General features: G+C 73.2%; 39 protein-coding genes, 1 tRNA gene and 3 pseudogenes. 28 read left to right on the top strand and 15 right to left on the bottom strand.

The window, feature by feature from the left end:
- The first annotated feature begins 50 nt into the window (after positions 1 to 50).
- The 3 genes from TR46_RS13300 to TR46_RS13290 all read left to right on the top strand — a co-directional run bounded on the left by TR46_RS13300 (position 51) and on the right by TR46_RS13290 (position 4,861).
- Positions 51 to 2,348 carry a bacterial transcriptional activator domain-containing protein gene (locus TR46_RS13300; RefSeq protein WP_042399164.1) on the top strand — a complete coding sequence of 766 codons (2,298 nt, stop codon included), beginning with the start codon at positions 51 to 53 and terminating at the stop codon, positions 2,346 to 2,348.
- A gap of 73 nt (positions 2,349 to 2,421) precedes the next feature.
- On the top strand, positions 2,422 to 3,675 hold the full coding sequence (locus TR46_RS13295) for a transglycosylase family protein (protein WP_052432760.1): 1,254 nt from the start codon (positions 2,422 to 2,424) through the stop codon (positions 3,673 to 3,675).
- A gap of 94 nt (positions 3,676 to 3,769) precedes the next feature.
- Positions 3,770 to 4,861, top strand: a complete 1,092-nt coding sequence (locus tag TR46_RS13290; RefSeq protein ID WP_042399162.1) for a hypothetical protein — start codon at positions 3,770 to 3,772, stop codon at positions 4,859 to 4,861.
- Positions 4,862 to 4,907: 46 nt separating this feature from the next.
- Here TR46_RS13290 and TR46_RS37855 read toward each other — a convergent pair whose 3' ends face one another.
- The gene (locus TR46_RS37855; RefSeq protein ID WP_084718419.1) at positions 4,908 to 5,753 is read right to left on the bottom strand and encodes an arginase family protein; all 846 of its coding nucleotides are present in this window, start codon (positions 5,751 to 5,753) and stop codon (positions 4,908 to 4,910) included.
- A 172-nt stretch (positions 5,754 to 5,925) separates the two neighbouring features.
- Positions 5,926 to 6,333 carry a YciI family protein gene (locus TR46_RS13280; protein WP_042399159.1) on the bottom strand — a complete coding sequence of 136 codons (408 nt, stop codon included), beginning with the start codon at positions 6,331 to 6,333 and terminating at the stop codon, positions 5,926 to 5,928.
- A 279-nt stretch (positions 6,334 to 6,612) separates the two neighbouring features.
- On the opposite strand from TR46_RS13280, the gene TR46_RS13275 reads away from it, so the two are divergent.
- Complete coding sequence (locus tag TR46_RS13275; protein ID WP_063770584.1) at positions 6,613 to 8,460, top strand: MFS transporter; 1,848 nt, start codon at positions 6,613 to 6,615, stop codon at positions 8,458 to 8,460.
- Between the two features lie 81 nt (positions 8,461 to 8,541).
- On the opposite strand, the gene TR46_RS13270 is transcribed toward TR46_RS13275, so the two are convergent.
- From TR46_RS13270 to TR46_RS13225, 10 genes and pseudogenes are all read right to left on the bottom strand, one after another.
- Positions 8,542 to 9,345: an alpha/beta fold hydrolase gene (locus tag TR46_RS13270; protein WP_042399155.1), complete on the bottom strand. Its 804-nt coding sequence runs from the start codon at positions 9,343 to 9,345 to the stop codon at positions 8,542 to 8,544.
- 160 nt (positions 9,346 to 9,505) lie between these two features.
- The gene (locus TR46_RS13265) at positions 9,506 to 10,045 is read right to left on the bottom strand and encodes an alpha/beta fold hydrolase (protein ID WP_052432758.1); all 540 of its coding nucleotides are present in this window, start codon (positions 10,043 to 10,045) and stop codon (positions 9,506 to 9,508) included.
- 72 nt (positions 10,046 to 10,117) lie between these two features.
- Positions 10,118 to 10,933 (bottom strand): annotated as a pseudogene (locus TR46_RS44200) (SAM-dependent methyltransferase).
- 291 nt (positions 10,934 to 11,224) lie between these two features.
- On the bottom strand, positions 11,225 to 12,262 hold the full coding sequence (locus TR46_RS13255; RefSeq protein ID WP_042399151.1) for a L,D-transpeptidase: 1,038 nt from the start codon (positions 12,260 to 12,262) through the stop codon (positions 11,225 to 11,227).
- Between the two features lie 185 nt (positions 12,263 to 12,447).
- Positions 12,448 to 14,211 (bottom strand): SpoIIE family protein phosphatase, encoded by a 1,764-nt coding sequence (locus TR46_RS13250; protein ID WP_052432757.1) that lies wholly within the window; start codon positions 14,209 to 14,211, stop codon positions 12,448 to 12,450.
- A 187-nt stretch (positions 14,212 to 14,398) separates the two neighbouring features.
- The gene (locus tag TR46_RS13245) at positions 14,399 to 15,991 is read right to left on the bottom strand and encodes an APC family permease (RefSeq protein ID WP_042399148.1); all 1,593 of its coding nucleotides are present in this window, start codon (positions 15,989 to 15,991) and stop codon (positions 14,399 to 14,401) included.
- Positions 15,992 to 16,174: 183 nt separating this feature from the next.
- Positions 16,175 to 16,762 (bottom strand): hydrolase, encoded by a 588-nt coding sequence (locus tag TR46_RS13240; RefSeq protein WP_042399144.1) that lies wholly within the window; start codon positions 16,760 to 16,762, stop codon positions 16,175 to 16,177.
- A 74-nt stretch (positions 16,763 to 16,836) separates the two neighbouring features.
- Positions 16,837 to 17,274, bottom strand: a complete 438-nt coding sequence (locus TR46_RS13235; RefSeq protein ID WP_042399142.1) for a MarR family winged helix-turn-helix transcriptional regulator — start codon at positions 17,272 to 17,274, stop codon at positions 16,837 to 16,839.
- Positions 17,275 to 17,416: 142 nt separating this feature from the next.
- Entirely contained in the window at positions 17,417 to 17,623 is a 207-nt protein-coding gene (locus TR46_RS13230) for a cold-shock protein (RefSeq protein ID WP_042399140.1), read from the bottom strand.
- Between the two features lie 324 nt (positions 17,624 to 17,947).
- The gene (locus TR46_RS13225; protein WP_042399136.1) at positions 17,948 to 18,136 is read right to left on the bottom strand and encodes a hypothetical protein; all 189 of its coding nucleotides are present in this window, start codon (positions 18,134 to 18,136) and stop codon (positions 17,948 to 17,950) included.
- An 86-nt stretch (positions 18,137 to 18,222) separates the two neighbouring features.
- Between TR46_RS13225 and TR46_RS13220 the strand changes: the two genes are divergently transcribed.
- The 5 genes from TR46_RS13220 (at position 18,223) to TR46_RS13200 (ending at position 23,911) form a co-directional block, all read left to right on the top strand.
- A complete protein-coding gene (locus TR46_RS13220) occupies positions 18,223 to 19,173 on the top strand; it encodes a helix-turn-helix domain-containing protein (protein WP_042399134.1) in 951 nt (316 codons plus the stop codon).
- 90 nt (positions 19,174 to 19,263) lie between these two features.
- Positions 19,264 to 19,905 (top strand): pentapeptide repeat-containing protein, encoded by a 642-nt coding sequence (locus tag TR46_RS13215; RefSeq protein WP_052432756.1) that lies wholly within the window; start codon positions 19,264 to 19,266, stop codon positions 19,903 to 19,905.
- Positions 19,906 to 19,959: 54 nt separating this feature from the next.
- Entirely contained in the window at positions 19,960 to 20,619 is a 660-nt protein-coding gene (locus TR46_RS13210; protein WP_042399131.1) for an NAD(P)H-binding protein, read from the top strand.
- Positions 20,620 to 20,752: 133 nt separating this feature from the next.
- Complete coding sequence (locus tag TR46_RS13205; protein WP_042399129.1) at positions 20,753 to 22,039, top strand: FAD-binding protein; 1,287 nt, start codon at positions 20,753 to 20,755, stop codon at positions 22,037 to 22,039.
- 330 nt (positions 22,040 to 22,369) lie between these two features.
- A complete protein-coding gene (locus tag TR46_RS13200) occupies positions 22,370 to 23,911 on the top strand; it encodes an amino acid permease (protein ID WP_084718417.1) in 1,542 nt (513 codons plus the stop codon).
- 115 nt (positions 23,912 to 24,026) lie between these two features.
- On the opposite strand, the gene TR46_RS13195 is transcribed toward TR46_RS13200, so the two are convergent.
- Complete coding sequence (locus TR46_RS13195; protein WP_042399127.1) at positions 24,027 to 24,737, bottom strand: TetR/AcrR family transcriptional regulator; 711 nt, start codon at positions 24,735 to 24,737, stop codon at positions 24,027 to 24,029.
- 136 nt (positions 24,738 to 24,873) lie between these two features.
- On the opposite strand from TR46_RS13195, the gene TR46_RS13190 reads away from it, so the two are divergent.
- The 4 genes from TR46_RS13190 to atzF are packed head-to-tail and all read left to right on the top strand — an operon-like array spanning position 24,874 to position 31,609.
- The gene (locus TR46_RS13190; protein ID WP_042399124.1) at positions 24,874 to 25,677 is read left to right on the top strand and encodes an urea amidolyase associated protein UAAP1; all 804 of its coding nucleotides are present in this window, start codon (positions 24,874 to 24,876) and stop codon (positions 25,675 to 25,677) included.
- Position 25,678: 1 nt separating this feature from the next.
- Entirely contained in the window at positions 25,679 to 26,308 is a 630-nt protein-coding gene (locus TR46_RS13185) for an urea amidolyase associated protein UAAP2 (RefSeq protein ID WP_042399121.1), read from the top strand.
- Between the two features lies 1 nt (position 26,309).
- The gene (gene uca / locus TR46_RS13180) at positions 26,310 to 29,915 is read left to right on the top strand and encodes an urea carboxylase (protein WP_042399118.1); all 3,606 of its coding nucleotides are present in this window, start codon (positions 26,310 to 26,312) and stop codon (positions 29,913 to 29,915) included.
- Positions 29,912 to 31,609, top strand: a complete 1,698-nt coding sequence (gene atzF / locus TR46_RS13175) for an allophanate hydrolase (protein ID WP_042399114.1) — start codon at positions 29,912 to 29,914, stop codon at positions 31,607 to 31,609. Before uca ends, atzF begins: the two co-directional genes overlap by 4 nt.
- Here atzF and TR46_RS13170 read toward each other — a convergent pair.
- Entirely contained in the window at positions 31,546 to 32,280 is a 735-nt protein-coding gene (locus TR46_RS13170; RefSeq protein WP_063770583.1) for a response regulator, read from the bottom strand. The two genes, atzF and TR46_RS13170, sit on opposite strands and share 64 nt — an antisense overlap.
- 33 nt (positions 32,281 to 32,313) lie before the next feature.
- Positions 32,314 to 33,576, bottom strand: coding sequence for a sensor histidine kinase (locus TR46_RS13165; RefSeq protein WP_042399112.1), 1,263 nt, complete (start codon positions 33,574 to 33,576; stop codon positions 32,314 to 32,316).
- Positions 33,577 to 33,949: 373 nt separating this feature from the next.
- Between TR46_RS13165 and TR46_RS13160 the strand changes: the two genes are divergently transcribed.
- The 15 genes and pseudogenes from TR46_RS13160 to TR46_RS13090 form a co-directional block, all read left to right on the top strand.
- Complete coding sequence (locus tag TR46_RS13160; protein ID WP_152626448.1) at positions 33,950 to 34,558, top strand: hypothetical protein; 609 nt, start codon at positions 33,950 to 33,952, stop codon at positions 34,556 to 34,558.
- A gap of 237 nt (positions 34,559 to 34,795) precedes the next feature.
- Positions 34,796 to 35,692 (top strand): alkaline phosphatase family protein, encoded by an 897-nt coding sequence (locus TR46_RS13155; RefSeq protein WP_084718415.1) that lies wholly within the window; start codon positions 34,796 to 34,798, stop codon positions 35,690 to 35,692.
- 17 nt (positions 35,693 to 35,709) lie between these two features.
- The gene (locus TR46_RS13150) at positions 35,710 to 36,900 is read left to right on the top strand and encodes an EfeM/EfeO family lipoprotein (protein WP_052432755.1); all 1,191 of its coding nucleotides are present in this window, start codon (positions 35,710 to 35,712) and stop codon (positions 36,898 to 36,900) included.
- The gene (locus tag TR46_RS13145; protein WP_042399105.1) at positions 36,897 to 38,141 is read left to right on the top strand and encodes a Dyp-type peroxidase; all 1,245 of its coding nucleotides are present in this window, start codon (positions 36,897 to 36,899) and stop codon (positions 38,139 to 38,141) included. Before TR46_RS13150 ends, TR46_RS13145 begins: the two co-directional genes overlap by 4 nt.
- Positions 38,142 to 38,241: 100 nt before the next feature.
- A complete protein-coding gene (locus TR46_RS44195) occupies positions 38,242 to 39,093 on the top strand; it encodes a MerR family transcriptional regulator (RefSeq protein WP_042399102.1) in 852 nt (283 codons plus the stop codon).
- 67 nt (positions 39,094 to 39,160) lie between these two features.
- Positions 39,161 to 39,234, top strand: a tRNA-Met gene (locus TR46_RS13135).
- A gap of 126 nt (positions 39,235 to 39,360) precedes the next feature.
- Positions 39,361 to 40,920: pseudogene (locus TR46_RS39380) on the top strand (DEAD/DEAH box helicase); the annotation flags it as partial.
- 544 nt (positions 40,921 to 41,464) lie between these two features.
- Positions 41,465 to 42,046, top strand: a complete 582-nt coding sequence (locus TR46_RS13125) for a response regulator (RefSeq protein ID WP_084718449.1) — start codon at positions 41,465 to 41,467, stop codon at positions 42,044 to 42,046.
- Positions 42,043 to 43,257 (top strand): sensor histidine kinase, encoded by a 1,215-nt coding sequence (locus TR46_RS43630; protein ID WP_052432752.1) that lies wholly within the window; start codon positions 42,043 to 42,045, stop codon positions 43,255 to 43,257. Before TR46_RS13125 ends, TR46_RS43630 begins: the two co-directional genes overlap by 4 nt.
- Positions 43,258 to 43,483: 226 nt before the next feature.
- A complete protein-coding gene (locus TR46_RS13115; RefSeq protein WP_042399096.1) occupies positions 43,484 to 44,893 on the top strand; it encodes a flavin monoamine oxidase family protein in 1,410 nt (469 codons plus the stop codon).
- On the top strand, positions 44,890 to 45,309 hold the full coding sequence (locus TR46_RS13110) for an SRPBCC family protein (RefSeq protein WP_052432751.1): 420 nt from the start codon (positions 44,890 to 44,892) through the stop codon (positions 45,307 to 45,309). The genes TR46_RS13115 and TR46_RS13110 overlap by 4 nt, the downstream gene beginning before the upstream one ends.
- Positions 45,310 to 45,352: 43 nt before the next feature.
- On the top strand, positions 45,353 to 45,976 hold the full coding sequence (locus TR46_RS13105) for a TetR/AcrR family transcriptional regulator (RefSeq protein WP_042399093.1): 624 nt from the start codon (positions 45,353 to 45,355) through the stop codon (positions 45,974 to 45,976).
- 155 nt (positions 45,977 to 46,131) lie between these two features.
- On the top strand, positions 46,132 to 47,067 hold the full coding sequence (locus TR46_RS13100; RefSeq protein ID WP_042399089.1) for a carbohydrate kinase family protein: 936 nt from the start codon (positions 46,132 to 46,134) through the stop codon (positions 47,065 to 47,067).
- A gap of 49 nt (positions 47,068 to 47,116) precedes the next feature.
- Positions 47,117 to 47,791, top strand: a complete 675-nt coding sequence (locus TR46_RS13095; protein ID WP_201776398.1) for a class II aldolase/adducin family protein — start codon at positions 47,117 to 47,119, stop codon at positions 47,789 to 47,791.
- A gap of 44 nt (positions 47,792 to 47,835) precedes the next feature.
- A pseudogene (locus TR46_RS13090) lies at positions 47,836 to 48,062 on the top strand (glucose-6-phosphate isomerase); the annotation flags it as partial.

Here is a 48,062-nt window from a genome sequence, read left to right as displayed (position 1 = left end):
CCCCGGGACTCCCCCCCCACTCCCCCCCCGCCGCGACACCTGCCCCGACAGTGGCCCCGCACCGCTCCCTGCCCGAGGAGAACGCAGCACCGCAGGCGTCCCCCGCCGCCCCGTCCGCCCCGGATCGCGCGGCGCCGCCGCCCCCGCACCCGGCAGCGGACCCGCTCCGGCTCCCGGCCCTCGGGGCCGCCGCGCTTCTCGCCGCCGCCCTCGTCGGGCTGCTGGTCCGCAACCGGGTCCGCCAGCAGCGCCGCAGGCCTCCGCGCCGGCGCATCCCCATGCCCGGCGTCGAGGAGCAGCAGTACGAGGCGTTCCTCCGGGCCATGGCCGACCCGACCGGCCTTGACCTGCTCGACCGCACCCTGCGCACCCTCGGTATGACCTGCCTGGAGACCGGCGCGGAACTGCCGCCGCTGACCGCCGTCGCCCTGCGTCCCGGCGGCACCGTCGACCTGCACCTGGCAGCCCCCGCCGCGCCCCTCACCCCCTTCGCGGCGGCCTCCCCGGACGGCAGCGTCTGGCGCTGCCACGCGGACGAGGCCGAGCTGATCGCCCCCGAGCAGGCCCGCGACGTCCCGGCCCCCTACCCGGCGCTGGTCACCCTCGGCCGCACCATCGACGGGGCGCACGTCCTGGTGGATCTGGAGCAGGTGCGGCAGCTGCACCTGGACGGCACCCGCGAGGAGGTCGCCGCGGTCTCCCGCGCCCTGGCGGCGGAGCTCGCGGCGAGCCCGCTCGCGGACCGGATGCGGCTGCTCGCCGTCGGCGGTCCGGGACCGGCCGGGGCCGACGAGGCCTTCGGCAACGACCGGATGTCCCGCTGCGACAGTACCGACCAGGCCGTCGCCGAGCTGATCGCACACCGAACCGCAATGGAAGGCTCGCTGACCGGGTGCCAGGTCCCGCATCCCCGCGCGGCCCGCTCCCAGGGCGTGGCGACGGACGTCTGGGCTCCCACTCTGCTCTGCACCGATCGTGAATTGACGGGCAGTCAATTCTCGCAGCTGACCTGGGCGCTGTCCGGAGCCGAGCACCGCTGCGTCGCCGCGGTCACCCCGGCGACGGCCGGTCCCGGCCTGCGTGTCGACGCACGTCCCGGCCACCACCAGTCGCCCGGCGGACTGCCCTTCGCCGTCGAGCTGCAACGGCTGACGGCGGACGAGTACACGGCGGCGCTGAGCCTGCTGGCCACCAGTCTGCTCCCGGCCGACGAACCGCCGCCGGACTGGACCGGCCACGACCCGGAGGCCGCACCCGACCCGGACGACCCGTTCGTCATCCCGGTGCTGGCCACCCGCTCCCGGGCCACCGGCGGCGGCGCTCCCGCCTCGGCCACCTCCGTGCCGCTGCTCGACCCGGACCTGCCCGGCGGTGCCCGCCCCCGAAGCGGGCTGGTCCCGGCGCTGAGCACCGGTCTGAGGGCGCACCGGGCGGCGGACGCGGAGATCCGGCGGCAACGGCAGCACCCCGGCGAACCGCCGCCGCACGCCGAACCGCCGCTCACGGGTCCGCCGCCGCTCGGCGAGGACGGCTGGCCGCTGGCGCCGGCCCCGCGCGTGCTGCTGCTGGGGCCGGTGCGGCTGATCGGCGCCACCGGCTTCGCCGAACCGGCGCTCACCAGTCAACTCACGGCTCTCGCCGCCCTGTTGGCGGCCCATCCGGACCCCGACCCGAGACTGGTGGACGCGGTGATCCACCCGGTCCCGTATGCCGCCCAGCGCCCGGCCGCGGTCGGCCGCAGGGCCCAGCAGGTCCGTACCGCCGCGCTGTCGCGGCTGCGCGACTGGATGGGGGCCGCTCCCGGTGGCGCCCCCTACCTCGACCCGGCCGCCAGGCGGCTGCACCCCGCCGTGACCTGCGACTGGACCGACTTCCAGGACCTCTACCGGCATGGCATGAACGCCCGCGGTCCGGCCGAGGACGCTGCCCTGCGGCGCGCGCTGGACCTGGTGCGCGGCGGCCCCTTCGACGGCTCGCACCAGCTCTACCCCTGGGCCGAGCCCTACCGCCAGGACATGGTCTCGGCGATCATCGACACCTCCCACGAACTGGCCAAACGCCGCCTCGCTGTCGGCGATCTCACCGGCTGCGAGACAGCCCTGCACAGCGGCCTGGCGGCGGTTCCCGAGGCCGAGATCCTGCACCGCGGCCTCATCCGCCTCTACGCCACCTCCGGGCTGCGCGACCATGTCGCGGCCACCATCACCCGGCTCGCCCAGGTCAACGACGCGTTGGGCTGCCTCGGCTACGAACCCGAGACCCTCGAACTGTTCAGCTCGATCTCCGGCCAGGGGCCGGGGCGGACCGCGCACCAGCGCAGACACAGATACCGCCACAGACGCGGCTGACGCTCTCCCCACCGCGACCCACTGACCTGCCGTCCTGACCTGTCGTCACTCTGCGAACTTGAGGAGCCAAGGGATGATCCCCTCGAACGGACGCCACCGCCGGCCGCAACCGCCCACCGCGGCGGGCGCCACCCTGGCGAAGGCCGCCGGCGCGACCGCCGTCGGCGCCGCGCTCCCGGTGCTGGTGGCCGCACCCGGCCACGCCGCCACGTCCTCGGTCTGGGACAAGGTGGCCGCCTGCGAGTCGGGTGGCGACTGGCAGATCAACACCGGCAACGGCTACTACGGCGGACTCCAGTTCACCGCCTCCACCTGGGCCGCCTACGGGGGCGAGCACTATGCGAGCCGCGCCGACCGGGCCAGCGAGGCCGAGCAGATCAGCGTGGCGCAGCGGGTGCTGCAGGGCCAGGGCCCCGGAGCGTGGCCGGTCTGCTCGGTCCGGGCAGGACTCACCCGCAGCGACGGCGCCGCGGCTCCAGCGGCAGCGGCGAAGACGGCGAAGCCAGCGGTGAAACAGGCCGCGGCCAAAAAGCCCGCCGCTGCCGAGCCCGCCGCAAAGCCCGCCTCCGCGAAGCCTGCGGCCAAGAAGCCGACCGCCGGCAAGAAGCCCGCCCGGTCCGCCCAGGCCGTCGAGCACACGGTCCGCGGCGGCGAGACCCTCTCCGGCATCGCCGAGAGCCTGCATGCGACCGGCGGCTGGCCGGCCCTCTACGCCGAGAACCGCTCGGTCGTCGGCGGCAACCCCGACCTCATCCTCCCGGGCGAACACCTCACCTGGACGGCGCCGACCACCGCCGCGAAGGCCGCCACCACCGCGAGGCCCGCCACCACGGCGAAGCCGGCCACCGCCGCGAAGCCGGCTGCCAAGGAGAACACCTTCGCGACCAGCGTCGTCCACCACACCGCCTCGACCGCCGCCGCCTTCGTCGCCCCGATCAGCGCCCGCTACTGGATCTCCGAGGGCTACGGCGTCCCGGGGCCCTGGCAGGCCGGGCACCACACCGGCGTCGACCTCGCCGTCCCGGTCGGCACCACCGTCCACGCCGTCGGCGCGGGCACCGTGGTGAAGGCGCAGTGGGGCGGCGACTACGGGAAGATGGTCATGGTCAGGCACGCGGACGGCCGCTACAGCCTCTACGCCCATCTGTCCCGGATCGACGTCCACACCGGTGAAGCCGTGTCGGCCGGTACCCGACTGGGCCTGTCCGGCGCCACCGGCAATGTGACGGGGCCGCACCTGCACTTCGAGGTGGACACCACCGAGCAGTACGGCTCCGACACCAACCCGCTCAGCTGGCTCGCCTCGCACGGCGTCCAACTGTCCTGACCCGGGTCCGAGCCATCGGAGCGCGGCGGCCGCAGGGGCCGCGTAGGGTGACCTTCGGTGCCGACAGGTGCGGCGCGGAGGGAGGGAAATCCAGGTGCGGCCCCTGCTCGGAGTGCTAGGCGTCCTCGTCGTCCTCGGTGTGTTCTCGTCGGTGGTACGGACCCTGGTGATGCCGCGCCCCTCCAGTTCCGGCTTCACCCGGCTGGTGCTGGCGGCGCTGTTCGTCCCGTTCCAGCTGGTGGCCGACCGCTGCCCCAGCGTGGAGCGCAAGGACCGGGTGCTGGCGCCGGTCGCACCGCTGTCGCTGCTGGTCACGCTGATGCTGTGGCTGTGCTCGTTCCTGGTCGGCTACGCCCTGCTCGAAGCCGCCGTCAGCGACCTCGGTGCCAAGGCCGCGCTGGACGAGGCCGGGTCGTCGCTGTTCACGTTGGGCTTCTTCAGCAGCCACAGCAGTGCGCTCACCGCCGTCGACTTCTGCGCCGCGGCCACCGGGCCCATCGCCATCGCCCTGCAGATCGGCTACCTCCCCGCGCTCTACAGCGCCTACGCGGCCCGGGAGGCGGAGGTGACGCTGCTCCAGTCGCGCTCCGGCAGCCCGCCCTGGGGCCCGGAGATCCTGGCCCGCTACGCCCAGGCCGGGCTGCTGGACTCGCTCGACGAGCTGTTCAGCAACTGGGAGCGCTGGGCCGCACAGGTCAACGAGAGCCACACCACCTATCCGGTGCTGATCCAGTTCCGCTCGGCCCGGGCCACCCGCAACTGGATGGTCTCGCTGCTCTCCGTCCTCGACGCGGCCGCCCTCAACCTGGCCTTCAACCCCTCCCGGCAGCCGCAGACCCCGGCCCGGATGGCGCTGCGGGCCGGCTACGTCTGCATGCGCGACCTCGCCGACGTCCGGGGCATCCCCTACAGTTCGGATCCGATGCCCGACGACCCGATCGACCTGGACTACGGATCCTTCCTCGACGGTGTGGACCGGATGCGCCGTCTGGGCTTCCCGATGGAGCGCACCCCGGAGGAGGCCTGGCCGCACTTCAAGGGCTGGCGGGTCAACTACGAGAACCTCGCCTACCGCCTCGCCTACGACATCGACGCCGTCCCCGCGGCCTGGTCCGGCTCCCGCCGAACCCCCTCGGTCATCCTCACGCCGACCACCCCGAAGGACCGCCAACCGGCGACGAGCTGAGGTCGAGCCGGACGTCGGACGTCGGCGCGGCGGACCCCGGCGCGGACTACGCCGTTCCGCCGTCCCCCAGCGCCGGTCCCAGCGCCGGTCCGAGCACCCGTCCGAGCATGCGGACCAGTGCCTCCATCAGTCCCCCCTCCGGGTCGTGGTCCGGGTTGGCCTCCGTCACCACCAGGCCCGCGAATGCCGGGCTGGCGCAGAGGCGGGCCAGTACGGCCTCGGCCTGATCGACCGTCAGGCCGTTGAAGTGGGGGAAGTTCGCGAGCGGGAAGGCGCCGGTGTCCAGGACGTCCACGTCGAAGTGGACCAGGACGGAGTCCGTGCGGGCCCCGAGGTGGGCGAGCGCAGCCGCTGCCGCGGCTTCGGGGTCGCTGCGGACGGCGGCCACCGGTGTGGCGTGGAGGCGGTGGGAGGCCAGGCGGCCCCAGTGCTCCGTGCTGGGCTCGGCGGGGTCGAAGCCGAGTAGCGCGATGTGGTCGGCCGGGAGCAGCGGGTGCCGGGGGCCGAGGCGGGCGAGGGCGGGGACGCCGTCGCCGAGCAGATGGGTCATGCCCATGGTGTCCAGCACACCGGAGTCGGTGGTGTCCGGGGTGCCCAGGTCCGCGTCGCCGTCGACGTACACGAGGCCGGGGGTGCTCCCCTGTGCCGCCAGCCCGGCGACCACGCCCAGGGTGACGGTGCAGTCGCCGCCGAGGACCAGGGGCAGCCGTCCGGCCCGTACGATCGCCGTGACCTCCGTGGCCGTGCGGCGGCGGTCCGGGCCACCCGTTCCAGGTCGCGGACGCCGCCGACCGGGGGGCTCGGGCGGTGCCGTTGTACCGGCAGGTCGCCGTAGTCCTCCACGGTGACGCCGTGGGCGGCCAGTTCCTTGGACAGGCCTGCCCGGCGCCAGGCCGCCGGCGCCTTCTCCTGGCCCGGGTTGTGCGAGCCCGCGCTGGTCGGGACGCCCAGCAGACCCAAGCCGATGTCCTTGTACTCAGCCAGTCCAGCCATGTCAGGGCCCCTGCCCGCCCCCGCGGCATCCATGCCGTCCCGGGGGCGGGTGCAGGGTGCCTCGGCTGCGCTCAGCCCTCGTTGATCGGGGGCGCGTCCATCACCGGCTGGACGTGGATGGGCATGTTCAGCGGGCGGCCGCCCGGGCCCGGGGCGGTGGAGAGGTAGGCGGCGAGGTCGTAGGCGGCCTCGGGGGTGGGGCAGTCGACGATCCAGTAGCCGGCCAGGAACTCCTTGGTCTCCGGGTAGGGACCGTCGGTGATGACCGCCGGGCCCCCGTCCGCACCGGCCCGGACGATCCGGGCCTGGTCCGGGGAGGCGAGGCCCTGTGCGTCGATCAGCTTGCCGCGGGCGGCGATCTCCGTGTCGGCGTCCCGCATGAACGTGATGTGGGCGGCGACCTCGTCCTGGGACCACGTGTTCAGCGGCGGGAAATCGGCGGAGACCTGGCTGAACTGCATCAGCAGCATGTACTTCATGGCGTTCTCCCTGATGGATCGGGCGGTTCGGGCGGTTCGGGTGGATCGGGCGTCGTTCGGGCGGTGCGCCCTCTCGACGCTTTCATCCATGGGTCGGAGCCGGGGTGCGGTTCTCTACATCCCCGGGGAGGGAATCCGAGAAAACTTCCGGCGTGCGCCGGAGCGGCTGCCGTCCCCGCTCACTACGACTCCGGGGGGGTGCGCTGATCCGATCAGGTGACAATCGATACCCTGCCTGGGAAGGTTGTAGGTAGCAACCACTGAAATGGAGTTCCCCACATGGTCGGCGATTCATCGCCCTCCCGGTCCGCCGCCTCCCCGGCAGCGGACGGACCGCAGGGCCACTCAAGTCCGCACGGCCCGCACTACAAGTGGATCGCACTGTCCAACACCACCCTCGGCATGCTGATGGTGATGATCAACCAGTCGATCGTGCTGATCGCCCTGCCCAATATCTTCGACGGCATCAGGCTGAACCCCCTGGACCCCCACAACACCAGTTACCTGCTCTGGATGATGATGGGCTTCATGGTGGTCACCGCGGTGCTGGTGGTCTCCTTCGGGCGCCTGGGCGACATGTTCGGCCGGGTCCGCATGTACAACGCGGGCTTCCTGCTGTTCACCGTCTGCTCCATCCTGCTCTCCCTCACCTGGGGCAGTGGCAGCCAGGCGGCGCTGTGGCTGATCGGCTGGCGCATCGTCCAGGGCATCGGCGGCGCGCTGATCTTCGCCAACTCCACCGCGATCATCACCGACGCGTTCCCGGTCAACCAGCGCGGCACCGCGCTGGGAATCAACGTCATCGCCGGTATCGCCGGCGGCTTCATCGGCCTGATCCTCGGCGGTGTGCTCGGCCCGGTCGGCTGGCGCTGGATCTTCCTGGTGTCGGTCCCGGTCGGGGTCTTCGGCACCGTCTGGGCCTATCTCAAGCTCAAGGACACCGGCACCCGCCAACCCGCCACCATCGACTGGTGGGGCAACCTCACCTTCGCCGTCGGGCTGATCTCGATCCTGGTCGGCATCACCTACGGGATCCAGCCCTACGGCGGCAGCACCACCGGCTGGGGCAACCCCTGGGTGATCAGCGCGCTGGTCGGCGGCCTGATCGTGATGCTGTTCTTCGTCTGGATCGAGACCCGGGTCGAGGACCCGCTGTTCCGGTTGTCGCTGTTCAAGATCCGGGCCTTCACCGCAGGCAACCTGGCCAGCCTGCTGACCGCGCTGGGACGGGGCGGCCTGCAGTTCATCCTGATCATCTGGCTCCAGGGCATCTGGCTCCCGCTGCACGGCTACAGCTTCCAGGACACCCCGCTCTGGGCCGGCATCTACATGATCCCCATGACGGTGGGTCTGCTGGTCGCCGCGCCGATCTCCGGCATCCTCTCCGACCGCTTCGGCTCGCGGATGTTCACCGTCGCCGGGGCGCTGCTCAACGCGCTGAGCTTCGGGCTGCTGATGGTGCTCCCGGTGAACTTCCCGTACTGGGCCTTCGCCGCGATCCTGGTGCTCAACGGTCTCGGGGCCGGGCTTTTCGCCTCTCCCAACCGGGCGCAGATCATGAACGCGATCCCGGGGCGCCAGCGCGGCGTGGGCGCGGGGATGACGGCGACCTTCCAGAACGCCGCGATGGTGCTGTCGATCGGCATCTTCTTCAGCCTGATCGTGATCGGCCTGTCGCAGAACCTGCCGTCCGCGATGTACAGCGGACTGACCGCGCAGGGCGTTCCCGCCTCGTCCGCCCAGTCGATCTCGCAACTGCCGCCGCTGGCCGTGCTGTTCGCCGCCTTCCTGGGCTACAACCCGATGCAGCAGCTGCTGGGTCCGGTGCTGAACCAGATCCCCGCGGACAAGGCGGGCTACCTCACCGGCCGCAGCTTCTTCCCGCACCTGGTCACCGGCCCGTTCCAGGACGGCCTGAGCGTGGCGTTCTGGTTCGCCCTGGCGGCCTGCCTGGTCGCGGCGGCGGCTTCGGCGATCACCGGCGGCGTCAAGCCCGTCAAGGCCGTCAAGCCCGGAGCCACGGTGGAGCACGAACGGCCCTCGCCGGTGGGCGACGAGCCGGTCTCCGCGGACGACGTGGAGGACGTGGTCGACCCGGTGCGCACCAGCGCCGCCGGCGACAGCTGACGGACCATCAAGAAGCAACCGCAGGGGTCCACCGGCCGATCCGCGGCCGGCCGGTGGGCCCCTTCACATCGTCCTTGCCGGTCAGCGCTGGTGCGACTGGAAGAACTCGGTCAGCACCGGTGCGACCGCGCCCGGCTTGAGCATGTGCGTCTGTCCCGGCAGGGTCCGGTAGTCGGTGTCCGGCAGCACGTCGGCGAGTTGGTGCATGCCGTCCCGCATCGACTGCGGACTCTTGCCGCCGTCCATGACCAGTGTCGGCAGCGTCGCCGAAGTCCAGCGGTCCTTCGACAGCGGACGGCCGGAGCCGGTGTCGCCGAGCACCCGCATGTCGTACGGGAGGGTGTGCGCCACCGCCTTCAACTTCGACCACACCGGCAGCAGTTGCATCACCATCAGGACGGGTGACGGCACGCCGACGGTACGCATGAACATCTTCAGCACCTTGCCCCGCCGGCCCGTCGCGACCAGGGCGTCCATGGTCCGGATGTAGTCGTCCGGACGCACCGGGCCGTTGCTGTCCACGGCCAGCGGGAACTCGTAGAGGGCGAGCGTGACGAAGCCGGGCAGGACCTGCGCGGCCTCCAGCGCCAGCGCTGCTCCCGAGGAGATCCCGTACACGTGGGCGGTGCCGCCGGCCGCCTCCAGCACGGCGGCCAGGTCCTCGACCTCCCGCTCGACGGCGTAGGGGAGGGTGTTGCCGCTCTCGCCCCGGCCGCGCCGGTCGTAGGTGTAGACGGTGAAGTGGCCGGCCAACGCGTCGGCGAGCGGACGGGCGGGCCCGGACCCGCGGTAGCAGAGGGCGCCGTCGACCAGGATCACGGCCGGCCCGCTGCCGGTCCGCTCGTAGCCGATGACGGTGCCGTCCTTGGAGATGGTGGAGGCCATGGTGACTCCCTGAAGACGATGCGATCGTTGACGGTGCCGAGCCAGGAGCTCGCCGGCTCGACCTGTGATCGAGTACGGACTCATCGTGAGGCAGCGGACACGACCTGTCAGCTCGTCAGCGACCGTGTCGCCGGACCCGGCTGAAGCCGCGGCGGACTGATCAGCCCGGAGCGGCAGCGGGACGAAGCCCGTCCAGGAACTCGGTCTGCCAGAACTCCTCCGCGTCGGCCGCCAGCTGCACCTCGAAGGCGCGCTGCTGCATCCGGCGCAGCTGCTCCCGGGCCGGCTCGTCGGCCTCGGGGCCGAGCCAGGTCCGGACCATCAGCTCGACGGCGCCGGCCACGTCCCCGGCCGCGAGCAGTGCGTCCTCCTGCTCGCCGAGCGACCGCAGGGCGGCGCCGGGGGTGTGCCCGGGGCTGCCTGAGCACAGCAGGGCCAGGGCGCCGACCAGCTCCGGCCATCGCGCGGCCGTCTCCAGCGCGACGCCCCCGCCGTACGAGGAGCCGATCAGCACCGCCGGACCGGCGCCGAGGGCGCCCAGCAGTTCGGCGACGTCCTCGGCGTCGCTGTAGCGGCGGTCTGGCGCCGGCGTGTCGCCGAAGCCCCGGAAGTCGCAGCGGACCACCCGGTAGCCGGCCTCGGCCAGGGGCCGCCACTGCGGCTCCCACATCCGCCGGTCGCCCACGGCGGAGTGTCGCACACGGCGGAGTGCAGCAGCAGTACGGTCGGTCCGGCCCCGGCGACGTCATGAGAAAGGATCATCCGCCGAACGCTAGTCGAGACCCCCGCGTTCGGCGACCAGGAATCCCTGGGCGCCGATGTCCAGTCCGGGGCGGCCGTACGCCTGCTCCAGTTCGTCCTTGCCGTGGACGGTGACCTGCCAGCCGTGGCGGGTCAGCCAGTCGGTCGCGGGCTCGCCGAGGCCGCCCCTCCAGAGCTCGGTCAGGGCCTGGAAGCGCTGGTCCGCACCGTTCTCCGCGATCATCCGTCCCGGTGCGTGGCCCTCGGACAGCGAGAGCCGGCTGCCGGGCGCGGAAAGCCCGGTCAGGGCCGACAGCAGGGTGTCGGCCTGCTCGGTCTCCAGGTAGATCAGCAGTCCCTCGACCAGCCAGGCGGTCCGGGCCGCCGGGTCGAAGCCGGCTTCGCGGAGCGCCGCGCCCCAGTCCTCGCGCAGGTCGGCGGCCAGCACGGCGCGCTCGCAGGAGGGCACGGCGCCCTCCTCGTTCAGCACCCGCTCCTTGAAGGCCACCACCGGCGCCAGGTCCAGCTCGAACACCCGGGTGCCCTCGGGTCAGGCCAGCCGGAACGCCCGGGTGTCCAACCCGGCGGCCAGCAGCACCACCTGGCGGCAGCCGGCCTCGGCCGCCCGCAGCAGGTAGTCGTCGAAGAACCGGGTCCGCAGCACGATCCGCGCGGCCAGCGCGGCCCCGCCCGCGCTGCGCTCCCGCGGCGCGGCGTACTCGGCCTGCGACCGCGACCCGGTCGCGGCCCGCACGAACGCCTTGGCGTACGGATCCGCGAACAGCCGGTCCTCCCGCCTGCTCTCCGCAGCCCGCACCCGGGCCACTCCGACCGCGGTCCGCTGCACCCCGGTGGGCAGCAGCACCCCTTGTTCTCCCACGACGACACCCCTCTCCTCGACGGACCCGAGCGCCCCCGCACCGGCCCGCGCGCGAGGCTACACCGCATCCATTCGGGGCGCAGGGGCGGATACGGGAACCGGGAGGGCGAACTGCGTACGCGCCGCGTCCTGGTGCGGAGTCCGGACGGGTGTGAACGCCTCGGCGGGGCGTTACGGCTCTGTCGAGCGGGACTCGTCAGCGATGCCGATGATCCAACCAGCGGCGGGGGCCCGGGCGCCAGGGCCCGCCGGGCCGGGTCAGGCCGGCTTGGTGGTCTGGGCGCCGGTGGCGCTGATGGCGAGCCACTGGAGCCAGGTGAGGTTGTAGGCGGCGTAGCCGTTGTCGGCGTCGGCCTTGCCCCGGGGGGAGCCGGTTATGGTGACCGGGTCGCCCTGCTTGGAGTAGGTGTAGAACCAGGTGGCGTCCGCGAGGGAGAGGTGGACGCAGCCGTGGGAGCCGAAGCCGTGGCCGGGGTTGGGGTCGGCCCCGGAGAAGTGGACGTAGGTGCCGGAGAAGGTCAGGTGGACGTCCCAGGGCAGGCTCTCGTCGTAGAAGTCCGGGCTGCTCTTGTCGCAGGTGATGCCGGCGCTGCACGAGGTCATGTGGACGGTCCTGGACTTGTCGATCACGGCCATGGTGCCGTCCCAGGTCGGGAACTTGGGGTTGCCGGCGTCGATGGAAAGGTTGCGGACCACCTTGCCGCCGTTCTTGACCTGCATCGAGTGGCCGGTCACCGAGATGGTGGTCTCGACGTCGGCGCCGATGGCGAAGCTGTGCGAGTAGGCGTGGGTGCCGACGTCGCCGTTGCCGTCCTGGACGCCGGCGAAGTCGGCCTTCACGGTGACCTGGGTGCCGGACTTCCAGAAGCCCTGCGGCCGCCAGTCGACCCGCTGGCCGCCGAACCAGTGCCAGGCGCCGGTGACCGGCGTGGACGTGGTGACGCTCAGGTGCTGCTCGATCGCTTTGCGGGCGGACGCCGCCACCGGCTTGGTGAAGACGATCGAGATCGGCATGGCCACCCCGACGGAGGCGCCGGGGGCCGGGGTGATCGAGTCCAGCAGCATGGGCGGCCCGGAGGGCGACGGGCCGGCGCTCGGGCTCGCACTCGCGGACGAACTGCCGCTCGCGGCCCCGCTCCTGCCGGTGCCCGCCGGGCCCGGGGAGTTCGCCTGCGGCGACTTGCTGGTGCAGGCCGCCGCGCCGACCAGCACCACCCCGGCCAGGAGGGAGACACCGATGCCGCTCCTGGTGCCTTTCCCGGTTCGACCCGGCCCGCTCCGCTCACGCGTCGTCATGTCGTCCTTGCCCCGGCATGGTTGGCCACGCCGGTCCGGGTTCGGGTGGTTGCGCGGTGCGTCGGGACGCATGGGTGCTCTCACTCCCTCGGGGCCGGGGCCGGGCGGCTGTCTCCTTCAGGTGCTGCCCCGACTGTCTTCCCGGATCTCGCCCTTATGAACGTCCGGTCCCGATGAAGGTGAGGTCACCACCCCTGGGAACGTCGCTGCAGCAGGAAGACGGCGACATCGTCCGCCCGCGGGCTCTGTGCCTGGCAGGGGCGGACCAGGTGGTCGGCGAGGAGTTCCAGCCGGTCGGGGCCGGAAGGCCCGTCGGCTGGGCCCGTGCCGTCGCGAGCCGAGTCGCGGGCCGCGTCGCGGGTCCAGTCGGTGACGGTGGCGAGCAGCCGCTCCAGCGAGGTGTCGATGGACTCGCCGCGGCATTCGATCAGGCCGTCGGTGTAGAGCAGCAGGGTCTCGGCCTGCGCCAGCACGGTGGCCGTCTCCGGGTAGTGCGCCTGCGGGTCGACGCCGAGCGGGGGGCCGCCGGGCAGGTCCAGCTCGACGGCGGTGGCGGGGCCGCCGTCCGGGCCGGGTCCGTCCTGGATCCGGACCGGGAGCGGGTGGCCGGCCCTGGCGGCCTCGACCTCGCCGGTGGCCGGGTCGAGGGAGAGGTAGCAGCAGGTGGCGAAGAGGTCGGTGTCCAGGTCGGCCAGCAGCCGGCCGGTGCGGGCCAGCACGGTGCCGGGGGAGTGGCCCTCGGCGGCGTAGGCGCGCAGCGCGATCCGCAGCTGGCCCATCACCGCGGAGGCCTCGACGCTGTGGCCCTGGACGTCGCCGACCACCAGGCCGACCCGGCCGTCCGGGAGGTCCAGCACGTCGTACCAGTCGCCGCCGACCGCCATCCCGGTGGTGCCGGGGAGGTAGCGCACGGCGGTGCCGTGGCCCGGGACGGCCGGGACCCGGCGGGGCAGCATGGCGCGCTGGAGCTCGGCCGCCCACTGGTGCTCGCGGTCGTAGAGCCGGGCCCGGGCCAGCGCGTGGGCGAGGATGCCGGCGACGGCGGTGAACAGGGTGCGCTGCCCGTCGTCGAAGTGCCTGGTCCCGGCGAAGTCGAAGAGGCAGGCGCCGCGGCCGTCGTCGGCGCCGGTCAGCGGGAGCACGGCCCAGGAGCGGACCACGGCGGGGCCGCCGTCGTCGACGGGGACGGCCGCGCCCTCCAGGAAGATCGGGTGGTCGTCCCGGACCGCGCGCCGCATCGCCTCGGTCGCCGCGCCGCCGACGACGGAGCAGGGGTGCTGCGGGTCCTGCGCGTCCGCCTCGATCAGCAGGTGCTCGGCGTTCAGCGCGGGACGGGCGATGTCGGTCATCACCCGGGTCACCTCGGCGACGCTGGCCGCCTTGGACAGGGCGCGGGTGAGGGTGAGCATGAAGGAGTCGGCGGGACCGGCGGCGTCGGGACCGCCGCGCCAGGGCAGGGCGCTGCGGAACCAGGGGGCGCGCGGCCGGACCACCGGGGTGGGAGCGAGCGGCCGGCCCGGGTCCGCGCTCTCGTCGGTGCGGTCCAGCAGCAGCCCGGTGACCCGGTCGGGACGCCCGTCCGCGCCGAGCAGCACCTCCCCGCGCTCCTCCAACTGCCGGACGCTGCCGTCGGCGTGCACCACCTCGTAGCGGTTGCGGTAGGTGCCGCCGCGTTCGATCACCTCGGCGGTGGCGGCGGCCAGCCGGGTGGCGTCGTCTGGGTGCAGCGCGCCGAAGAGCGCCTCGGCTCGGCCGTCGAACGCCTCGGGGGCGGTGCCGACCATCCGGCAGACCGCGTCGTCCCAGAGGATGTCGCCGGTGGCCAGGTCCCACTCGTAGGCGCCCGCGCGGGCGGCGCGGGCGGCCACGGCGAGCCTCGGCTGTTCGATGGTCGGGTCGGGTTCGACGGTTGCCCGCTGCTGGGGCGCCTGCTGGGGCTGGGACTCCATGCCGGGGTGACTCTCCGCTGGGGTCGGGGCTCGATCAGGGGCAGACTCGATCACGGGCAAAGGTGTGACGGGCTATGGCGGTATGCACCAATTTATGTGCTTCCTGTGAAGCATACGTAGGATGTTGGGACGGCAGGGCCCGTTGTGGCGCTCCTCACGTAGTTCTCAGTCGGTGCACACCTCGCCCTCACTTGTCCAGAGCCACCGCGTTCGGCGGCGTCTCGTCCCGTGAGGCCGCGCTCACGGGCACGTCGGGGTCGCGGAACCAGCTGCCCTGGACCGCCCACTGGATCAGCATCAGCACCACGCCCAGCAGCAGCGCGCCGACCCCGATCACGGTCACGCCGCCGACCTGCCCGAGTCCGGGCAGATGGACCGAGGTGTAGCCGTAGTCCGGCGCCGCGTAGACGTCGAAGGCGGCGTAGCAGAAGAAGAACAGCAGCATCAGCGCGCCCAGGCCCGGCAGGATGCCCTTGAACCAGAGGTCCCTGGCGCTGCGGGTGAGCACCTTGCGGAAGTACCAGACGCAGGCGAAGCCGGTGAGGCCGTAGTAGAAGGCGATGCCGAGGCCTACCGAGGAGATCGAGTCGGTCAGCACATTGGTGCTGATCTTCACCAGCAGCACGTAGAACGCGATGGACGCCAGGCCCATCGCCACGGTGGACCAGGTCGGGGTGAGGAAGCGGCGGTGCACCCGGCCGAACCTGGCCGGGATCGCCTTGTGCGCCGCCATCGAGAAGGTGGTCCTGGCGGTCGGCAGGATGGTGGTCTGGGTGGAGGCCGCCGAGGAGGTCAGCACCATGAAGATGAGCAGCTTGGCCAGGAACCAGCCGAACCCCTTGCCGCCGAAGACCGCGTCGCCGAGCCCCGACAGCACGTCCCCGGCGTTGTCCGGGTTGCCCAGCCCGATGCCCTTGTCGCCGACCCCGGCGAAGGCCTGCGCCGAGGTGGACACCAGGGCGTAGATGATCAGCAGCAGCACGGTGGAGAGCACCGCGGCCCGGCCGGGGGTGCGGTGCTTGTCCGCGGTCTCCTCGTTCACGGAGACGGCGGTGTCCCAGCCCCAGTAGATGAAGACGGCGGAGAGGATGCCCGCGGTCAGCGCGCTCGCCGAGGGCACGTCGAAGGGGTTGAACCAGGACGCGGCGATGCGGATCGAGCCGCTGGGCGCGCCGCTGGAGTAGACCTTGACCAGCGCGGTCACCGAGAACAGCACCAGCATGGCCACCTCCACGCAGAGCAGCCAGCGCTGCAGGGCGGCCGAGACCTCGATGCCGACGTAGCAGATCGCGGTCATCACCATGATCCACACCACCCCGGCGACCGTGGTCCACAGCGTGCTCCCGGCCAGGCCGGCGAAGCCGAAGAGCTGGAACCCGTAGGAGCCGGCGATCTGCGCCAGGTTCGCCATCACGATGACGTCGGCGATGACGATGCCCCAGCCGCCCATCCAGCCGGTACGCGGCCCGAAGGCGCGGGCGGCCCAGACGAAGGTGGTGCCGCAGTCCGGGTCGACCTCGTTGAGCTCCTTGTAGGCGTAGGCGATCAGCAGCATCGGGATGAAGGCCAGGATGGTGATGATCGGAGCCTGCAGCCCGACCCCGGCCACGATCAGCCCCAGGGTCGCGGCCAGACTGTAGGCGGGGGCGGTGGAGGCGAGGCCGATCGCGACGGAGGAGAACAGTCCGAGGGCGTTGCCCTTGAGGCCCTTCTCCCCGGCGCCCGAGCCGGTGGCCTGGAAGGTCTCGCTGGTCGGGGGTGTGGGTACGGGTGTGCTCATCTGCAGGTCCCCTGCCTCTCGCGGTCGTGGCCACTGGCTGCGAGACGGCGGAACTGGAACTGACGCGCCGTCATGGCCGGATGGTAGGGCCCAGCAGGCCGATCCGGTGATATCGACGGCGCGTCAGTTGTACTGCGATTCCGGGGAGAACGGCCCCAGTGCCCTCGTGAGGCCTTGTGGGCCCTACTCGGCGGCGGTGGCGTCCAGCAGCGCGAGCACCTCGGCGGTGGCGGCGGTCTCGCCCAGACGGGGGAAGATCTTGTCGAAGCTGTTGGCGTGCGCGTCGGCGTCCATGTCCGAGGTGGCGTCGGAGACGATGGTGACGTTGTAGCCGTGCTCGTGCGCGGCGCGGGCGGTGGACTCCACGCCGATGCTGGTGGCGATGCCGGTCAGGACGATGCCGGTGACGCCGCGGCGGCGCAGCTGCACGTCCAGGCCGGTGCCGTGGAAGGCGCCCCAGTTGCGCTTGGTGACCAGCAGGTCGGTCGGCTGCACGTCCATCTCGTCGACCAGCTCGGCGAAGTCGTCGGGCCGGGCGCCGCCGCCGGCCTTGGCCTCGGTGCGGCCGGGCGGGACGTCGCCGCCGTCGGCGGAGAAGTCGACGTTGACCAGCACGACGGGCAGGCCGCGCTTGCGGAAGGCCGCGGCCAGCTCGGCGGACCGGGCGACGGTGTCGGCGGCGGAGTGCGGCTTGGTGGGCAGTGCGGCGATGCCGCGCTGGAGGTCGATGACGACCAGGGCGGTACGGGGGTCGAGCGTGGTGGCGGGCATGGGTGCTCCGTGGTTCGGGGGGATCGGTTGATCGGCGGTTCGGTCGATCGGCGGAACGGGGGAACGCGGGGCGTTCAGGACTCGACGAGGCGGCGCAGCAGCGCGATCGAGGCGATCAGGGTCCGCTGCTCGTCCGGGTCCAGCCGGGTGGCCACCGCGTCGAGCAGCCAGCCCTCCTTGGCGGACCTGATCTCATCGAGCAGCCGGGACCCGGACTCGGTGGGCGCCATGACCACCTGACGGCCGTCGGTCGGGTGCGCGCCCCGGCTGACCAGGCCCTGCTCCTCCAGCGCGGCCAGGGTCGCGCCCATCGACTGCGGCCGGACCCGCTCGGCGCGGGCCAGCGCGGCCGGGGTGTGCGGGCCCTCGTGGACCAGCCGGTAGAGGACGGCGGTCTGGGAGAGGGTCAGGGCCGCGCCCTCGTGCGCGGCACGCATCCGCCGCATCAGCTGTCCGAGCAGCTGGTGCAGCTCGGACACGGTCACGGCGAGTTCCTCGCGGTCGGTGTCCATACCCTGAGACTACGTTGTCATCAGGAAGACTGACAAGTTCAGCCTGAGAAGTTGGGCTGATGACATGATTGTGCCCCGTGCCGGAGCGGATCCGGTACGGGGCACGGTGGCGTCGGCCCGCGTCGGCGGTCGTCGGCCGCTGTCAGGCGATGACGCGGATGTTCTCCGCCTGCGGGCCCTTCTGGCCCTGCGCGATCTCGAACTCCACGGCCTGGCCCTCGAGGAGCTCCCGGTAGCCGGTCGCGTTGATGTTGGAGTAGTGGGCGAACACGTCGGCGCCGCCGCCGTCCTGGGCGATGAAGCCGAAGCCCTTCTCCGAGTTGAACCACTTCACAGTGCCGGTGGCCATGCTGCTCCCTTTGTCAGGAGTAAGGGGCGTGCCTGGTGCCCGCCCTCAGGGGTGAGGTGATCGCCCTGGTCCTCCGACTGGTGCACAGCACAGCGCCCACGGTGCTTGACCGTGGGCACATGAGACTTCGGAACCACGACTGCTGCCAGGAAAGGTATCGGATGCGCGTTCGCCTGGCTACGGTGCGCAGGCGGCAAATCGGACAACTGCCCGTGATCTTCCCTGGATTGTGTCGTGGTACGTCGGCTTCCGCTTCGTCCCGGCCGCCCGGCCGCACCGTCGGGCGGGTTGACGTAGCGTCAGCCCGCCTTGTGGCGACGGCGTTCAGCGGCGGGTCCGGGCGTCGGGGTGCCGGTGGGCGAGTTCGTCCGCGACCCGCTGGGCGTCCCGGTCGACGGGGCCGACCCGGCTTCCGGTGAAGGGTGTGAACGGGCCCTGCTGGCGGCGGTGGTTGCGTTCGAGGGCGTAGGCGAGGAGGGCGATGAGGACGAGGGCTACGGCTGCTGTGGTCATGGCAGTAATTGTTCTCTCATCGGATTCCTGCCATAAGTGGCAGGAGAGACCTGTACCGACAAAATCCTGCCAGCTATGCTGACGGGATGCTGAAGACCGTCGCTGTGATGCTGATCGACGACTCCGCGCCTTTCGAATTCGGCGTGGTCTGCGAGGTGTTCGGCATCGACCGCACCGAGGACGGCGTCCCCCCGTTCGACTTCCGGGTCTGCGGCGAGCGGGCCGGGCGACCGGTGCGGCTGAGCATCGGCGCGCAGATCGTCCCCGAGTACGGCCTGGAGGCACTGCGGGAGGCGGACCTGGTCGCGGTCCCGGCGGCCTTCATCCGGGACGAGTACCCGCCGGCGGTGCTGGAGGCGATCGTGGCCGCCCATGCCCGGGGCGCCACCCTGCTGTCGGTGTGCAGCGGCGCGTTCATCCTGGGAGCGGCCGGGCTGCTGGACGGCCGCAGCTGCACCACCCACTGGCGGCACGCCGACGCGCTCGCGGACCGCTTCCCCGAGGCCAAGCTCGACCCCGACGTGCTGTTCGTGGACGAGGGCGACATCATCACCAGCGCCGGCACCGCGGCCGGCATCGACGCCTGCCTGCACCTGGTCCGCCGCGAGCTCGGCACCGCAGCGGCCACCGCCATCGCCCGCCGGATGGTGGTGCCCCCGCAGCGGGACGGCGGCCAGCGCCAGTACGTCGCCGCCCCGATCCCCGAGTGCGCGGCCGACAGCCTGGAGCCGCTGCTCAGCTGGATGCTGGAGACCTTGGACACCGAGCACACGGTCGCGTCGCTGGCCCGCCGGGCCCAGCTGTCCACCCGCACCCTGGCCCGCCGCTTCGCCGCCGAGACCGGCACCACCCCGCAGCGCTGGCTGGCCGTCCAGCGGGTGGCGCACGCCCGCCGGCTGCTGGAGGAGACCGGCTGGGGCATCGACGAGATCGCCCGGGTCTGCGGCTTCGGCAGCGCGGCGCTGCTGCGGCACCACTTCCGCCGCGCGGTCGGGGTGACCCCGATGGACTACCGCCGGACCTTCACCCAGTGCTGAGCGCCCGGAACCGCGTCCCGGAACCGCCCCGAACCGTCCCGGAACCGCGTTCGCGGGCCGTTGTCGGACCCCCGGTGTTGAATGAGCGCCATGGCGAACCGACCGCGCGCTGACAACGATCCCGTCCCGCACCGGCCCCCGATCCCCGATCCCGAGCTGGTGGTGCGCGACGAGGACTGGTACGCCCGCGAGCTGACCGCCGCCGACCGCTACACCCGCTTCAGCTTCCTGGACACCGACTGGACCGAGGTCGTCAGCAGCGGGACCGTCTTCGACGAGTGCACCTTCGCCGGGGTGCGGTTCAACGCCTCCCGGCACTCCGGCGCGGCCTTCACCAACTGCGCCTTCCGCAACTGCACCTTCTTCGACACCCGGTTCACCGACTGCAAGCTGGTCGGCAGCGTGTTCCAGCGCTGCACCTTCAACCTGTTCCAGGTCTCCGGCGGGGACTGGTCCTATGTCGGGCTGCCCGGCGCCGACCTGCGGCAGGCGACCGTCGAGGACGTCCGGATGCGCGAGGTCGACCTCACCGCCGCGCGGCTGGAGAAGGCCGTGCTCACCGGCACGGACCTGTCCGGCGCGATGCTGCGCGGCGCCAGGCTCACCGGTGCGGACCTGCGCGGCAGCGACCTCTCCTCGCTGGACCCGCTCACCGTGGAGCTGCGCGGCGCCAGGATCGACCTGCCGCAGGCGGCCGTGCTGGCCACCGCGCTCGGGCTGCGGGTGGGCTGAGGGCGGCCTCGGGCCTCCGCGCCAGAACTCCGGACAGGCCATAGGGTCGGACCCATGCGCACTGTCATCGCCGGAGGACACGGCCAGATCGCTCTGCACCTGGAACGCCTGCTCGCCGACCGGGGCCACGCCCCGGTCGGCCTGATCCGCAATCCCGCCCAGGCGGACGACCTGCGCGCGGCCGGTGCCGAGCCGGTCGTGCGCGACCTGGAGTCGGCCACGGTCGAGGAGGTCGCGGCGGTGCTCGCCGGGGCCGACGCCGCGGTCTTCGCCGCCGGGGCCGGTCCCGGCAGCGGGAGCGACCGCAAGGACACGGTGGACCGCGCCGCCGCCGTACTGTTCGCGGACGCCGCCGAAGCGGCCGGGGTGCGCCGTTTCGTCGTGGTCTCCTCGATGGGCGCGGACCGCGAGCCCGCGCCCGGCACCGACCCGGTGTTCGCCGCCTACCTGCGCGCCAAGGGTGCGGCCGACGCCGACATCTCGGCCCGCAAGGGCCTGGACTGGACCGTGCTGCGCCCCGGCGCGCTCACCGACCGGCCGGCCACCGGGCAGGTGCTGCTCGCCCCGAGCACCGGCCGCGGCAGCGTCCCGCGCGCGGACGTCGCCGCGGTCATCGCGGCGCTGCTGGACGCCCCCGAGACGGCCGGGCTCACTCTGGAGCTCATCGCCGGGAACGCCCTGGTGGAGCAGGCGGTACGGCAGCTGGTGCGGTAGGCCGGGCGGCCGCGGAGCCCGCTCGGCACCGCCCCGCGTCCCGGGCCGCTCCGCCTCCGGCCGAAGCGCTGATCGCGGCCGGTACTAGGGTTGTGATCGCTAACACGGGGCGGGCGCGAGTCGAGGAGCGGGAATGTCGGGCACTACCACCGAGGCCGGTCGCAGGAACTGGGCCGGCAACGTCACCTTCGGGGCGGCACGCATCGCCCGTCCCGGCACGGTCGACGAGCTGCGCCGCACGGTCGCCGAGGGCGCCGCCGTGCGGGTGCTGGGCACCGGGCACTCCTTCAACCGCATCGCCGACACCGACGGAACCCTGGTCTCGCTCGCTGAGCTGCCGCCGCGCTTCGAGGTCGACCGCGCGCGGTCGACCGTCACCGTGGCGGCGGGGATGCGCCATGCGCAGGTCGCCGCGCTGCTGCAGGCCGAGGGGCTGGCGCTGGCGAACCTGGCCTCGCTGCCGCACATCTCGGTGGCCGGCGCGGTCGCCACCGGCACCCACGGTTCCGGCGTGGGCAACCCCGGGCTGGCCTCGTCGGTGGCCGGGCTGGAGCTGGTCGGACCGGACGGGGACATGGTCGCGCTGGACCGCGACAGTGCCGGCTTCGCCGGCTCGGTGGTGCACCTGGGCGCGCTCGGGGTGGTCTCGGCGGTGACCCTGGACGTGGAGCCGGCCTACCAGGTCGCCCAGTACGTGCTCACCGGGCTGCCGTTGGCGTCCCTGGCCACCGGCGACGCCGACGAGATGGCGGCCCTGCTGGGCGCCGCCTACAGCGTGAGCGTCTTCACCGACTGGTTCGGCGCCGAGGCCCAGATCTGGCTCAAGCACCGCACCGACGCCGGCGGGACGCCCCGGCTGGACTGGTTCGGCGCGGCCCCGGCCGACCGGCCGCTGCACCCCGTCCCCGGCGTCCCGGCCACCCACTGCACCGAGCAGCTCGGTGTCCCCGGCCCGTGGCACGAGCGGCTGCCGCACTTCCGTCCGGACTTCACCCCGAGCGCGGGGGAGGAGCTGCAGTCCGAGTTCCTGCTCCCGCGCGCCGCCGCGCAGGCCGCCTTCGCCGCGCTGCGGGAGCTGGGCCACCGGATCGCCCCGGTGCTGCAGATCTCCGAGATCCGCACGGTGGCCGCCGACGAGCTCTGGCTCAGCCCCGCCTACGGCCGCGACAGTGTCGCGCTCCACTTCACCTGGCACCAGGACGCGGAGGCCGTCGCCCCGGTGCTGGCCGCGGTGGAGGCGGCGCTCACCCCGCTGGGCGCCCGCCCGCACTGGGGCAAGCTGTTCACCGCGACCCCGGGGCAGGCCGCCGACCTGTACGAACACGCCTACGGCTTCCGCGAGTTGATGGACCGCCAGGACCCGGGCGGCAAGTTCCGCAACGCCTTCACCCGGAGCCTGTACGCCGGGGGAGCGGCGTAGGCGAAGTGACGGTGCATCAGAGGCCGGACCCCCGGCCGCCACCGGGGGTCCGCTGGGTAATACCTGTCGCGTGACAGAAATTAGGGACGGCAGGTTTCCGCGCCGTGTCGCGCCGGTGTCGGCGCCGTAAGGGCATGCCCGGCCGCGCGTCGGATCGACGGCCGGCCGGGATTTCGGTGTTCGTAACGCGCCGTTAGCGCCCCCGCAACAACCGGCCGGTTCTCTGACTGCCAATCAACCCGCCCGCCGCCATCGGGCTGTGCCGCCTGTCGCGGCGCGTCGGCGTCCGCCGCCGCGTCCCAGTCACTCACGGAAGCGACAGGGACAGCCATGCCCGAACCAGTTCTCAGCGGCACCATCCCGATCCAGGTCATCGACCCCGGCGTCGAGGCGGAAGGCGGCGACGCCGTCGTCCTCGCCGCCTTCGGCTACCGGCAGGAGCTGCACCGCAGGCTCGGCCGCTACGCCTCCTTCGCCGCCGGGTTCTCCTTCATCTCGGTGCTCACCACGGTGTTCCAGTTCTTCGCCTTCGGCTTCTCCTTCGGCGGTGCCGCCTTCGTCTGGACCTGGCCGCTGGTCCTGGTCGGCCAGCTCGCGGTCGCCGCCTGCTTCGCCGAACTGGCGGCCCGGTACCCGATCTCCGGTGCGGTCTACCAGTGGGCGACCAGACTGAGCACGCCCACCTTCGGGTGGTTCGCCGGATGGCTGATGGTCATCGGCCAGATCGTGGTCGTCTCCGCCGCGGCGCTGGCGCTGCAGGTGGTGCTGCCGGCCATCTGGTCCGGCTTCCAGCTGGTCGGCGGCGACCCCTCGCCGACCACACGGACCGGCGCGCAGAACGCGGTGCTGCTGGGCCTGGTGCTGCTGGTGCTGACCACGGTGGTCAACATCGTCGACATCCGGGTGATGTCGGTGGTCAACAGCGTCGGGGTGACCTGCGAGCTGGTCGGCATCGCGCTGATGGCGGTGCTGCTGCTCACCCACACCGAGCGGGGACCGGGGGTCACCCTGCACACCGGCCCGGTCTCCGGGGGCTATCTGGGCGTGTTCCTGATCGCCTCGTTCAGCGCGGCCTATGTGCTGGTGGGCTTCGACAGCGCCGGGGAGATGTCCGAGGAGACCCGTTCGCCGAGGCGCACCGCGCCGCGCACCATCCTGGGGGCGGTGGCCGCGGCCGGCGTCGGCGGTGGACTGATCCTGCTGGGCGGGGTGCTGGCGGCGCCCAGCCTGACCGACGGCCACCTCTCCGGCGCGGGGCTCTCCTATGTGCTGACCAGCCGGCTCGGCAGCGGCCTGGGCCGGGCCCTGCTCGCGGACGTCGCGGTGGCGGTCTGTGTGGCGACCCTGGCGATCCAGACGGCCGGCGCGCGGATGGTCTTCTCGATGGCCAGGGACGGCGCGCTGCCGGCCTCGCGGCGACTTGCCGCGGTCGGGACGCGCACCGGCACCCCCAAGGCTCCGGCCGTGGTCGTCGGGGTGCTCGCGGCCGCCGCGATGGCGATGAGCCTGGTCTCGCCGTCGGTCTACCTGGCCCTGGGGACCACCTGCATCGTGCTGGTCTACGCCGCGTACGCGATGGTCACCGGGCCGATGCTGCTGCGACGCCTGCGCGGGGTGCCGCTGGGCGGCCAGGACGGAACGGACGAGACCGGGCGCCCGGTGTTCTCGCTGGGCCGTTGGGGCCTTCCGGTCAACGTCCTGGCAGTGGTGTACGGGGTGGCGATGGCGGTCAACCTGGCCTGGCCGAGGCCGGCGGTCTACGACCCGCAGGGCGGGCACTGGTACCTGCAGTACTTCACCCTGCTGTTCCTGGCCGGGGCCGTGCTGCTGGGCGTCGTCGCCCACCGGACCACCCGGCGCGGGCGCGACTGAGGGATTGTCAAGCACAGCCCCGCGCCCCTGACGTGTGCAACTGAGCCAGTTGCAGCCCCATGGGGGCGCGGGGAACTGCACATCCAACCAGGCACGGTCCGCACTTGAGAGACAGTCAGGCCAGTTGCAGGGCCTCAAGGACGTGAGCCCCCTGCACCGCGGCCTCGGAGACGACGGCCTCCGAGGCCCCGGACACCCGCAGCGCCGCATCCGCCGCGGCCGAGGCCAGTGCGTCCGCAGGCCCGGAGGGAGCCTCGCGGCGGATCAGGATGACACCCTCGATCAGCCCGAAGAGCAGGTCCCCCCGCAACTCCAGCTCGGCCCCGCTGAGGGCGGCCCCCGCCGCCCCCGCGGCGAGCAGCCCGCGGTAGGCGGCCTTCAGCTCCGCCCGCACCCGGTGGAAGGCTGTGAACCGCTCCGCGGCCACCTCGGGCAGCAGGTAGAGCGCCCCCAGGTTGTGCGGCCCGCCGCAGAGCAGTGCGACGTCGGCGCGGCAGAGTGCCCACAGCCGGGCCTCGGGGCCGGGCTCGGTCCTGGCCGCGAGCACCAGGGCGAGGTCCAGCGAGGGCTGGACGGTGCCCTCCAGCAGCGCCGCGAGGATGTCCTCCTTGCCGGCGAAGTAGTGGTACATCGACGCCTGCCGCAACCCGGCCCGTTCGGCGATGGCACGGGTGGTGGTGGCGGCGTAGCCGTGCCGGGTGAACAGTTCGGCGGCCGCGGCGAGCACGCCGTCCCGGGGGGCCAGGCCGTCGGCGGCCGGCCCCTGCGCCCGGGGCCGACCGACTCGTCCCCGACCTGGTCCTGAGGCACGGGCGGTGGTGGGCATGGAGCGATCCTCGCACACGGCCAGGGGTGCGTAACCAAGGGGAAACGTCCGGGCAATCGCCCGGAAGCGCGGTCCGTCTAATTTCTGTCAAGCGACAGAAACTCGCGAACTCCTCGTCCACTCCAGGAGGCTGACCGTGCGTTCGGCAACCGACACCACCTACGGGGCCAGGGACCACGCCCGGGCCCAGGCCGCTCCCGTGGACCGGCCCGCGGCGCCGCCCGGAGTCGCGGCCGGGGACCTGGTCTGGGCCGAGACCGTGCCCGGCGGCAACTACACCCACAAGGTGCTGGCCCGGGGCAGCTCGCTGCGGCTGGCCGACCCGAGCGGCGACGCCTGCGCCCATCTGCTCCTCCACGTCGCCGACCGGCCCTGGGAACGGCTGAACGTGGCCGATACCACCAAGGTCCAGTGGAACGCCTACGTGGGAGCCGGCAGCCTGCTCCTCTCGGACCAGGGCCGGGTGCTGGCGACCGTCACCGAGGACGGCTCGGGCCGCCACGACGCGCTGTGCGGGACCTCCACCCTGGCCCGCAACACCGCCCGCTACGGCGACGGCACCCCCCAGTCGGCCTCCCCCGCCGGGCGCGAACTGCTGCTGCTCGCCGCCGCCAAGAACGGTCTGGACCGGCGCGACCTGGCCCCCTCGCTCTCGCTGTTCCAGGGCGTCAGGGTGGCCACGGACGGCTCCCTGGAGTACACCGGCTCGGCCGGTCCCGGCACGGCGGTGACGCTGCGCGCGGAGCAGCCGCTCACCGTGCTGATCGCCAACGTCCCGCACCCGCTGGACCCGCGCCCCGACTACCACTGCGGCCCGCTGGAGGTCACCGCCTGGCGAGGTCGGCCCACCGGCCCCGGCGACCCGCTCTGGGAGGCGACGCCCGAGGGGCACCGGGCCTATCTGAACACCGCCGAATTCTGCGCCGCACGGGGGCTGTGAGATGACGACCGCATCCAGCACCACCGGTGCACGCTCCACCACCGTTCCGGCCCGTGCCGCGTGGTCCGCCGCGCTGAACGCCGGGCAGTCGCTCACCGTGACCGATCTGGCCGGCAACCAGGCGGTGGACTTCCTGGTGTACGACCGGCACGACACCTCGGTCCGCTACAGCGCCGCCGACACCCTGCAGGCCCAGGGATCGATCTTCCTCAGCACCGGCAGTGTGCTGCTCTCCAACGAGCACACCCCGCTGATGACCGTGACCGCCGACCAGGTCGGCCGGCACGACACCATCGGCGGTGCCTGCAGCCGGGAGTCCAACACCCTGCGCTACGGCCACCACACCTGGACCCAGCACGCCTGTGTGGACAACTTCCTGGCCGAGGGGGCCCGCTGGGGCCTGGGCAAGCGCGACCTGGTCGGCAACGTCAACTGGTACATGAACGTCCCGGTGGAGCCGGACGGCACCCTCGGCATCGTGGACGGGCTCTCCGCACCCGGGCTCTCGCTGACCCTGCGCGCGGAGACCGACGTGCTGGTGCTGGTGTCCAACTGCCCGCAGGTGAACAACCCCTGCAACGGCTTCGACCCCACCCCGGTCCTGACGACGATCCACGACGGAGTCAACTGAGATGCCCTCCAGTGCCTTTGACACCCTGCTGGTGGCCAACCGGGGGGAGATCGCGGTCCGGGTCATCCGTACCGCACGCCGCCTGGGCCTGCGCACCGTCGCGGTCTTCTCCGACCCGGACCGCGGTGCCCCGCACGTCCGGCTGGCGGACCACGCCGTGCGTCTGGGCCCGGCGCCGGCCAAGGACAGCTATCTGCGCGCCGACCTGGTCCTGAAGGCCGCCCTGGAGAGCGGCGCCGGGGCGGTCCACCCCGGCTACGGCTTCCTCTCCGAGGACGCGCGGTTCGCGCGCGACATCGAGGACGCCGGACTCGTCTTCGTCGGCCCGACCCCCGAGCAGTTGGAGGTGTTCGGGGCCAAGCACACCGCCCGGGCCGCCGCCGAGGCCGCCGGGGTGCCGCTGCTCCCCGGTACCGGCCTGCTCCCTGACCTGGCGTCAGCTGCGGCCGCCGCCGACGCGCTCGGCTACCCGGTGATGCTCAAGGCGACCGCCGGTGGCGGCGGCATCGGGATGCGGGCCTGCCACGGCCCCGAGCAGCTCGCCGAGGCCTGGGACAGCGTCCGGCGCGTCGCCGCGGCCGGCTTCGCCGGAGCGGGGCTCTTCCTGGAACGGCTGGTGGAACAGGCCCGACATGTCGAGGTGCAGGTGTTCGGCGACGGCGCCGGGCGGGTGGTCACCCTCGGCGACCGGGACTGCTCGCTGCAGCGCCGCAACCAGAAGGTGCTGGAGGAGGCACCGGCCCCCGGCCTGCCGGACACGGTCCGGTCCCGGCTGGCCGAATCGGCCGCCGCCCTCTGCGCCTCGCTCGACTACCGCTCCGCCGGGACGGTCGAGTACGTCTATGACGCGGTCCGTCAGGAGGCGTCCTTCCTGGAGGTCAACACCCGGCTCCAGGTGGAGCATCCGGTCACCGAGGCGGTCCACGGCGTGGACCTGGTCGAGTGGATGCTCCGGCTGGCCCAGGGGGACCGCGACGTGGTCCGGCCCGTCGGCCCGCCGCGCGGCCATGCCGTCGAGGCCCGCGTCTACGCCGAGGACCCGCACCGGGACCACCGCCCCAGCGCCGGCCTGCTCACCCGCGTCTCCTTCCCCGAGGACGTCAGGGTGGACACCTGGGTGGAAACCGGCACCGAGGTCGGCACCAGCTACGACCCGATGCTGGCCAAGGTCATCGCCCATGGCGCGGACCGCGCCGACGCCCTGGACCGCCTGGACGCCGCGCTGGCCGCCAGCCGGGTCGACGGCATCGAGACCAATCTGGGCCTGCTCCGCGCCGCCACCGCCGCGCCCGCCGTCCGGGAGGCCGTGCACACCACCGCCACCCTGGCCGGCCTCGGCGACCCGCTGCCCAGGATCGACGTGGTCCGCGCGGGCACCCTCACCACGGTCCAGGACTGGCCGGGTCGGACCGGCTACTGGGATGTCGGCGTGCCGCCGTGCGGGCCGATGGACGACCGGTCCTTCCGGCTGGGCAACCGGGCGCTGGGGAATCCGGAGGGGGCGGCCGGGCTGGAGTGCACCCTGGAAGGACCGGTGCTCCGCTTCAGCGCAGCTACCACGGTGTGCGTCACCGGGGCAGCCGTCGAGGTCACCGTGGACGGACGCCCGGCGCCGCAGTGGGAGACGCTGACGGTTCCGGCCGGCGCCGAACTGGCGATCGGCGCACCGGAGCAGACCGGACTGCGCAGCTATCTGCTGGTCGCCGGCGGCCTGGAGGTGCCGGACTTCCTCGGCAGCGCGGCCACCTTCACCCTGGGCCGCTTCGGCGGCCACGGCGGCCGGACCCTGCGGGTCGGCGACGTCCTGCACAGCCGCCCGACGGCGACCGCCGTCCCGGCCGCTGCCGCGACCCGGGCGGTGCCGCCCGGCGAACGGCCGGTGCTCACCCGCGACTGGGTCCTGGATGCCGTCGAAGGGCCGCATGCCGCACCGGAGTTCTTCACCGAGCAGGACATCGCCGAGTTCTACGCGGCGAAGTGGACCGTGCACTTCAACAGCGCCCGCACCGGCGTCCGCCTGGTCGGCCCCAAGCCGGCCTGGGCCCGCCGCGACGGCGGCGAGGCCGGGCTGCACCCCTCCAACATCCATGACACGCCCTACTCGGTCGGCGCGGTCGACTACACCGGCGACATGCCGGTGCTGCTCGGTCCTGACGGTCCGTCACTCGGCGGCTTCGTCTGTCCGGCCACCGTGCTCACCCGGGACCGCTGGAAGCTGGGGCAGCTGCGCCCGGGGGACACCGTCTCGTTCCGCCCGGTCACCACCGACGGCCGGGACCGGCCCCCGATCGTGGACGGCGGCATCCTGGCCCGCACCCCGGCGGGCGAGGACCGGCCCGCCGTCGGCTACCGGCGCAGCGGCGACGACAACCTGCTGGTGGAGTACGGCCCGATGCAGCTCGACCTGGCGCTGCGGATGCGGGTGCACGCCCTGGCCGAGGCGCTGGCCGCGCTGGACCTGCCCGGCGTGGTCGACCTCACCCCGGGCATCCGCTCGCTGCAGATCCACACCGACCCGGCCGTACTGCCGCTGGCCGAACTGCTGCCGCTGGTCCAGCAGGCGGAACGGCGGCTGCCGCCCACCCGCGAGCTGCGGGTCCCCTCCCGCACCGTCCACCTGCCCCTGTCCTGGGACGACCCGGCCACCCGGGAGGCCATCGCCCGCTACACGGCCGGGGTGCGCGACGACGCGCCCTGGTGCCCGTGGAACATCGAGTTCATCCGCCGGGTCAACGGACTGGACTCGGTCGAGGACGTGTACCGCACCGTCTTCGACGCCGAGTACCTGGTCCTCGGCCTGGGCGACGTCTACCTGGGCGCGCCGGTGGCCACCCCGCTGGACCCCAGGCACCGGCTGGTCACCACCAAGTACAACCCGGCCAGGACCTGGACCGCGGAGAACTCCGTCGGCATCGGCGGCGCCTACCTGTGCGTCTACGGGATGGAGGGCCCGGGCGGCTACCAGTTCGTCGGCCGCACCGTGCAGGTGTGGTCGGGCTGGCAGCAGCGCGGGCCCTTCGAGGCCGGCAAGCCCTGGCTGCTGCGCTTCTTCGACCGGATCAGGTGGTTCCCGGTGGAGGCCGACGAACTACTGGAGATGCGGGCCGACATGGCGGCCGGACGGCTCGCGGTCACCATGGAGGACGGCGAGTTCGCCCTGGCCGACCACCTCCGCTTCCTGGAGTCCAACGCCGCCGATATCGCGGCCTTCCGCGAGCGCCAGGGCGCCGCCTTCGGTGCGGAGCGCCGGGCCTGGGAGCTGGCAGGCGAGTTCGACCGGGCCGAGCAGGCCCAGGTGTTCGTGCCGCCCGCGGAGGAGATCAGCGTGCCCGAGGGCGGGCAGTTGATCGAGGCCCAGTTCACGGCCTGTGTGTGGAAGGTCGACGTGGAGCCGGGACAACTGGTCCGCAAGGGGCAGCGGCTGATGGCGGTGGAGGCCATGAAGATGGAGTCGGTCCTGACGGCACCTCAGGACGGGCTGGTGGAAAGGCTGCTGGTGCGCGCCGGCGACCAGGTGGAGGCCGGTGCGCCGCTGCTGCTGCTCGCCGCCGCAGCTGCGGCGGACGCCGGGGAGACCGTCACGGCCACGATCGGAGACGCCGCATGACCGAGGGACCCGCACTCGCCCGCGTCCGCGCCGCCTACCGCCGCATCGCCGAGACGGACCGGCCGGAGATCTGGATCGACCTGCGGCCGCAGCCGGACGTCGAGGCCGAGGCCCGCGCACTGGACGCACGGGCCGCCGCGGGCGAGCGGCTGCCGCTGGCCGGGACCGCGCTGGCGGTCAAGGGCAACATCGACGTCGCCGGACTGCCGACCACCGCCGGCTGCCCCGGCTACGCCTACCGTCCCGAGCAGGACGCCGGCGCTGTGGCCCGGCTGCGTGCCACCGGCGCGATCGTGCTGGGCACGACCAACCTCGACCAGTTCGCCACCGGTCTGGTCGGCACCCGCAGCCCGTACGGCGCGGTGCGCAACGCCGTGGACCCCACCCGCGTCTCCGGCGGCTCCAGCTCCGGATCCGCCGTCGCCGTCGCACTGGGCATCGCAGACCTGGCGCTGGGCACGGACACGGCGGGCAGCGGCCGGGTCCCGGCCGCGCTCAACGGCGTCGTCGGCCTCAAGCCGACCTACGGGGCCGTGCCGACCAGCGGGGTCGTCCCCGCCTGCCGGAGCCTGGACTGCGTCAGCGTCTTCGCCCGTACCGTCGCCGAGGCCGAGCTCGCGCATGCGCTGCTGGTGGACGGCCCACCGGAGCCGCCCGCCCGCAGAGCGGGCCCCTGGCGGATCGCGGTGCCGGACCCCGACCAGCTGGGCGAGCTCGACCCCGGCTGGGACATCGTCTGGGCAGCCGCGGTGCGGCGCCTGGCCGACGCCGGGGCCGAGCTGCTGCCGCTGGACCTGACACCCTTCAGCTGTGCGGCGGAACTGCTCTACCAGGGCGCCTTCGTGGCCGAGCGCTACACCGCCGTCGGGGCGTTCGTCGAGTCGCACGCGGGGAAGGAGTACCTGGACCCGGTGGTCGCGGCCATTGTCACCGCCGCCCGCGACATCCCGGCCCATCGGCTCTTCGTCGACCAGGAGCGGCTGGCCCGGCTGCGGGCCGCCGCGCTCGCCGAACTGGGTGACGCCGACGCCCTGTTGCTGCCCACCACGCCTGGCCATCCCACCCTGGACGAGGTCGCCGCCGATCCGGTGGGGGTGAACTCACGGATGGGGCGCTTCACCAACTCCACCAATCTGTTCGGCCTGTGCGCGCTGGCCGTTCCGGCCGGAACGGTAGGAGCCGGGCTGCCGTTCGGGGTGATGCTGATCGGCCGCCCGCACACCGAGGACCGGCTCGGCTCCGTCGCCGGGCTGTTGACCGGCCCCGCCCCGGTCCGGCTGGCGGTGGTCGGCGCGCATCTCAGCGGCGAGCCGTTGAACGGCCAACTGCTGGATCTGGGAGCCCGACTGGTGGAGTCCACCACCACGGCGCCGGAGTACCGGCTGCACGCCCTGGCCACCAGCCCGTCCAAACCGGGGCTGGTCCGGGTCGCCGAGGGCGGCGCCGCCATTCAGGCGGAGGTCTGGGAACTGCCCGCGGAGGGATTGGGACGACTGCTGGCGGCCCTGCCCGAGCCGATGGCCCTGGGCCGGGTGCGGCTGGCCGACGGCAGCGCGGTGACCGGGTTCCTGTGCGAGGGCGTCGCACTGGCGGGTGCCCCCGACATCACCGCCCACGGCGGCTGGCGGGCCTACCGCGCCGCGTCCGGGCGGGTCCCCGGTGCCGGACCCGCCGGGCCCTCGGGGGCGGGCTGACCCGGTGTCACCAGACCGGCCTCGTAGGCCAGCACCACGGCCTGGGCCCGGCTGGCCAGGCTCAGCTTGCTCATGGTGCGGTTGAGGTGGGTCTTCACCGTCGCCTCGCTGACGTGCAGGGTTTTGGCGATCTCCGGATTGCCCAGACCGCGCGCCACCAGCCGCAGCACCTCGTTCTCCCGCCCCGTCAGCGAGTCCAGGGCGGTGGCGGGCTTGGGTCCGCCGGACCGGCCGGCTGCCGCGGCGCGGGGCGCGAACGCCTCCACCAGTCGGCGGGTGACGCTGGGGGCGAGCAGGATGTCGCCGTGTGCGGCGGTGCCGATGGCGGCGAGCAGCCGGGTCGGCGGGGTGTCCTTGAGCAGGAACCCGCTGGCCCCGGCGCTGAGTGCGGCGTAGACGTACTCGTCCAGGTCGAAGGTGGTGAGGATGAGCACCTTGGGCCGGTGCGGCGAGTCCGCGGCGAGCAGTCGGCGGGTGGCGGCGACGCCGTCCAGCCCCGGCATCCGCACGTCCATCAGGACCACGTCCGGGCGGCAGTGCTCGTTCAGGGCCAGCGCCTCGTGCCCGTCGGCCGCCTGGCCGACGACCTCCAGCCCGGGTGCGGCGGCGATCAGGGCGGACAGGCCCGCGCGGATCAGCACTTGGTCGTCGACGACCAGCACGCTCGTCACGCGGTCTCGTCTCCCTGTGCTCGGCCCGTGCAGTCATTGTTGGTGACGGGCGGGCCGAGCACCAGGGAGCGGGAGTGTGAGGATCACCTCGAAGCCGCCCAACGGGCTTTCCCCGGCCCGGAGTTGCCCACCGTACAGCTCGGCGCGCTCACGCATTCCCAGCAGGCCGGCACTGCTGCCGCTGGCGCTGAGCGGGGCCGGGTAGCCGGGCGGGCAGCGGTCGTTGGAGATCCGAAGGGTCAGTTCGGAGCTGCCGTAGTGCAGCGCGACCGTCGCCCTGGCGCCGGGGGCGTGCTTGAGGGTGTTGGTCAGGCTCTCCTGGGCCACCCGGTAGGCGCACAGGTCGGGACCGGGCGCCAGTAGTCGGACCGGGCCGCTGACGTCCAGCCGGACGGGGACCCCGGCGGAGGTCACCCGGCCGGTGAGATCCGGGAGTTGGGCCAGTCCGGCGGCGGGGGAGTACGGTGCCGGCCCGTCCGGTCCCTCCGTGCCCGGGAGGCCGTCCGGGATCTCGGGCCGCTCCGGGGAGGGCCGGGTGCGCAGCAGCGCCAGCACGTGCCGCAGCTCCTCCAGCGCCTCGCTGGCCGTCTCCAGCACCGTGTCCAGCGCCTGCGCCGCGGTGTCCCGGTCGCTGTCCAGGACGTAGCGGGCCAGGCCGGCCTGGACCGAGACCACCGCCATGTGGTGGGCGACCACGTCGTGCAGCTCCCGGGCGATCCGGGTGCGCTCGTCGGACAGGGCCAGCCGGGAACGCTGCTCGTGTTCGTCGCACAACTGCTCGGCGGCCAGCGCAAGCTGCTGGTTGCGCAGGCTCAACTGCCGAGCCGCGTCGCCGAAGCGCCACAGCACCGCGGGGAAGGCCAGCGCCTGGATGAGGACCCCGGTCATCTGCGACCCCGGGGTGCGCAGGCCCGCGTAGACCCAGACCGCGGCCATCAGCACGGCGCCCAGGGCGGCCTGGCGCCGCGGCCGCAGTGAGGCGAGCGTGTAGAGGGCGACCATGGGGGTCAGGCTGTTCACCACCGGCCAGAAGCCGATCGCCACATAGAGCGTCCACAGCGCGCAGCAGACCAGCACGACCAGCAGCGGAGCGAATCTGCGGGCGACGGTGACCAGCCCGATCAGGCAGGTCAGCGCGATGCCGCCGGCGTCCAGCGGCTGCCAGGGCGACTGCGGGTGGAGGCCGAGCTGCAGTCCGACCGCGATCTGCGCGAAGGCCACCGCGCCGTCCAGCGCCAGCGGCGGCACCCGTGGCAGGACCCGTCGCGGGGCGTGGAGGCGAGACAGCGCCGACATGGGCGAACCATACGGCCCCGGCGCGACCGGCGGCGTCCACCCCCGGGCGCGCCGCCGCTACCGCGCTGGTTGGAGACGGCCGGGGGAAGGCGCATCCTCCGGTTGTAGCCGGGCTTCCTACCCGGGTGGGACGCGGCCGAGGCCATGACGCGCGTAGTTTCTCTCCCACGGCGGTGCGCCGGACCGGCCGGCGACCGGCCCGGCCGGCGTCGTCGCACAGCCTGGAGCGTCACGGGGCGCTCCAGCCGGCGACCGGCTGAATCGTCCCTCGCGCGGGGGAAGGGCGAGGGCGGGGGGAGCGGTGCGGCCGGAGGCAGCCATGGCCTCCGGCCGCACCGCGTCCCTGCTCGGACAGCCGATATGCTCACCGTCCATGCGCGAGATACAGGGGGTCCGGGCAGAGCCCGGCGGGCCGGTGACCATGGAGTTCGACGGCGAGTGGTTCCGGGCCCGGCCCCGGCGCCGGGGCGCCGCGTTCCGGGAGCGCTGGCTCGACGACGGCGCGATCGCTATCGCGATGGTGGTCTTCTTCGCCGGCCTCGGCCTCACCTGGCTGACCGTCGCCAAAATGCACGTCCCCTACGCGCTGACCGCGGCCTGCGGCTGGACCGCGCTCGCGGCGCTGCTCTACGCCGCGATCGCTTCGATGTTCACCTACCCGGAGAACTGGATCGGCGGCCTGCTACTGGTCCCGATGCTGGTCATCGGCCTGATCGCGCTGCCGTTCCTGCTGATCCCCGGCTTCCGGCGACTCCTGGTCCGGGTGTTCATCCGCCCCCAGGGAGCCCGACCGGACGGGAGCCGTCCGGGTTGGCTCTCCCCGGCCCAGCTCAACGGCGTCTGGTACGAGCAGCTGGACCCGGCCGGCGGCTGCCGGGTGACGATCCGTCAGCATGACGGCACGGTCGTCCGCTATACCGCCCACGGTGCCGCCGGGCCGGAGCTGCACACCCGCTTCGAAGGCCTGCGGACGCCCCGCTGACAGCAGCACCGGCACCGCGCCTGGAGACCGGGTGGAGGCCGCCGCGGACGACTCCCGTCATGGTGGTGGCTCGCGCCCCCGGGGCCGGTTGACGAGTGATACGTGTACCACCAGAATGACATGCACAGTTCACCGTGTGCGACTGGACCGTACCGCTGCAGGCCACTCCGCACTCCTACGCTGACCTGCGAAGCAGCGCCATGCCCGCAGTTCCCGCCCTTCACCGTGGAGCCAGTCATGCGTCTGAGGTCCCGTAGGTTCGCCCCGATCGCCGCCGCGACCGCCGCTGCCGTCGCCCTCGGCGTGGCAGCCGTCCAGACCCACGCCACGCCCGCCGCCACACCGGTCGCCGCCAAGGCCGCCGCCGCCACCGTGCCCACTCCCGCCCATGTCGTGGTGGTGATGGAGGAGAACCACTCCTACTCCGACATCATCGGCAACAGCAGCGCCCCGTACATCAACTCGCTGGCCGGCCAGGGCGCGCTGCTCACCTCCTCGTACGGGGTGACCCACCCCAGCGAGCCCAACTACATGGCGCTGTTCGCCGGCAGCACCTTCGGCCTGAGCAGCGACGCCTGCCCGGTCAGCGAGGGCAGCACGGCCAACCTCGGCTCCGAACTGCTCGCCAAGGGCGACACCTTCAAGGGCTACTCCGAGGGCCTGCCCTCCGTCGGCTCCACCACCTGCACCTCCGGCAAGTACGCCCGGAAGCACTCGCCCTGGGTCAACTTCAGCAACGTCCCCGCCGCCGACTCGCTGCCGTTCACCTCCTTCCCCACCACGGCCTCCGGCTACGCGAGCCTGCCGACGCTGTCGTTCGTGATCCCCAACCTCAACGACGACATGCACGACGGCACCATCGCCGCCGCCGACACCTGGCTGAACAGCAAGATGTCCGCCTACGCGACCTGGGCCAAGGCCAACAACAGCCTGCTGATCGTCACCTGGGACGAGGACGACTACTCCGAGAGCAACCAGATCCCCACCATCGTCGTCGGCCAGTCGGTCAAGGCCGGGACCTACGACGAGACGGTCAACCACTACAACGTGCTGGCCACCCTGGAGCAGATGTACGGCCTGACCGCGGTCGGCAACAGCGCCACCGCCACCGCGATCACCGACATCTGGAACTGAGAGACCGCAGCCTGATCATGCGCAGACCCCCGCTCCGCGCCGCGGCGGCCGCACTGACCGCCGCGACCGTGGTCGCCCTGCTCGGCGTCGCCGTCGGCGACGCCCCGGACGGCCCCGCCGCACCCGTGATCACCGTCAGTGAGCGCGACTGCGGCGCGGGGTGGGGCGCGGGCTCGGCCACTTCCCCGGCCGGGCACCTGCTGCTGCGCCTCAGCGACACCGCCCGCGACCCGGCCGAGGTCTATCTGATCGCCCCCGGCAACGGCGAGGTCTACGCCGAGGTGCTGTCGCTGCTGCCCGGGGTGGACCGGACCCTGACCACCACCCTGGACGGCGGCAGCTACGCACTGCGCTGCGTGTTCACCGACGGCACGGTGCTGACCTCGTCGATCCGTACCCTCACCGGCACCCTCAACGGCGCCGGCGCGGTGGCCGGTGTCCGGCCGCTGCCCGACCTGGACCTGGGCGCCCCCGTGGCCGCCTACCGCGGCTACGTCACCGCCGCGCTGCCCGGGCTGCTCACCGACAGCCGCAGGCTGGCCGGCGACCTGGCCGCCGGCGACCTGGCCCGGGCCCGCGCCGACTGGCTGCCCGCGCACCTGGACTACGAGCGCCTCGGTGCCGCCTACAACTCCTTCGGCGACTTCGACCGCGCCATCGACGGCACCGCCGACGGCCTGTCCGGGGGCACCGCGGACCCGTCCTGGACCGGCTTCCACCGGATCGAGTACGGCCTGTGGCACGGCCAGGGCGCCGCCGTGCTGAAGCCGCTCGGCAGCGGGCTGGTCAAGGACGTGCAGGACATGGTCGCGGACTTCCCCAGCGCCGACACCGACCCCGGCGACCTGCCGCTGCGCAGCCACGAGATCCTGGAGAACGCGCTGCAGTTCCAGCTCAGCGGCGCCGCCGACTACGGCAGCGGCACCGCCCTGGCGACCCTGCAGGCCAACATCCAGGGGACCAGGGCGGTGCTGGGCACCCTCACCGCGCTGATCACCCCGCGGGCCCCGGCGCTGCTGCCCGCGGTGGACGCCGAACTGTCCGTGCTGGACGCCGGCCTCTCCGCCTGCCGCACCCCCGACGGCGGCTGGACCGCCCCCACCGCACTGCCGCTGACGCGGCGTCAGCAGCTGGACAGTGCCCTGGGCGGGGTGCTGGAGCAACTGTCCACCGTCCCCGACCTGCTCCAGGGAAGGCCCTCCGCATGAGCCCCACGGCCGAACCGCTGCGCCGCCGCTCCTTTCTGCGCGGGGCCGCGCTGGGCACCGCCGTCGGGGTCGGCGCACTGGGCGTCGAGCGGGCCGCGGCGGCCTCCTCCGACGGGGGCGGGAACCCCGCGGGACGGCGGATCCCCTTCGAGGGGCCGCACCAGGCCGGCATCACCACCCCGCCGCAGGCCGCGGTGACCTTCGCCTCCTTCAATGCGACCGCCCCCGACCGGGCCGCGCTGCGGGAGCTGTTCCGGACGATCACCGAGCGGATCCGCTTCCTCACCGCCGGCGGCGCCCCGCCCGATGTGAGTGTCGCCTCGGTGCCTGCCGACAGCGCGACCCTGGGTCCGACCGTCCCGTCCGACGGCCTGACCGTCACGGTCGGCGTGGGCTCCTCGCTCTTCGACGCCCGCTACGGCCTGGCGGGCCGCGGGCCGGCCAGGCTGAAGCCGATGCCGGTGTTCCCCAACGACCATCTGGCCGGGTCGACAGAGCTCCATGGCGACCTGTCGATCCAGCTCTGTGCCGACTCGCGGGACACCGTGATGCACGCCCTGCGCGACCTCGCCAAGCACACCCGCTCCGGGATGCAGCTCAACTGGAAGGCGGACGGCTTCCACGCGGCGCCCCGCCCGACCGGGGCCCAGCGCAACCAGCTCGGCTTCAAGGACGGCATCGCCAACCCGGACGCGGCCGACGAAGCGGTGGCCGACGGGCTGATCTGGACCAGGGGCGGCGCCGGCGGCGAGCCCGCCTGGACCCAGGGCGGCAGCTACCAGGTGGTGCGGATCATCCGGATGCTGGTGGAGTTCTGGGACCGGGTCTCGCTGCACGAGCAGGAGACCATGATCGGCCGCCGCCGGGACACCGGTGCCCCGCTCGACGGCAACCGGGAGACCGACATCCCGGACTACGCCGCGGACCCCCAGGGCATCGCCGTCCCGATGACCGCGCACATCCGCCTGGCCAACCCCAGGACCAGGGCCACCGCCGCCCAGCAGATCCTGCGCCGCGGCTACAACTACGACCGCGGCCTGGACGGCAACGGCAACCTGGACGTCGGCCTGCTGTTCTGCAGCTACCAGCAGGACGTGGTCCGCCAGTTCGAGGCGGTCCAGGCCAGACTGGCCGACGAGCCGCTGGTCGACTACGTCCGGCCCACCGGCGGCGGCTACTTCTTCGCGCTGCCCGGAGTCCGGGACCGGAGCGACTTCCTCGGTGCGACGATGCTGTCCTGACGGCCTCCCCCGGTGCCGGTTGACCTTGTCCCAAGGGGAAGGCCCAGCATCGTGGTCACCGGGCAGAACGCCCGGGACGAGGAAGCGGACGGAGGCCGGAGTGGAGCTCTGGACCATCGGCGCCTTCGCCAGGGCGGCCCGGCTGTCGCCCAAGGCGCTGCGCCTCTACGACGAGCTGCACCTGCTGGTCCCCGCGCACACCGACCCGGTGTCCGGCTACCGCCGGTACAGCCAGGACCAGTTGGTCCGGGCTCGGCTGGTGGCCCGGCTGCGCCGGGTCGGGATGCCGCTGGCGCGCATCCGCGAGGTGTGCGACCTGCCCCGCGGCGAGGCGGCCAAGGCCGTCGCGGCCTACTGGGACGAGGTCGAGGCCGAGCAGCGGCAGCGCCGCGACGTGGTCCGCTTCCTGGTCGACACGCTCTCGGAGGGAACCACCATGCTGCCCGTCGCGGTACGCGAGATGCCGGCCCGCACCATGATCTGCTCGCTGCGCCATGTCACCGGCGCCGAGGTCAACGAGTTCACCACCGGGATGGTGCTGCGCCTCGGCGACGGCACCGTCCCCTCACTCAGCGGAATGGAGGGCGCGCCCTTCTTCATCTACCACGGCGAGGTCGACCAGGACTCGGACGGTCCGATCGAGTGGTGCCGTCCGATCCCGGACGAGGCCGCCGAGGCGATGGCGGCCCGCTTCCCCGACCTGACGATCCGCCAGGACCCGGCGCACCGCGAGGCCTACGTCCGGCTCACCCGCAGCGAGCTGACGCCCGCCGACGGGATGAGGGCCGGGGAGACCCTGGAGGCCTGGATGAACGGGCAGCCGGAACCGTCCGTCCCGCTCGGCCCGTTCCGTCAGGTCTTCTTCGGCGACCCCCGGGGCGCGGCCCCGGACACCCCGCTGAGCGACGTGGTCGCCCCGCTGCCGCTGCTCCCCGCGACTGCGGCGGGCTGACGGCGGGCTGACCCCGGAGAACCCGCTCCGAGCTGATCGTTCCCCTCTGGTACAGTTGAGGTACCGACGCGGGGTGGAGCAGCTCGGTAGCTCGCTGGGCTCATAACCCAGAGGTCGCAGGTTCAAATCCTGTCCCCGCTACTTGAACTCTGTAGGCCCGGCGTTCTCGCTGGGCCTGCAGAGTTTTGCGTGTGATCCATGTCACGCCCCTGCGGAGAACTCTCCGCCGCCCCCTGGCTCGTTCTTGCGATCCTCCGCGCCCAGCGCATGCGGAGCTCTCCTCGAAGCGTGCCGCTACGAGGAAGGTTCTCTGTGAACCATCGCACCAGCCGTTCCAACGATCCGCGTCCCGCCACCCGCTTCGGCCGCCCCACCGGGGCGGGCACCCGCAGCGGCGGTGGCGGCGGCGGCCAGTTCCGCGGCCGTCCGCAGCAGGGCGCCCCGCGCCGCCGTCAGAACACGGCACCGCAGGGCGAGTTCGAGATGCCCGTGAGCACCACCCCGGCGCTTCCGCCGGTCGCGGCCTTCAGCGAGCTGGACATGCCCAGTGGCCTGCTGTCGACGCTGACCCGCGAGGGCGTCATCGAGCCGTTCCCGATCCAGGCCGCGACCCTGCCCAACGCCCTGGCCGGACGCGACGTCCTCGGCCGCGGCCGCACCGGCTCCGGCAAGACCCTGGCCTTCGGCCTGGCCCTGCTGGCCCGTACCGCCGGCCGCCGTGCCGAGCCCAAGTCGCCGCTGGCCCTGGTGCTGGTGCCGACCCGCGAGCTGGCGCAGCAGGTCGCCGACGCGCTCACCCCCTACGCCACCGCCGTGAACCTGCGGCTGACCACGGTGGTCGGCGGCATGTCCATCGGCCGCCAGGCCGGTTCGCTGCGCCGCGGCGTCGAGGTGCTGATCGCCACCCCGGGCCGGCTGAAGGACCTGATCGACCGCGGCGACGCCCGGTTGGACCGGGTGGCCATCAGCGTCCTGGACGAGGCCGACCAGATGGCCGACATGGGCTTCCTGCCGCAGGTCACCAATCTGCTGGAGCAGGTCCGCCCGGACGGCCAGACGATGCTGTTCTCGGCCACCCTGGACCGCAACGTGGACCGCCTGGTCCGCCGCTTCCTCACCGACCCGGTCACCCATTCGGTGGATCCCTCGGCCGGCGCCGTCACCACCATGGAGCACCATGTGCTCTATGTCGCCGACGCCGACAAGCGCGCCGTGACCGTGGAGATCGCGGCCCGCGAGGGCCGGGTGATCATGTTCATGGACACCAAGCACGCCACCGACAAGCTGGCCAAGGAGCTGCTCGCCAACGGCGTCCGCGCGGCCTCGCTGCACGGCGGCAAGTCCCAGCCGCAGCGCAACCGGGTGCTGGAGCAGTTCAAGGACGGCCACATCACCGCCCTGGTCGCCACCAATGTCGCCGCCCGCGGCATCCACGTGGACAACCTGGACCTGGTGGTGAACGTCGACCCGCCGACCGACCACAAGGACTACCTGCACCGCGGCGGCCGCACCGCCCGCGCGGGGGAGTCCGGCACCGTGGTCACCCTGGTGCTGTCCAACCAGCGCCGGGAGATGGCGCGGCTGATGGCCGACGCCGGGATCACCCCCAACAACGACCGGGTCCGGGCCGGCGACGCCGAGCTGAGCCGGATCACCGGCGCCCGCAAGCCCAGCGGCGTGCCGGTGGTCATCGCCGCGCCCGCCCCGGCCGTCCCGGCCCAGGGCCAGCGCGGCGCCCGCGGCGGCTCCGGCCGAAGCGGGGGCGGCAGCGGCGGCGGCCGCCGTCCCGCCGTCCCTCCGGACAGGGCCAGCGGCCCACCCGCGCGGCCTGAGGCAGCCGACCCGGAGCCGACTCGGAGCCGGGTCACGGCGCCGAGACACAGCGAAGGGCCCCGAGCCGGCGCCAACCGGTTCGGGGCCCTTCGGCGTGTCCGTGGTCCGCGGTGGGCTCCCCGCCCGGTCCACCGCCACCCGGCCCGGCTCGCGCCGCCTCCGCGCGGCCCGGCCAAAGGCGGGCACCCCCCCGTGGTGCCCGCCGACGCGCCGTTGCCGGCGCCAAGGGCTCATCCTGGTCGTACCCGAACCTGTGAACCACCCCCGACCAGGGGTTATCCGCCCTCCGAACGGGGGTCCCGGCGGGGGCGGCCCGGAGCACGGCTGGGGGCGCCGCGGATTCGCCCAGCGCCGGAGCCTGGGGTACGGTCACGCGGAGTTCCCTGGTCAACGCGTTGCCGGAGCCCTCAGCCGCAGTCCCGAGCCGAAGCCCTCGACAGAGCCCACAAGACAGGTTCCCTTGCCCCCTCAGCCAGTCAGCAGCCCTCTGCGGATCGCCATCGTCGACGACGAGGCGCTGATCCGCTCCGGCCTCGCCATGATCCTGGGCAGTGCCCCGGACATCGAGGTGGTGGCCACCTGCTCGGGGACCGACGCGCTGAACACGGTCCGGGAGCTGGTCCCGGACGTGGTGCTGCTGGACATCCGGATGCCCGACGTGGACGGGCTGACGCTGCTGCGCCGGCTGCGGGCGCTGCCGGACCCGCCGGAGGTCGCCATGCTCACCACCTTCGACACCGACGAGTACCTCGACCAGGCGCTGCGGCTGGGCGCCGGCGGCTTCCTGCTCAAGGACACCGAGCCGGACGTGCTGGCCCGCTCGGTCCGGGCGGTGGCCACCGGGGCCGGCTGCCTGTCCGCGCCGCTGCTGCGGCGGCTGCGTGCGGCCGAACGGCGCGGCGCCGCGCGCGGGGCCGAGATCATCGGCAACCTGAGCGAACGGGAGCTGCAGGTTCTCGGCTTCCTCGGCCAGGGGCTGTCCAACATCGAGATAGGCGCGCGAATGCATCTGGGTGCGGCGACGGTGAAGGACTACGTCAGCGCGGTCCTCACCAAGCTCGGCGTGGCCAACCGGATCCAGGCGGCGGTCCTGGCCGAGCGGGCCGGACTGCTCGAATGAGCAACCGGAACCCGTTGGGCGCCGTCCCCGCGCTCTGGCGCCGACTGCCGCGGCGGGTGCGGCTCGCCGTGGTGACGCTCTGCCTGGTCGGCGCGGCGACCGCCGACGCGCTGCTGAACTTCCCGCCGCCGCGCGACTGGACCTTCACCGCCTCCATCGTGGCAGCCGCCTCGCTGCTGTTCTGGCGCCGCTACCCGCGCCTGGTGCTGCTGGTGATCCTGCCCGGGCTCTACGCGGGCACCGCGGTGGTGGCGGCCATGGCGGCGCTCTACAGCGTGGCCCGCACCCGCCGCCCGCACTGGGAGGTCTACCTCGGCGCCGGCCTGGTCGGCCTGGGTCTGTTCGTGCCCTGGCCGCTGCACCAGTTCGTCGTGGAGACGTTCAGCGACCACACCCAGGACCTGATCTACGCGGTGATGCTGGCGGCCGGACCGGCGGCGCTGGGCCTGCTGGCGCGGACCAGGGAGGCGCTGTCCGACCGGGTCGCCGAGCTGGCGACCCTGCGCGACCAGGAGCGGGAGCTGCACGCCGAGACGGTGCTGGCCCGGGAGCGCGCCAGGATCGCCAGGGAGATGCACGACGTGGTCTCGCACCAGGCCGGGCTGATCGCGGTGCAGGCCGGTGCGCTGCAGGTCACCGCGCACGACCCGGAGGTCCGGGCCACCGCGGGCACCCTGCGCGGGCTGGCGGTGGCCACCCTGGAGGAGTTGCGCAGCATGATCCTGGTGCTGCGGGCCGCCGGCGCCGGGCCCACCGAGCTGGCGCCGCAGCCCCGGCTGTCCGACCTGGCCCGGCTGGTCGCCGACTCCGAGGTGGACGCGGAGCTGCGACTGCCGGTGCCGGCCCCGCCCGCACTGCCGGAGCCGGTGGAACGCGCGGCCTACCGGACGGTGCAGGAGGCGCTGACCAATGTGCGCAAGCACGCCCCCGGCGCGTTCACCGAGGTGGAGCTGAGCTGCGTGGCCCCGGGCGGCGACGGCCAGGCCGCGGAACGGCTGCTGGTGTCGGTGGTGAACGGCCCGCCGGCCCTGGTCAGGGACGGCACCGACCTGTCCGACCTGCCGCGCGGCGGCCACGGCCTGATCGGCCTGCGGGAGCGCGCCACGCTGCTGGGAGGCACCTTTTCCTGTGGCGGTACTTCGGACGGCGGGTTCGCGGTGCGGCTGAGCCTGCCGATCGTCGGGCAGGGCGAGGAGGGGCGCGGGAGCTAGTCCGGGCAGCGGCTGGGCATGACCTGACCTGCGGGGATGTGCATGGGTTGGCGCGCAGTTCCCCGCGCCCCTACGAGGCTCTGCGTTCACTGCCGGCCTGACGGTGATCCAGAACTACTGTGCAAGAAAACAGCCAGACCACCCTCCTTTCGCTCGCTCTCCCTGGATCTCATTGGACATCTGTGCCACTATCTCGGCAGTCGCACGGCGAAGGTGAGGGTGCACGATGAGCAGTCCGTATGACGCGATCGTGGTCGGGGCCGGGCTGTCCGGGCTGGCCGCGGCGCGGACGCTGTGCCAGCGCGGTCTGTCCGTGCTGGTGCTGGAGGCCGCCCCCCGGGTCGGCGGCCGGGTCTGTTCGGCGAGCGTCGCCGGCGCCCATGTCGACCTTGGCGGCACCTTCGTCGGCCCGGGACAGGACCGGATCATCGCGCTGGCGGACGAACTCGGCGTGGACCGCTACCCGACCTACGGGACGGGCGACAACGCGATCCGCCGGCACGGCCGGACCAGTCGCTACCGGGGCACCATCCCGCCGGTGGGCGTCGGCAACCTGCTGGACGTGGCCCGGCTGCAGACGGCCTTGGAGCGGCTCTCCCGGCGGATCCCCGCAGGCCGTCCCTGGGACGCCCCGCAGGCCGCCGCACTCGACGCGCAGACGCTGGGCTCCTGGCTGCGGGAGAGGCACGCCACAGCCGCGGCCCAGGCGCTGATGGCGATCGTGTCCAGGACCACCTGGGGCTGCGAGCCCGCCGAGGTGTCGCTGCTGCATGTGCTGCACTACATCCGGATGTGCGGCGGCATGGACCCGATGCTGGACACCGAGGGCGGCGCCCAGGAGGAGCACTTCGTCCAGGGCTCCCAGGAGATCGCGCTGCGGATGGCGGCCGAGCTGGGCGACCGGGTCCGCACCGGCGAACCGGTGACCGCGGTGGAACGGTCCGGCGGGGAGTCCGGTCGCGGGGTTCGGGTGCGCACGGGACAGGGGACGTACCAGGCCGCACGGCTGGTGGTGGCGGTCCCGCCCGCGCTGCGCGACCGGATCGCGTTCACCCCCGAACTCCCGCACGGCTACCGGATGCTGGCGCAGCGTTGGACCCCCGGGGTGCTGTCCAAGGCCTACGCGGTCTACGCCGAGCCGTTCTGGCGGAGTTCCGGTCTGAGCGGTCAGGGGCTGTCGGACACGGGCCCGGCGTTCATCACCTTCGACGCCGGCCCGCCGGACTCCTCCCGTGGAGTGCTGCTCGGATTCGTCGGCGGCGACTACGCCCGGCAGTGGGACGACCTGCCGCCTGCCGAACGCCGGGCGCGGGCACTGTCCTCGTTCGCCGACCTCTTCGGCCCCCAGGCCCTGGAGCCCATCGGCTACACCGACCAGCGCTGGGCCACCGAGAACTGGCTGGGCGGCGGCCCGACCGCCGCGCCAGGGCCCGGCTGCGTGGCCCCCTACGCACCGTTCCTCACCCGCAGCGTGGGCCCGGTCCACTGGGCCGGGACGGAGACCGCGGACCGGTGGAGCGGCTTCATGGACGGCGCGGTGCGCGCGGGCGAGCGCGCCGCCCGTGAAGTGCTCCGGGGCCTGGCGGCCACCGGCGCCCCCGCCGCCGGCACCGCGGCCCTGGGAGCGTCCGCATGACCTGGAGCAGGCACTGCACCCTGGTGACCACGGCCACGGCGGAGCAGTTGTGGGCGCGCTGGACCACCCCGGAGTACTGGCCGGCGGACGACCCGGCGGTCCAGTGGGTCTCCTTCGACGCCCCTGTGGCGACCGGGACGACCGGGAGGGTCAAGAACAACGGCTCGCCCGCGCAGCGGTTCCGTTTCACCGATGTGCGGGTGCACCAGCGGATGGACCTGGAGATCCGGCTCCCGCTGGCCCGGCTGTCGATCACCCACGCGCTGCGGGAGACCCCCGCCGGGCTGGCGCTGACGCACGGCGTCGAGCTGAACGGACCGCTGGCCGGCTGCTACGGGCTGCTGCTGGGCCGCGGACTGGCCGACGAGCTGCCCGCCGTGGTCCGGCGGGTGGCGGACGGCGCGCTGTCCCTGTGAGCCGCCCCGGGACGGCCCGGGGCGGGGTGAGAGGATCGGCCCCATGGCAGGCGCGAACAGGGCGGTACGGGAACGCGGCAGGGTCCGGCGGCAGCTGCTGCTCGACGGCGCCGTCAAGGTGATCTCCGAGCAGGGCATCGGGGGCGTCACCCACCGTTCGGTGGCGGCCGCGGCGGGGGTCCCGGCTTCGTCGGCGACGTACTTCTTCGACAGCCTGGACCATCTGATCGCGGAGGCCGTCAGGTCCGCGATGGACCAGGAGCTGGAGCGGCTGAACGGCCTCAACGAGATCGTCAGCGCCTCCGACGCCCCGGCCGACCGGATCGTCGACCAGTTCATCGAACACCTGCGCACCGCCCCGGACCAGCACACAGTGGCCCAGTTCGAGATGTATCTGTTCGCCTCCCGCCGACCCGAGCTGCAGCGGCAGGTGGCGGAGATCATCGACGCCACCAAGGCCGTGGCCGCGGGTGCGCTGAGGCTGCGCGGGATCACCGACAGCAGCGCCGCGGTCGCGCTGGTGGCGCTGATCGACGGCTTCGCCCTGCACCGCGTCGCCGTGCCGTCCCCCGAACAGCTCAGCTCGCTGCACCGGGCTCTGCGCGCACTGGCCATCGGCTATGTCGCGCTGGAGAGCGCGGAGGTCGGGGCACCGAAGCAGGTCTGACCCGGGCCCTGTCGGCTGCACAAATGTCCAAGAGACGCAGGCGATCGCAAGAGCTGTGCAGATCTTCGGCGAGATAGTTGCACTAACGTGCGGCTACTGGTTATCTGAGGCCCCGCCGCTCGACGTGGAGCGACGATGACAGGAAGGACGTCGGAATGAGCCGCCGACCGACAGTCATAGCCCTCGGGGCGCATGTGCTGGACACCCTGGTCCACCCCGTCGAGCAGATCCCGGACGGACAGGACGGCGTGCTGGTCGACCGGATCGCGGTCTCCGCGGCCGGCACCGCCGGAGGCACCGCGCTGGTCCTCGCCAAGCTCGGCGCCGAGGTGCTGAGCGTCGGGGCGGTCGGCTCCGACCCCGTGGGCGACCTGCTGGTCACCCTGCTCCAGCGCGACGGCGTGGACACCCGCCACCTGCGCCGCACCGGGCTGGCGACCTCGGCCAGCGTGCTGCCGATCCGGCCCGACGGGTCGCGTCCGGCCTTCCACCACATCGGCGCCAACGGACTGGCCGCACAGGACGTGCCCTGGGACGCCATCGCGTCCTGCGACCACCTGCACCTCGGCGCGCCCGAGCTGTACGGCGAGGACGGCGTCCGCATCCTCGCCTTCGCCCGCGAGCACGGCGTACGGACCTCGGTCGACTTCCTCGCCCCCGGGCTGCCCGACTTCTTCCCGATGATCGAGCCGGTGCTGCCGCACGCCGACTTCGTCCTGCCCAACAGCGAGCAGGCCCGCGGCTGGACCGGTGCGGCCGACACCGCCGAGGCCGCGAAGCGGCTGTGCGAGCTGGGCGCCGGCTGCGCCGCCGTCACCGACGGGGCCGCGCCGACGGCGCTGGCGACCGCCGCCGGTGAACTGCACCTGATCCCGGTCTTCAAGGCCGACGTCGTGGACACCTCCGGATGCGGTGACGCCTTCTCCGCGGGGATGATCCGAGGGCTGACCCTGGGTCACGACCTCCGGCAGGCGGCCGTGCTCGGCGCGGCCACCGCCGCCCAGGTGGTCGCCGGGCTGGGCTCCGACTACGGCGTCTACGACCTGGACAGCGTCGCCGCCTTCGCCGCCACGGCGGAGCGGCTCCACTGATTCCACTGGCCCACAGACTCCGCTGAATCCACTGCTGAGGGGAACGACCGTGCAAGCCGAGACCGATCTGCAGCTCCGGGCGGTCGTCGCCGACGTCTGCCGCGACCTCGACCAGCGGGGGCTGGTGGTGGGCACGGCGGGCAACGTCAGCGTCCGTGCGGGCGAGCGGTTCGCCGTCACCGGGACCGGCGTGGTCTTCGGCCGGGCGTCTGCGGACGACGTGGTCCTGGTGGACGGCGGCGGCAGGCTCGCCGAGGGCCGGATCGCGCCAAGCTCGGAAACGGCCCTGCACCTGTACGCCTATCAGGACCCGGGCGTGGGGGCGGTGGTGCACACCCACTCTCCCGCCGCCACGGCGGTCTCGGTGCTCACGGACGAGCTGCCCTGCCTGCACTACCAGCAGCTGCTGCTCGGCGGCGCGGTCCCGGTGGTCCCGTTCGCGGTGTTCGGCTCCGAGGGGCTGGCCCGCTCCGTCTCAGGCGCCCTGACCGGCCGACAGGCCGTCATCCTGGCCAACCACGGCGCGGTGACCACCGGGCGCACCCTGGAGGAAGCCGTCCAGCACGCCCTGCTGCTCGAATGGGCCGCCGAGCTCTACCTGCGCGCCTCCGCCGCGGGCACCCCCCGGCCGCTGACCCCGGACCAGCAGCGGGACGTGATCGAGGCGGCGCTGCGAACCGGGTACGGCTCCAAGCGGCGGGCCGATGACAGGCACGCGGGATAGGCTCGGACGCGTACCGAACATCAGCAGGAAATGGAGTCAATGCGATGTCCGAGGGAACCCGTTCCGAGCGGCTGCCGCTGGATCGTTCGCCGGAGTGGGCGGAGTTGGGGAAGCACCGTTCGCAGTTGGGTGAGGTGCATCTGCGGGAGTTGTTCGCTGCTGATGCGGGGCGTGGGGAGCGGTATGCGTTGCGGGTGGGGGATCTGTACCTGGACTACTCCAAGCATCTGGTGACCGATGAGACCCTGGGCCTGTTGCGGCAGTTGGCTGC

Origin of the sequence: Streptacidiphilus carbonis, assembly GCF_000787775.1 — a bacterium.
Taxonomy (GTDB): Bacteria; Actinomycetota; Actinomycetes; order Streptomycetales; family Streptomycetaceae; genus Streptacidiphilus; species Streptacidiphilus carbonis.
This window is presented reverse-complemented; position numbering and strand designations above follow the sequence as displayed.

Excerpts from the sequence above, each read along its gene's own strand:
- TR46_RS13295 (WP_052432760.1), top strand. The coding sequence starts at position 2,422 with ATGATCCCCTCGAACGGACGCCACCGCCGGCCGCAACCGCCCACCGCG.
- TR46_RS13280 (WP_042399159.1), bottom strand. The coding sequence starts at position 6,333 with ATGAAGTACATGCTGCTGATGCAGTTCAGCCAGGTCTCCGCCGATTTC.
- TR46_RS13275 (WP_063770584.1), top strand. The coding sequence starts at position 6,613 with ATGGTCGGCGATTCATCGCCCTCCCGGTCCGCCGCCTCCCCGGCAGCG.
- TR46_RS13270 (WP_042399155.1), bottom strand. The coding sequence starts at position 9,345 with ATGGCCTCCACCATCTCCAAGGACGGCACCGTCATCGGCTACGAGCGG.
- TR46_RS13255 (WP_042399151.1), bottom strand. The coding sequence starts at position 12,262 with ATGACGACGCGTGAGCGGAGCGGGCCGGGTCGAACCGGGAAAGGCACC.
- TR46_RS13250 (WP_052432757.1), bottom strand. The coding sequence starts at position 14,211 with ATGGAGTCCCAGCCCCAGCAGGCGCCCCAGCAGCGGGCAACCGTCGAA.
- TR46_RS13245 (WP_042399148.1), bottom strand. The coding sequence starts at position 15,991 with ATGAGCACACCCGTACCCACACCCCCGACCAGCGAGACCTTCCAGGCC.
- TR46_RS13240 (WP_042399144.1), bottom strand. The coding sequence starts at position 16,762 with ATGCCCGCCACCACGCTCGACCCCCGTACCGCCCTGGTCGTCATCGAC.
- TR46_RS13235 (WP_042399142.1), bottom strand. The coding sequence starts at position 17,274 with ATGGACACCGACCGCGAGGAACTCGCCGTGACCGTGTCCGAGCTGCAC.
- TR46_RS13230 (WP_042399140.1), bottom strand. The coding sequence starts at position 17,623 with ATGGCCACCGGCACTGTGAAGTGGTTCAACTCGGAGAAGGGCTTCGGC.
- TR46_RS13225 (WP_042399136.1), bottom strand. The coding sequence starts at position 18,136 with ATGACCACAGCAGCCGTAGCCCTCGTCCTCATCGCCCTCCTCGCCTAC.
- TR46_RS13220 (WP_042399134.1), top strand. The coding sequence starts at position 18,223 with ATGCTGAAGACCGTCGCTGTGATGCTGATCGACGACTCCGCGCCTTTC.
- TR46_RS13215 (WP_052432756.1), top strand. The coding sequence starts at position 19,264 with ATGGCGAACCGACCGCGCGCTGACAACGATCCCGTCCCGCACCGGCCC.
- TR46_RS13210 (WP_042399131.1), top strand. The coding sequence starts at position 19,960 with ATGCGCACTGTCATCGCCGGAGGACACGGCCAGATCGCTCTGCACCTG.
- TR46_RS13205 (WP_042399129.1), top strand. The coding sequence starts at position 20,753 with ATGTCGGGCACTACCACCGAGGCCGGTCGCAGGAACTGGGCCGGCAAC.
- TR46_RS13200 (WP_084718417.1), top strand. The coding sequence starts at position 22,370 with ATGCCCGAACCAGTTCTCAGCGGCACCATCCCGATCCAGGTCATCGAC.
- TR46_RS13195 (WP_042399127.1), bottom strand. The coding sequence starts at position 24,737 with ATGCCCACCACCGCCCGTGCCTCAGGACCAGGTCGGGGACGAGTCGGT.
- TR46_RS13185 (WP_042399121.1), top strand. The coding sequence starts at position 25,679 with ATGACGACCGCATCCAGCACCACCGGTGCACGCTCCACCACCGTTCCG.
- uca (WP_042399118.1), top strand. The coding sequence starts at position 26,310 with ATGCCCTCCAGTGCCTTTGACACCCTGCTGGTGGCCAACCGGGGGGAG.
- atzF (WP_042399114.1), top strand. The coding sequence starts at position 29,912 with ATGACCGAGGGACCCGCACTCGCCCGCGTCCGCGCCGCCTACCGCCGC.
- TR46_RS13165 (WP_042399112.1), bottom strand. The coding sequence starts at position 33,576 with ATGTCGGCGCTGTCTCGCCTCCACGCCCCGCGACGGGTCCTGCCACGG.
- TR46_RS13160 (WP_152626448.1), top strand. The coding sequence starts at position 33,950 with ATGCGCGAGATACAGGGGGTCCGGGCAGAGCCCGGCGGGCCGGTGACC.
- TR46_RS13155 (WP_084718415.1), top strand. The coding sequence starts at position 34,796 with ATGCGTCTGAGGTCCCGTAGGTTCGCCCCGATCGCCGCCGCGACCGCC.
- TR46_RS13150 (WP_052432755.1), top strand. The coding sequence starts at position 35,710 with ATGCGCAGACCCCCGCTCCGCGCCGCGGCGGCCGCACTGACCGCCGCG.
- TR46_RS13145 (WP_042399105.1), top strand. The coding sequence starts at position 36,897 with ATGAGCCCCACGGCCGAACCGCTGCGCCGCCGCTCCTTTCTGCGCGGG.
- TR46_RS13125 (WP_084718449.1), top strand. The coding sequence starts at position 41,465 with ATGATCCTGGGCAGTGCCCCGGACATCGAGGTGGTGGCCACCTGCTCG.
- TR46_RS43630 (WP_052432752.1), top strand. The coding sequence starts at position 42,043 with ATGAGCAACCGGAACCCGTTGGGCGCCGTCCCCGCGCTCTGGCGCCGA.
- TR46_RS13115 (WP_042399096.1), top strand. The coding sequence starts at position 43,484 with ATGAGCAGTCCGTATGACGCGATCGTGGTCGGGGCCGGGCTGTCCGGG.
- TR46_RS13110 (WP_052432751.1), top strand. The coding sequence starts at position 44,890 with ATGACCTGGAGCAGGCACTGCACCCTGGTGACCACGGCCACGGCGGAG.
- TR46_RS13105 (WP_042399093.1), top strand. The coding sequence starts at position 45,353 with ATGGCAGGCGCGAACAGGGCGGTACGGGAACGCGGCAGGGTCCGGCGG.
- TR46_RS13100 (WP_042399089.1), top strand. The coding sequence starts at position 46,132 with ATGAGCCGCCGACCGACAGTCATAGCCCTCGGGGCGCATGTGCTGGAC.